The 53,881-nt window shown below is 71.9% G+C and carries 46 protein-coding genes and 1 tRNA gene; 25 read left to right on the forward strand and 22 right to left on the reverse strand.

Annotated features, from left to right (window positions below; translation table 11 throughout):
* Window positions 1–139 precede the first annotated feature (139 nt).
* The 4 genes from ACF09C_RS36425 to ACF09C_RS36440 form a co-directional block, all read right to left on the reverse strand.
* Window positions 140–352: a hypothetical protein gene (locus ACF09C_RS36425; protein WP_392097850.1), complete on the reverse strand. Its 213-nt coding sequence runs from the start codon at window positions 350–352 to the stop codon at window positions 140–142.
* Between the two features lie 61 nt (window positions 353–413).
* Window positions 414–890 (reverse strand): carboxymuconolactone decarboxylase family protein, encoded by a 477-nt coding sequence (locus tag ACF09C_RS36430; protein ID WP_392097852.1) that lies wholly within the window; start codon window positions 888–890, stop codon window positions 414–416.
* A gap of 110 nt (window positions 891–1,000) precedes the next feature.
* Window positions 1,001–1,756 carry a GNAT family N-acetyltransferase gene (locus tag ACF09C_RS36435; protein ID WP_392097854.1) on the reverse strand — a complete coding sequence of 252 codons (756 nt, stop codon included), beginning with the start codon at window positions 1,754–1,756 and terminating at the stop codon, window positions 1,001–1,003.
* Window positions 1,757–1,853: 97 nt separating this feature from the next.
* A complete protein-coding gene (locus ACF09C_RS36440; protein WP_392097855.1) occupies window positions 1,854–2,168 on the reverse strand; it encodes a 4a-hydroxytetrahydrobiopterin dehydratase in 315 nt (104 codons plus the stop codon).
* Window positions 2,169–2,448: 280 nt separating this feature from the next.
* On the opposite strand from ACF09C_RS36440, the gene ACF09C_RS36445 reads away from it, so the two are divergent.
* The 3 genes from ACF09C_RS36445 to ACF09C_RS36455 all read left to right on the forward strand — a co-directional run bounded on the left by ACF09C_RS36445 (window position 2,449) and on the right by ACF09C_RS36455 (window position 5,127).
* Window positions 2,449–3,699 (forward strand): helix-turn-helix domain-containing protein, encoded by a 1,251-nt coding sequence (locus ACF09C_RS36445; RefSeq protein ID WP_392097857.1) that lies wholly within the window; start codon window positions 2,449–2,451, stop codon window positions 3,697–3,699.
* Between the two features lie 86 nt (window positions 3,700–3,785).
* Complete coding sequence (locus tag ACF09C_RS36450) at window positions 3,786–4,268, forward strand: hypothetical protein (RefSeq protein WP_392097859.1); 483 nt, start codon at window positions 3,786–3,788, stop codon at window positions 4,266–4,268.
* Window positions 4,269–4,593: 325 nt separating this feature from the next.
* The gene (locus ACF09C_RS36455) at window positions 4,594–5,127 is read left to right on the forward strand and encodes a GNAT family N-acetyltransferase (RefSeq protein WP_392097861.1); all 534 of its coding nucleotides are present in this window, start codon (window positions 4,594–4,596) and stop codon (window positions 5,125–5,127) included.
* Here the strand turns inward: ACF09C_RS36455 and ACF09C_RS36460 are convergent, their stop codons facing one another.
* Window positions 5,128–6,627: a CehA/McbA family metallohydrolase gene (locus tag ACF09C_RS36460; RefSeq protein WP_392097863.1), complete on the reverse strand. Its 1,500-nt coding sequence runs from the start codon at window positions 6,625–6,627 to the stop codon at window positions 5,128–5,130.
* A gap of 101 nt (window positions 6,628–6,728) precedes the next feature.
* Here ACF09C_RS36460 and ACF09C_RS36465 point away from each other — a divergent pair, with 101 nt between their 5' ends.
* Window positions 6,729–7,562: an LLM class F420-dependent oxidoreductase gene (locus ACF09C_RS36465; protein WP_392097864.1), complete on the forward strand. Its 834-nt coding sequence runs from the start codon at window positions 6,729–6,731 to the stop codon at window positions 7,560–7,562.
* Between the two features lie 40 nt (window positions 7,563–7,602).
* On the opposite strand, the gene ACF09C_RS36470 is transcribed toward ACF09C_RS36465, so the two are convergent.
* Window positions 7,603–8,277: a hypothetical protein gene (locus ACF09C_RS36470; protein ID WP_392097866.1), complete on the reverse strand. Its 675-nt coding sequence runs from the start codon at window positions 8,275–8,277 to the stop codon at window positions 7,603–7,605.
* 134 nt (window positions 8,278–8,411) lie between these two features.
* Between ACF09C_RS36470 and ACF09C_RS36475 the strand changes: the two genes are divergently transcribed.
* The 3 genes from ACF09C_RS36475 to ACF09C_RS36485 are packed head-to-tail and all read left to right on the forward strand — an operon-like array spanning window position 8,412 to window position 11,679.
* A complete protein-coding gene (locus ACF09C_RS36475; protein ID WP_392097868.1) occupies window positions 8,412–8,873 on the forward strand; it encodes a prevent-host-death family protein in 462 nt (153 codons plus the stop codon).
* Window positions 8,870–9,091 carry a hypothetical protein gene (locus ACF09C_RS36480; RefSeq protein ID WP_392097870.1) on the forward strand — a complete coding sequence of 74 codons (222 nt, stop codon included), beginning with the start codon at window positions 8,870–8,872 and terminating at the stop codon, window positions 9,089–9,091. The genes ACF09C_RS36475 and ACF09C_RS36480 overlap by 4 nt, the downstream gene beginning before the upstream one ends.
* Complete coding sequence (locus ACF09C_RS36485) at window positions 9,088–11,679, forward strand: bifunctional FO biosynthesis protein CofGH (protein WP_392097872.1); 2,592 nt, start codon at window positions 9,088–9,090, stop codon at window positions 11,677–11,679. Before ACF09C_RS36480 ends, ACF09C_RS36485 begins: the two co-directional genes overlap by 4 nt.
* 61 nt (window positions 11,680–11,740) lie before the next feature.
* Here ACF09C_RS36485 and ACF09C_RS36490 read toward each other — a convergent pair whose 3' ends face one another.
* Window positions 11,741–12,847 (reverse strand): tyrosine-protein phosphatase, encoded by a 1,107-nt coding sequence (locus ACF09C_RS36490; RefSeq protein WP_392097874.1) that lies wholly within the window; start codon window positions 12,845–12,847, stop codon window positions 11,741–11,743.
* 165 nt (window positions 12,848–13,012) lie between these two features.
* Between ACF09C_RS36490 and ACF09C_RS36495 the strand changes: the two genes are divergently transcribed.
* Window positions 13,013–14,131, forward strand: a complete 1,119-nt coding sequence (locus tag ACF09C_RS36495; protein ID WP_392097876.1) for an ADP-ribosylglycohydrolase family protein — start codon at window positions 13,013–13,015, stop codon at window positions 14,129–14,131.
* 7 nt (window positions 14,132–14,138) lie between these two features.
* On the opposite strand, the gene ACF09C_RS36500 is transcribed toward ACF09C_RS36495, so the two are convergent.
* Both ACF09C_RS36500 and ACF09C_RS36505 read right to left on the reverse strand, forming a co-directional pair.
* Window positions 14,139–15,689 carry a sodium:solute symporter family protein gene (locus ACF09C_RS36500; protein WP_392097878.1) on the reverse strand — a complete coding sequence of 517 codons (1,551 nt, stop codon included), beginning with the start codon at window positions 15,687–15,689 and terminating at the stop codon, window positions 14,139–14,141.
* Window positions 15,690–15,909: 220 nt separating this feature from the next.
* Complete coding sequence (locus tag ACF09C_RS36505; RefSeq protein ID WP_392097879.1) at window positions 15,910–16,692, reverse strand: SDR family oxidoreductase; 783 nt, start codon at window positions 16,690–16,692, stop codon at window positions 15,910–15,912.
* Between the two features lie 82 nt (window positions 16,693–16,774).
* Between ACF09C_RS36505 and ACF09C_RS36510 the strand changes: the two genes are divergently transcribed.
* Complete coding sequence (locus ACF09C_RS36510) at window positions 16,775–17,620, forward strand: hypothetical protein (RefSeq protein WP_392097881.1); 846 nt, start codon at window positions 16,775–16,777, stop codon at window positions 17,618–17,620.
* Between the two features lie 87 nt (window positions 17,621–17,707).
* On the opposite strand, the gene ACF09C_RS36515 is transcribed toward ACF09C_RS36510, so the two are convergent.
* From ACF09C_RS36515 to ACF09C_RS36525, 3 genes are all read right to left on the reverse strand, one after another.
* Complete coding sequence (locus ACF09C_RS36515; RefSeq protein ID WP_137988782.1) at window positions 17,708–17,908, reverse strand: DUF397 domain-containing protein; 201 nt, start codon at window positions 17,906–17,908, stop codon at window positions 17,708–17,710.
* A 231-nt stretch (window positions 17,909–18,139) separates the two neighbouring features.
* The gene (locus ACF09C_RS36520) at window positions 18,140–19,000 is read right to left on the reverse strand and encodes a helix-turn-helix transcriptional regulator (RefSeq protein ID WP_362013063.1); all 861 of its coding nucleotides are present in this window, start codon (window positions 18,998–19,000) and stop codon (window positions 18,140–18,142) included.
* Window positions 19,001–19,251: 251 nt separating this feature from the next.
* Window positions 19,252–19,962, reverse strand: coding sequence for a GPP34 family phosphoprotein (locus ACF09C_RS36525; RefSeq protein ID WP_392097883.1), 711 nt, complete (start codon window positions 19,960–19,962; stop codon window positions 19,252–19,254).
* Window positions 19,963–20,124: 162 nt separating this feature from the next.
* On the opposite strand from ACF09C_RS36525, the gene ACF09C_RS36530 reads away from it, so the two are divergent.
* The 5 genes from ACF09C_RS36530 to ACF09C_RS36550 all read left to right on the forward strand — a co-directional run bounded on the left by ACF09C_RS36530 (window position 20,125) and on the right by ACF09C_RS36550 (window position 28,239).
* A complete protein-coding gene (locus ACF09C_RS36530; protein ID WP_392097885.1) occupies window positions 20,125–22,530 on the forward strand; it encodes a D-alanyl-D-alanine carboxypeptidase family protein in 2,406 nt (801 codons plus the stop codon).
* 105 nt (window positions 22,531–22,635) lie between these two features.
* Window positions 22,636–24,507, forward strand: a complete 1,872-nt coding sequence (locus ACF09C_RS36535) for an MFS transporter (protein WP_392097887.1) — start codon at window positions 22,636–22,638, stop codon at window positions 24,505–24,507.
* 145 nt (window positions 24,508–24,652) lie between these two features.
* Complete coding sequence (locus ACF09C_RS36540) at window positions 24,653–25,762, forward strand: Kelch repeat-containing protein (RefSeq protein ID WP_392097889.1); 1,110 nt, start codon at window positions 24,653–24,655, stop codon at window positions 25,760–25,762.
* A 264-nt stretch (window positions 25,763–26,026) separates the two neighbouring features.
* Window positions 26,027–26,623: a DUF485 domain-containing protein gene (locus ACF09C_RS36545; protein ID WP_392097891.1), complete on the forward strand. Its 597-nt coding sequence runs from the start codon at window positions 26,027–26,029 to the stop codon at window positions 26,621–26,623.
* A complete protein-coding gene (locus ACF09C_RS36550) occupies window positions 26,620–28,239 on the forward strand; it encodes a cation acetate symporter (RefSeq protein WP_392097893.1) in 1,620 nt (539 codons plus the stop codon). Before ACF09C_RS36545 ends, ACF09C_RS36550 begins: the two co-directional genes overlap by 4 nt.
* 1,263 nt (window positions 28,240–29,502) lie before the next feature.
* Here the strand turns inward: ACF09C_RS36550 and ACF09C_RS36555 are convergent.
* Window positions 29,503–29,575: transfer RNA gene (locus ACF09C_RS36555), tRNA-Arg, on the reverse strand.
* Between the two features lie 191 nt (window positions 29,576–29,766).
* On the opposite strand from ACF09C_RS36555, the gene ACF09C_RS36560 reads away from it, so the two are divergent.
* Window positions 29,767–31,398, forward strand: coding sequence for a class I adenylate-forming enzyme family protein (locus ACF09C_RS36560; RefSeq protein ID WP_392097894.1), 1,632 nt, complete (start codon window positions 29,767–29,769; stop codon window positions 31,396–31,398).
* Window positions 31,399–31,447: 49 nt separating this feature from the next.
* Here the strand turns inward: ACF09C_RS36560 and ACF09C_RS36565 are convergent, their stop codons facing one another.
* Entirely contained in the window at window positions 31,448–32,722 is a 1,275-nt protein-coding gene (locus tag ACF09C_RS36565) for a M6 family metalloprotease domain-containing protein (RefSeq protein WP_392097895.1), read from the reverse strand.
* A 297-nt stretch (window positions 32,723–33,019) separates the two neighbouring features.
* Here ACF09C_RS36565 and ACF09C_RS36570 point away from each other — a divergent pair, with 297 nt between their 5' ends.
* Window positions 33,020–33,694: a TetR/AcrR family transcriptional regulator gene (locus ACF09C_RS36570; protein WP_392097896.1), complete on the forward strand. Its 675-nt coding sequence runs from the start codon at window positions 33,020–33,022 to the stop codon at window positions 33,692–33,694.
* Between the two features lie 122 nt (window positions 33,695–33,816).
* Window positions 33,817–35,334 (forward strand): MFS transporter, encoded by a 1,518-nt coding sequence (locus tag ACF09C_RS36575; protein ID WP_392097897.1) that lies wholly within the window; start codon window positions 33,817–33,819, stop codon window positions 35,332–35,334.
* 37 nt (window positions 35,335–35,371) lie between these two features.
* Here ACF09C_RS36575 and ACF09C_RS36580 read toward each other — a convergent pair whose 3' ends face one another.
* Window positions 35,372–35,884 carry a MarR family winged helix-turn-helix transcriptional regulator gene (locus tag ACF09C_RS36580; RefSeq protein WP_392097899.1) on the reverse strand — a complete coding sequence of 171 codons (513 nt, stop codon included), beginning with the start codon at window positions 35,882–35,884 and terminating at the stop codon, window positions 35,372–35,374.
* A gap of 130 nt (window positions 35,885–36,014) precedes the next feature.
* On the opposite strand from ACF09C_RS36580, the gene ACF09C_RS36585 reads away from it, so the two are divergent.
* Window positions 36,015–36,803 carry a dioxygenase gene (locus ACF09C_RS36585; RefSeq protein ID WP_392097901.1) on the forward strand — a complete coding sequence of 263 codons (789 nt, stop codon included), beginning with the start codon at window positions 36,015–36,017 and terminating at the stop codon, window positions 36,801–36,803.
* Between the two features lie 35 nt (window positions 36,804–36,838).
* Here ACF09C_RS36585 and ACF09C_RS36590 read toward each other — a convergent pair whose 3' ends face one another.
* Window positions 36,839–37,369 (reverse strand): GNAT family N-acetyltransferase, encoded by a 531-nt coding sequence (locus ACF09C_RS36590; RefSeq protein ID WP_392097903.1) that lies wholly within the window; start codon window positions 37,367–37,369, stop codon window positions 36,839–36,841.
* A 147-nt stretch (window positions 37,370–37,516) separates the two neighbouring features.
* On the opposite strand from ACF09C_RS36590, the gene ACF09C_RS36595 reads away from it, so the two are divergent.
* Entirely contained in the window at window positions 37,517–38,524 is a 1,008-nt protein-coding gene (locus ACF09C_RS36595) for an RNA polymerase sigma factor RpoD/SigA (protein WP_392097905.1), read from the forward strand.
* A gap of 82 nt (window positions 38,525–38,606) precedes the next feature.
* Here the strand turns inward: ACF09C_RS36595 and ACF09C_RS36600 are convergent, their stop codons facing one another.
* A complete protein-coding gene (locus ACF09C_RS36600) occupies window positions 38,607–39,572 on the reverse strand; it encodes a helix-turn-helix transcriptional regulator (protein WP_392097907.1) in 966 nt (321 codons plus the stop codon).
* A gap of 62 nt (window positions 39,573–39,634) precedes the next feature.
* On the opposite strand from ACF09C_RS36600, the gene ACF09C_RS36605 reads away from it, so the two are divergent.
* The 4 genes from ACF09C_RS36605 to ACF09C_RS36620 all read left to right on the forward strand — a co-directional run bounded on the left by ACF09C_RS36605 (window position 39,635) and on the right by ACF09C_RS36620 (window position 45,160).
* Complete coding sequence (locus ACF09C_RS36605; protein ID WP_392097909.1) at window positions 39,635–41,254, forward strand: MFS transporter; 1,620 nt, start codon at window positions 39,635–39,637, stop codon at window positions 41,252–41,254.
* A 182-nt stretch (window positions 41,255–41,436) separates the two neighbouring features.
* The gene (locus ACF09C_RS36610; RefSeq protein WP_392097911.1) at window positions 41,437–42,198 is read left to right on the forward strand and encodes a DeoR/GlpR family DNA-binding transcription regulator; all 762 of its coding nucleotides are present in this window, start codon (window positions 41,437–41,439) and stop codon (window positions 42,196–42,198) included.
* Window positions 42,195–43,148, forward strand: a complete 954-nt coding sequence (gene pfkB / locus ACF09C_RS36615; protein ID WP_392097913.1) for a 1-phosphofructokinase — start codon at window positions 42,195–42,197, stop codon at window positions 43,146–43,148. The genes ACF09C_RS36610 and pfkB overlap by 4 nt, the downstream gene beginning before the upstream one ends.
* Window positions 43,145–45,160 (forward strand): fructose-specific PTS transporter subunit EIIC, encoded by a 2,016-nt coding sequence (locus tag ACF09C_RS36620; protein ID WP_392097915.1) that lies wholly within the window; start codon window positions 43,145–43,147, stop codon window positions 45,158–45,160. The genes pfkB and ACF09C_RS36620 overlap by 4 nt, the downstream gene beginning before the upstream one ends.
* 93 nt (window positions 45,161–45,253) lie before the next feature.
* Here the strand turns inward: ACF09C_RS36620 and ACF09C_RS36625 are convergent, their stop codons facing one another.
* On the reverse strand, window positions 45,254–46,558 hold the full coding sequence (locus tag ACF09C_RS36625) for a hypothetical protein (protein ID WP_392097917.1): 1,305 nt from the start codon (window positions 46,556–46,558) through the stop codon (window positions 45,254–45,256).
* Between the two features lie 274 nt (window positions 46,559–46,832).
* On the opposite strand from ACF09C_RS36625, the gene ACF09C_RS36630 reads away from it, so the two are divergent.
* A complete protein-coding gene (locus tag ACF09C_RS36630; RefSeq protein ID WP_392097918.1) occupies window positions 46,833–47,912 on the forward strand; it encodes a glycosyltransferase in 1,080 nt (359 codons plus the stop codon).
* A 7-nt stretch (window positions 47,913–47,919) separates the two neighbouring features.
* Complete coding sequence (locus ACF09C_RS36635) at window positions 47,920–49,506, forward strand: glycosyltransferase family 39 protein (protein ID WP_392097920.1); 1,587 nt, start codon at window positions 47,920–47,922, stop codon at window positions 49,504–49,506.
* 43 nt (window positions 49,507–49,549) lie between these two features.
* Here the strand turns inward: ACF09C_RS36635 and ACF09C_RS36640 are convergent, their stop codons facing one another.
* The 4 genes from ACF09C_RS36640 to ACF09C_RS36655 all read right to left on the reverse strand — a co-directional run bounded on the left by ACF09C_RS36640 (window position 49,550) and on the right by ACF09C_RS36655 (window position 53,710).
* A complete protein-coding gene (locus ACF09C_RS36640; protein WP_392097921.1) occupies window positions 49,550–50,395 on the reverse strand; it encodes a DUF6227 family protein in 846 nt (281 codons plus the stop codon).
* 66 nt (window positions 50,396–50,461) lie between these two features.
* Entirely contained in the window at window positions 50,462–51,535 is a 1,074-nt protein-coding gene (locus ACF09C_RS36645) for a P1 family peptidase (protein WP_392097922.1), read from the reverse strand.
* 26 nt (window positions 51,536–51,561) lie between these two features.
* On the reverse strand, window positions 51,562–52,821 hold the full coding sequence (locus tag ACF09C_RS36650; RefSeq protein ID WP_392097923.1) for a low temperature requirement protein A: 1,260 nt from the start codon (window positions 52,819–52,821) through the stop codon (window positions 51,562–51,564).
* A 202-nt stretch (window positions 52,822–53,023) separates the two neighbouring features.
* On the reverse strand, window positions 53,024–53,710 hold the full coding sequence (locus ACF09C_RS36655; protein ID WP_392097925.1) for a sirohydrochlorin chelatase: 687 nt from the start codon (window positions 53,708–53,710) through the stop codon (window positions 53,024–53,026).
* Window positions 53,711–53,881: the final 171 nt, after the last annotated feature.

The raw sequence follows: 53,881 nt of genomic DNA on the forward strand, positions 1-53,881 counted from the left end.
CTCTATGCCCACCGTGGTGTGGTGCCCCGCATATGCAGCCTTATCCCCTCGCCGTTTTTCCTCGTGGTTTTTCCCGGCTGGTGGGGGCGGGACCCGGATCGGGTCCCGCCACCTCGCGCTTTCGTACGTGCCGGCTGCCTCAGTGCCCGGGGAGGAGCCCCTGGACGGCGGCGTTGGCGGCCGGCATCTCGGCGGGCCGCTCCTGCGGGTCCAGGAGGCCGCTCAGCGGCACGACGGAGGGCAGGTTGGCGTTGCCGAGGTCGGTCGACGTGTCGGCGACGGCGGAACCGGCGGCGCCGAGGGAGCCCGCGAGGGCGAGACCGGTCAGGGCTGCGGTGAGCATCTTCTTCATGCCCCGACCAACGAGCGGAACCCTGTCCGGGTGGCGCCGCCTCACGGGTGGCGTACGGCGCTCAGATCGCCACGCCCGCCGGCTGCCGCACCGTCACGTTGAGCCGGTTGAACAGGTTCGTCAGGCTCACCATCAGGACGATCGCGGCGAGCTGCTTCTCGTCGAAGTGGTCGGCCGCCGCGTCCCACACCGGGTCCGGCACGGCGTCCGCGGTGTCCGCGATCCGCGTCGCGTGCTCGGCGAGCGCCAGCGCGGCCCGCTCCTCGTCGGAGAAGTACGGCGTCTCGCGCCAGGCGGCCACGGCGAACAGCTTCTCGTCGCTCACCCCGGCCTTCCGGGCGCTCTTCGCGCCGTAGTCGACGCAGAAGCCACAGCCGTTGATCTGGCTGGCCCGCAGGTGCACGAGCTCCAGGATCGACTCGTCGACGCCGCCCTGACGGGTGGCCTTCACCAGCCCCTGGATGGCGGCTCCGGCGTCGGGGAGGACGTAGGCGGGGTTGGTCATGCGGGGGGTGATCTCGTGCGCGTGCTTCTGCATGGCGGTCGCTCCTTCGGCGGTCCGTGGTGCCGTTGCCGGTGCTGTTCTCGTTGCCTTCACCGCACTGACGGACCGCGCGACACGGATGTGACACGACCGGGGAAAAATCTTCAGGACGCCGGTTCGGCGATCAGCGCCGTGCCGACCGTGCGGAAGCCGAGCCGCCCGTAGAGCCGGGCCACGCTCTCGTCCGTCGCCGACAGGAACACGGTCTCCACCCCGCGCGCCCGCGCGTCGGCGACGAGCGCGGCGGTCACGGCGAGGCCGAGCCCGCGTCGCCGGGCGGCCGGCAGGGTGCCGACCCCGACGACCTCCGCGACCGCGCCGACCGGCTGGTACTGCCCGGCCGACAAGGCGGTGCCGTCCGCGTCCACGGCGGCCGCCAGCCGGGTGAGCCCGGCCCCGATCCTGGCGGCCAGCGCGGCGGCGGCCCCGGGGGCCGGGGCGACCCCGAAGGCCGCGTACGGGACGGCGGCGGCCGACGCCAGCGCCGGGTCGCCGGCGCCCACGATCCGCACGGCGACGTCCTCGGGCGCCACGACCGCGGAGGGCTCCCCCTCAAGAACCATCAGCGGGTGCTCGTGGACCACGAGCCCGCTCTTCTCGACGGCCGCCCGCAGCCCCGGCGTGGTCTCCGCCACCCACTCGAACGCTTCGGGTACCCCCAACTCCCGCTGCTGCACCCGCACCCGCTCCACGTCGTCGACCTTCACGCCCCCGGCGTGCCCGAGCGTCGGCCGCGCGTAGTACGGCCACCCCTCACCCTCCCGCACGAACAGGGTCAGCGCCCCGAACTCCTGGGCACGGGCGGCGGATCGGGGGACGGCGTCGTAGTACGTCTCAAGGCGGTTCAGCATGACCGCCATCCAAGCAGCCGAGCCCCGGGCCCGCCGCCGGATTACCCCGTCCTGCGCGGGAGGCCCGCGCGTACCCGTGCACGACGACGAGCCGTCGCGTCCGGGGTCACTCGAGCGGTAGCGCCTGGTGGGCGGCGACGATGGCGTCGATGCGCGCGGCGAGGTCGAAGTCGGCTTCGGTCAGCCGGTAGTCGGCATCGTGCGTGGTGATCGTCGCCCGCAGGTGATCCATCCGCAGATCCAGATCCGCGTGGTGCTGCACCCGCCGCGACCTGTCCGCGATCGTCACGATCGCCGCCACCGCGGCGTGGTACCGGATCGGGTACGTACGGGTGATCTCGTCACCCTGCCGCTCCCAGCCCGGCAGCGCGGCGAGCCGCTCCGTGATCTCCTCGTCCGACAGCGGCGCGGGCACACCCATCGTCAGCTCCCCTCGGTGACAGGCGCGAGCACCTCCGCGAGGTCCCGCCCGACCGGGCATCCTGCCACGGCCGCATGGCCCGCTCCAGAGTGGCCAACTCCCGCCGCATCCGGGCCGACCGCGTCTCCACCGCGATCTCCCTCCCGCTGATGCGACCGGCCATAGCCCACTTTGAGCCCCGGGTGCGTCAACACCCGAGGGCTCCGTTCTCGATCACACAACAAAGGCCTTGCCCTCTACTCTGGCAGGTGTCGAGTCTGTTCAGGGAAGGGGCAAGGCCGTGTCACCTGACGCTACCCCGGACCCGTACGCCAACCCGATGGCGTTCGGGCAGAGAATGCAGATGCTCCGCGAACGCCGAGGCATGACCCGCCAGGAACTCGCCGGCCTCCTCGGCGAGACGCAGCACTGGGTGAAGAACCTGGAGTCCGGGCGGACCCAGGCGCCGAGCGTGGAGACCGTGTACCGCATCGCTGAGACTCTCCGTGTGCGCGACCTCGCTGACCTCACAGGACGCCCCGACATGCAGTTCGATCTCTTCATCGGCCCCGGACACCCGCGCCTTGCCGCCGTTCGGGAGGCCGTCGACTCCTTCGGCCTCGCCAGCTCTCAGCAGGCGCCGTCTGCCGCCCATATCGCCGCCAGGATCCGCCGCGCGTGGTCCGCGCGCCACTCTGCTCCGAACCACCGTGAGGTCGTAGGCGAGTTGCTGCCCGGCCTGATCCGCGATGCACAGCTGGCAGTGAAGCAGGCACAAGCGCCCGCCGACTGGCGTGCCGCGCAGGCGGTCTTGGCGGAGGTGTACTCGCTGGCGCAGTTCTTTCTCGCCTACCAGCCCGACAGCAGCCTCCTCTGGAGGGCGGCCGAGCGGAGCATGGTCGCGGCTCAGCAGTCCGACGACCCGCACACCGTCGGAGTCTCCGCGTGGCTTCTCACCCAGGCTCACCGCGATTCCGGCCGGTCGCACTACGACGCCGCCGATGCTGTGAACCGGCAGGCTCTCGCCCTACTGGAACCGCTCCTGGCGGACGCCGGGAACGATGTCCTCGCCATCGCGGGCGCCTTGCAGTTCGAGGCCGGATACACCGCAGCACGGCGCGGCGAGACTGCCACGGCGTGGCGGTACTGGGACACGGCACGGAGCATGGCCAGTCGTCTCCCGGAGGACTACTTCCATCCCGTGACGAGCTTCTCCCGGGCCATCATGGGTGCCCACGCCGTCACTGTGGCCGTCGAGTTGCACTCGGGTTCTGAGTCCGTACGGCAGGCTGCGCGCTCGGAGGCGAACACGATCCCGTCCCGGCCGCGCCGGGCCCGACACCGGATCGAGCAGGCGCGCGGCTACCACCTCGATGGGCAGCCCGAGGCCGCGATCGCCACGTTGAACCTGGCGTACGAGGCGGCGCCGGAGACGATTCGGTACAACGGCTACGCCCGGACCATCGTTCTGGAGCAGGCCGAATCGAAGGTGACCGCGCGCCGCCGCCGCGCCTCCGAGCTGGCGGTGAAGATCGGCCTGCTCGCGGCCTGAGAAGGGGTGCAGATTCTGCACCTCTACCCGCACCGGCCACCCCTACCGTCGCTGTTACCGCAGTTCATCGACGGTAGGGAGCGGCCATGCGCGAGCAGATCCAGCACGACGGAGCAGACCGGCCCATCCCTGGGCGGAGCGTCGAGGTCGAGTTCGCGGGCATTCTTCTCCAGGCGTGCGACGCGTTCGAGGAACAGGCCGAGGCGGTCGCCGAGCGGGACATCGCCGAGGCTCTCGGTCTGAGGCACCACCCCGGCGACATCGCCCTCGCCCAACTCACTGACCGGCTGCTGTCCCGCTGTGACGGCCTGTCCGGCGGGATCGAGGGCATCCCGGTGGCCGAGCGGACGCCGCGTGCGGCCGGGGTCCTGGAGACCTGGGAGAAGCTCAAGGCGGATGGCCCGGGGGACGGGCCACTCGGCACATGGTCGTACACCCGGCACCTTGCGCTGACGGGCCGGGACATGGTCCGCGCCCTCCAGGAGCGCCGCGCCGCGCACAGCCAGTCGCTCCCGGCGTTCTTCGGTCGGGGCGAGCTGCCGCCCATCCCGCCCGACGGCGCCCAGTGAGCGAGTGGCAGCGGCAGGCCCTGTACTGCCTGGTCGCCCTCGCCGCTCTCGTCGCGATCGTGCCCGGCATCACCCAGTAGACCCCGGTCCGGATCGCTCTCCCTGGCAGGAACCCGATCCGGACCGTCCCTGCTCGCGCGGTTCGATGACGAAGCGGAGGAATTCTTCGACGCCATCGCCGGGCGCCTGGCAGAACTCCGCCAGGCTGAGCCCGTCTGGCAACGGGCTCGTTGAAGCAGCCCCGGTCGGCTCGTTCCCCGGTCAGAGGCCACCGCCCAGCTCGGCCAGGAGCGGGCCGTCCCCGGGTGGCTGAGAGGATGGGGCCATGACCGAGATCCTCACCCCCCGCCTTCTCCTGCGTCGCTGGACCGACGACGACCTCGTGCCCATGGCCGAGATCAACGCCGACCCCGAGGTGATGCGGTGGATCCGCGACGGGTCCGTGCGGGATCTGGAGGGGACCGCCGAGGACATCGAGCGGTGGGAGGAGGAGTGGGACGACGAGGGGTTCGGGCTCTTCGCCGTCGAGCTGCTCGGTTCCGGTGAGCTGATCGGCTTCGCCGGGCTCTCCGTGCCCCGGTTCCTGCCCGAGCTGGCGCACGAGGTGGAGATCGGCTGGCGGCTCGGGCGGCCGTTCTGGGGGCAGGGGTACGCCTCCGAGGCCGCGCACGCGGTCCTGGAGTGGGCGCTCCAGGACCGGGGCCTCGACCGGGTGATCTCCATCGCCCACATCTCCAACACGGCCTCCGAGAACGTCATGCGCAAGCTCGGCATGGTCCCGGAGCGCGAGATCGAGCACCCGGCCTTCGGTACCCCGCTGCGCGTGCACGCCATCGACCTCAGCGAGTACCAGGCCTGACTAGCGGGTGGCCTCCAGGAACACCGGGTTCGTGAAGGCCACCAGCGCGCCCGGCAGGGGCGGCAGCGTCGCCGGGTGCCGTACCTCCGCCCGTACGTAGGAGGCGTACGCGGCCGTCGTCGCCCACTCCACCCGCTGCCCCGCCGCCTCGGGCACCGGCGCCGTGTGCAGCACGCCCTGGTCCGTGACGAAGCGGACCGTGGCGCCCGCCGGTGCGCCGGTCACCGCGAGCCGGGCCGTCACGGCCCGGTCCGCCGGTACGCGCAGCCGTTCGCCGATCCCGGCCGTACGCCCCCGGCCGTCCGCGACCGAGAAGTCCAGCGAGACCGCCGAGGACTCGGCGACGTACGAACGGCCCGCGCGCAGCCCGGCCAGGATCGCCTCCCGGCTCAGCTCGTCCGCCAGGACCACGGTCTGCGGGGTGCCGACCCGGTCCGGATCGCGGTGGGCGTCGCTGTTGCCCATCGCGGGGGTCCAGCGGCCCTTCGCGAGCGCCGCGTCCCAGCCGGCCAGGGACACCTCGTCGTCCGGGGTGTACGGCCCGTTCCACACCTCGACCGCGTCCGCGTCGCCGAAGCCGAACTTCCAGTTGCATCCGATGCAGGTGGCGTGCGGGTGCGCCGGGACGACCAGCCCGCCCGCCCGGCGGATCGCCCGCGCGAAGTGCCCGAAACGGTTCTCCCGCGCCCGGTAGCGCCAGTCCACGAACGTGCCGGGCGCGGTGCCGAGCGCCAGGACGTGACCGTTGCGGGTGGTGATCTCCTCGCCGAGCAGGATCAGCAGGTCGTCCCCGGCGAGTTCCGCCCACGCGCCGTGCCCGGCATGGGTGTTGTGCTCGGTGGTGGTGAGGAAGTCGAGCCCGGCGGCGCGCGCGAGCGCGGCGACCTCGGCGGGCGTGCGGCGGCCGTCCGAGTACACCGTGTGCAGATGGCTGTCGCCCCGGTACCAGGCCCTGCCGCGGCCCTTCGCCCGCTCCGGCGGGTACACGGGCCGGACGGCGGGCGCGGAGGCGCCGAAGCGGAGGGTGATCGTCACGGAGTACGTGAGCCCCTGCGGCGCCACCGTGTACGGGGCGAGCACCACGAACCAGGTCCCGGACTTCAGCGGACCGGGGACGTAGCCGGGCGTGGCCTCGTCGGTGCGCAGGAAGAACTCCTTGCGCGCCCCGCCGGACCAGCCACGGAACCCCTCCCCGCCGAGTTCGGTGCCGCGCTGGTCGAAGATGCCGATGTCCAGGGCGTTGCCCTGCGTCCCGGCGGGGACGGCCGGCCGGTCGTAGCCGTACGCGACGTGGATCTCGCGGACGCCGCGCGGGACCTCGACCGGCAGGTAGACGTAGTCGGGGGAGCCGGGCGGCAGCGTGCCGCCGACCGTCTCGGTGCGGTCGCCGCCAGGCGGGTCACCGGGGGTGTCGGCCGCGTGGGCGAAGCTCACGCTTCCCAAGGTAACGGCGGAGGCGACGCTCGTCGTCAGGAGCGTTCGTCGGGTCGGTTCGCTCATGTCCGGCACCCTCGTAGTAGGCCGTGAACTCCCGGACAACACAAGAAGCCTGACGCGTCGCACCTCTCGGAAATCCCCGCCCCACCCCCTACCGTGCCGCTATGCGGATCTCGACCACGATCTTCCTGACCGACGAGACCATCACGCCGGTGCGCCTCGCGCGCGAGCTGGAGCAGCGCGGCTTCGCCGGCCTCTACCTCCCCGAGCACACCCACATCCCGGTCGAACGGACCACGCCGTACCCGGCCGCGGGCGACGAACTGCCCCCGGAGTACGGCCGTACGCTCGACCCCCTCGTCGCCCTCGGCCAGGCCTCCGCCGTCACCGAGCGGCTCCTCCTCGGCACCGGCGTCACGCTGATCACCGAGCACGACCCGATCGGCCTGGCCAAGCAGGTCGCCACCCTCGACCACCTCTCGGGCGGCCGCTTCACCCTCGGTGTCGGCTTCGGCTGGAACAAGGAGGAGGCCGCCGACCACGGCGTGGAGTGGGCGACGCGGCGCGAGCTGAGCCGGGAGCGGATGCGGGTGATGCGCGCCCTGTGGGCCGCTGAACCGACCGCGTACGAGGGTGAGTTCGGTGTCTCGGTCCGGGCGTCGTACGCGTACCCCAAGCCGGCCGGGGGCGCCCCGCGCGTCCTGCTCGGCGGGGCGGCGGGCCCGAAGCTCTTCGCGCACATCACGGAGTACGGGGACGGCTGGATGCCGATCGGCGGGCGCGGCCTGACGCAGTCGATGCCGGCGCTCCAGGAGGCCTGGGAGCGCGCGGGCCGCGACCCGAAGTCCCTCCAGGTCGTCCCGTACGGGGTCCTGCCGAACCCGGGCAAGCTCGCGCACTACGCGGATCTCGGCTGCGAGGAGGTCGTGCTGCAGCTGCCGCCGGGGGGTGAGGAGGAGGTCCTGAGGGTGCTGGACGAGTACGCCCAGTACGTCTAGGGCCTGTCCGGCGGATCAGGGCCGGATAGGCCCTAGGGGTTCAGGTGAGGGTCGGGGGCTCCAGGTGCCGGACCGCGTCGTCGCCCTTGGCGCCGGCGGGGTCGTAGGCGCAGGACATGGCCGTGAAGCCGTCGAGGGTCTGCCAGTGGGACCACCATCTGACGACGATCCGCTCGGAGTCGGGGTCGTCCGCGTCCCGCTCGGCCCGCAGGGTCCGGGCGTCGCCGCTCTCGTCGAAGGAGGTGACGTCCCAGCCGGCCTTCTCGACATGGTCGCGGAGCCGGCGCAGCGCGGGCATGCCCTCCTGCTCGGAGACGTCGGCGATCCGCCAGTTGTGCCCGAGTCGGTAGGCGCCCTTCACGGGCTCGTCGGCGATGGACTCCAGGCCGGTGGGGTAGCAGACCTCGGCGGAGATCGTGTTCTCGGCCGCGCGGTTGCCCCCGTCCGACCCGGTCGGCGGCAGCGCGCCGCCGATCCCCGCGACGTCGTACAGCTCCTGCGTCCGCGCGGCGGCCCGCTGGACCATCACCTCCGGGGCCACCTCGGGGTACCCCTCGTCGGTCCCCCGCTCGACGGTGTACACGACGACGAGCCCGACGACGAGCAGCACGGGCAGCGAGACGGCCGCGAGCCCCACGAAGAGGGCCGCCCGCAGGGCGCGCCTCAGCGGCGAGGGCGTCTCGGTCACGTCGTCCATCAGCTCGTCGTTCGTCATGCCGGTGACGCTAGGCCGCGCCGGAGCGGTCGGGTATCCGCGCGGCGGCTCAGGTGGGGTGGGGGTGGGTACTCAGTCGCCTGGCACGCACGACCCCCTCGACTTCGGAATACATTCCGAAGTGTGGTCGCGGCATGGTGACCACGACTGTCACGTTCTCCGAACTCTCCAAGAACTCGAAGCGAGTCGCCGAGACACTGGACACGGCGCATCGCCTGCTCGTCACGCGACGGGACGGACAGGACCTCTACCTCACCACGGCCCGGCACGACCAGGAGCGGGAGGAGACGGCCGAGATCACCGCCCGCCTGCTCGCCGGGCTCCTCACGGCCGACGACGGCGCTCGAACCATAGGGCGAGCGCTCCCCGCGGTCTTTCCCTGGGTGAGGCACCTCTCCGCCGACGAACTCAGGGAGTTCGTCCAGGAACTGGTCGACGCGACGTACGACGCCGCGCAGTTGGACGTCCACGCGAACCTGCACCGGACGATCGTGGAATGGCGCGCCACGGCGCGCATCCTCGCCGACCCGGCGCTGACGGAGAAGCTCACGCGAGCGCTCCCCGACGAGGATCACGGCGAGGTGTCCGCTCCGTGAGCCCGAAGCGGGGGGACGGCCTCGCCGAACTGGTCGCGGCGAACGAGGAGATCCACGGCCCGCTGACCTCCGAGGAGGTCGCCGCGGCGCGTGCGGAGCTGCGGGATGCCCGCCGCCGCGCCGCCGGGGCGGGGCGGGCCCCCTCCCGGCGGGATGGCAAGGCGGTCGTCGAGGAGGTCTCCTGTCCGCGCGAGGTCACTCGTATGCTCGGTCCATGACGGATCAGCAGCCGGGACAGGCAGGTCGCCCCACCGAGAACGCCATGCGCCGTGCCCTCAGGCGGGCCAGGGACGGGGTGGCCCTCGACGTCGGTGAGGCCGCCGTGCTGCTCCAGGCGCGGGGCGCCGACCTCGACGACCTCACCGCCTCCGCCGCGCGCGTACGGGACGCCGGGCTGGAGGCCGCCGGGCGGCCCGGGGTCATCACCTACTCCAAGAGCGTGTTCATCCCGCTCACCCGGCTCTGCCGGGACACGTGTCACTACTGCACCTTCGTCACCGTCCCCGGCAAGCTGCGCCGCGCCGGGCACGGGATGTTCATGTCCCCCGACGAGGTCCTCGACATCGCGCGCCGCGGCGCCGAACTCGGCTGCAAGGAAGCCCTCATCACCCTCGGCGACAAGCCCGAGGCCCGCTGGCCCGAGGCCCGCGAGTGGCTCGACGCGCACGGCTACGACGACACCCTCGCCTACGTACGGGCCATGGCGATCCGGATCCTGGAGGAGACCGGACTGCTGCCGCACCTCAACCCCGGCGTCATGTCCTGGACGGACTTCCAGCGGCTCAAGCCCGTCGCTCCGTCCATGGGCATGATGCTGGAGACCACCGCGACCCGCCTCTGGTCCGAGCCCGGCGGCCCGCACTACGGCTCGCCCGACAAGGAGCCCGCCGTCCGGCTGCGGGTCCTGGAGGACGCCGGACGCTCGTCCGTCCCCTTCACTTCCGGGCTGCTCATCGGCATCGGCGAGACGTACGAGGAACGGGCCGAGTCCCTCTTCGCGCTGCGCCGTGTCGCCCGCGCCTACCACTCCATCCAGGAGCTGATCATCCAGAACTTCCGCGCCAAGCCGGACACGGCGATGCGCGGCATGCCCGACGCCGAACTCGACGACCTGATCGCCACGATCGCCGTCGCCCGGCACATCATGGGCCCCTCCGCCTGCCTGCAGGCCCCGCCGAACCTCGTCGACGAGGAGTACGGCCGGCTCATCGGTGCCGGCATCGACGACTGGGGCGGGGTCTCCCCGCTCACCATCGACCACGTCAACCCGGAGCGGCCCTGGCCGCAGATCGACACCCTCGCCGAGAAGTCCCGTACGGCCGGCTTCGAGCTGCGCGAACGTCTCTGCGTCTACCCGGAGTTCGTCGGCCGCGGCGAGCCCTGGCTCGACCCGCGTCTGCTGCCGCACGTGCGCGCGCTCGCCGACCCCGAGACGGGCCTCGCGAATCCGGACGCCACCGTCCGCGGCCTGCCCTGGCAGGAGCCCGACGAGGCGTTCACCGCGGCGGGCCGCACCGACCTGCACCGCACCATCGACACCACCGGCCGCACCCACGACCGCCGCGACGACTTCGACGAGGTCTACGGCGACTGGGACGCCCTGCGCGAGGCCGCGGCCCCCGGGATGGTGCCGCAGCGCATCGACACGGACGTACGGGCCGCCCTCGCCACGGCCGCCGACGACCCGACGAAGCTCACCGACGACGAGGCCCTCGCGCTGCTGCACGCCGACGGCCCCGCGCTCGACGCGCTGACCCGGATCGCCGACGACGTACGGAAGTCGGTGGTCGGCGACGACGTCACGTACATCGTCACGCGGAACATCAACTTCACCAACGTCTGCTACACCGGCTGCCGTTTCTGCGCCTTCGCCCAGCGCCGCACGGACGCCGACGCCTACACCCTCTCCCTCGACCAGGTCGCCGACCGCGCCCAGCAGGCGTGGGAGGTCGGCGCGGTCGAGGTGTGCATGCAGGGCGGCATCCACCCGGACCTGCCGGGCACTGCGTACTTCGACATCGCGCGGGCCGTGAAGGAACGCGTACCGGGCATGCACGTGCACGCCTTCTCCCCGATGGAGGTCGTCAACGGCGCCACCCGGACCGGGCTTTCGATCCGCGAGTGGCTGACGGCCGCGAAGGAGGCCGGGCTCGACTCGATCCCCGGCACGGCCGCGGAGATCCTCGACGACGAGGTCCGCTGGGTCCTCACCAAGGGCAAGCTGCCGACGGCCACCTGGATCGAGGTGATCAAGACCGCCCACGAACTGGGCATCCGCTCCTCGTCCACGATGATGTACGGCCACGTGGACCAGCCCCGGCACTGGCTCGGCCACTTCCGGACGCTCGCGGCCATCCAGCAGGAGACCGGCGGCTTCACGGAGTTCGTGACGCTCCCCTTCATCCACACCAACGCCCCCGTCTACCTCGCGGGCATCTCCCGCCCCGGCCCGACGGTCCGCGACAACCGCGCGGTCACGGCGATGGCCCGGTTGCTTCTGCACCCGCACATCCCCAACATCCAGACCAGCTGGGTGAAGCTGGGCGCGGACGGCGCCGCCGAGATGCTCCGCTCGGGCGCCAACGACCTGGGCGGCACGCTCATGGAGGAGACCATCTCCCGTATGGCGGGCTCCGGTTACGGCTCGTACCGCTCGATCCGCGACCTCACCGCCATCGCGGACGCGGCCGGACGACCGTCCCGTCCGCGGACGACGCTCTACGGCGAGGTGCCGGAGGAACGACAGCGGGCGGCCATGGCCTCGGACGGGCACCTGCCGGAGCTGCTGCCGGTGCTGGGGGACTGAACGACCACGTCCGGCGTGCCGGTCAGGGCGAGGACGGTCGCCCTGACCACGGCGGGACGGGTCAGCCGACCAGCAGCTCCCGCTTGAGTTCCTTCAGCTCTCGGGCGTCGATGCCGAGGCCCTGCTTCAGGTACGAGCGGAACGAGCCGTACTCCTCGTCCACCTCGGCGAAGCTCGCGTTGAGGTACTCGGGGCGCACGTCGAGCAGCGGCTTGTAGACCGCGGCCTGCTGCGGGGGAAGGTGGGACAGGATCGCCTCGTTGGCGGCCGCCCGGTAGGTGTTGCTGGCGAGGTAGTCGGCCATCACCGTCTCCTCGGGGACCCCGAGGGCGGTGAGCAGGGCCGCGTTGTTCCAGCCCGTGCGGTCCTTGCCGGCCGTGCAGTGGAAGAGGACGCCGTGCCGGCGCTCGTCCGCGATGCCCTCGAAGACCGTGGTGTACGCGGCCCTGGCCGTGTCACCGCTCACCATGAAGCGGTTGCCCTCGACCATCATCGCCTCGGCCTCGGCCGGGGTCCTGGGCATGGCGCCGAACGTGGGCGTGCCCGCGAGCACGTCGGCGACGACGTAGCCGGCGCCGGCCGGGACGCGGTCGGGGTCCTTGTCGCGCTCGCTCTGCATGCGCAGGTCGAAGACGGTCCTGATGCCGAGACGCCTCAGCTTGGCGAGGTCGTCCGCGGTCAGCCGGTCGAGGGCGTCGGACCGGTAGATCTCGCCCATCTTGACCCAGTGGCCGTCGGCGGTGCGGTAGCCGCCGGCGTCACGGAAGTTGACCGCGCCCTGGAGCCTGATCTGCCGGTCGGCCAGGCGCAGCGAGGTGCCCCGGTCGGGGACCAGGTCGAACCAGCGGCGGTCGACCGCGCGCAGGCCTTTGACGGTGACCTTGCCGGTGTCGCCGCCCCGGGCGACCGTGCGGCCCTCGGTGCGGATCTTCACACCGTGGGTGCCGCGGGCGGACCAGGCGATCGTGAAGCTGCCGTCGGCGTTCTCGGTGACGGTGGCGGAGGTGAAGGGGACGGAGGACTGCTCCCGGTGGGAGGACTGCTCCCGGTGGGAGGAGTGCCCGCCATGGGTGTGCCGGGAGTCGTGGGCGACGGCGGCCGGGGCGGTGACGCCCAGGACGAGCGCGGCGGCGACGACCGCGTAGGTGGAGGTCTTGAAACGTGTCACGCGGCGGATCGTTCAAGTCGCGACGGAACTTCCGGTGAACTGCGGTCGAAGATGGACAGAAAGGCATCCGATCGCAAAACGTTCTGCCTCGCGAACGTGCGAACCCGGTCCATTACAGTGCTGCGAGACCTGTGCGACCGAGGGCTTTCCGGGGGAGGGCACACCGTGACCACCAGCGCCGCGGCCGTGTGGGGCCGCGCCGAACAGCAGGACTTCCGCGCACGGGTACGGGGCTGTCTCCTCGGCGGGGCGATCGGCGACGCCTTCGGCGCGGGCGTCGCGCCGCTCCCGCTGGACGCGATCAGGGCCGCCCACGGACCGGAGGGGCTGACCGAGCCCGTCCCCGCCCACGGCAGGCGCGGCGCGGTCACCGCCGCCACCCAGATGACCCTGTTCACCGTCGACGGCCTGATCCGCGCCCAGGTCCGGCGCGACACCGGCGCCTGGCATCCGCCCACCGACGTGCACCGCGCCCATCTGCGCTGGGCGGCCACCCAGCGCGACTGGGGTCCGGACGAGCGCCGCAAGGACAACGGCTGGCTCGCCCGCGAGGAGTGGCTCTACGCCCGCCGCGACCCCGCCCGCGCCTGCCTCACCGGCCTCGGCGACGAGCACCTGGGCACCCTGGACAAGCCCAAGAACCCCGGCGCGACGGACTCCGGGGCGCTCGTCCGCTCGGCGCCCTTCGGGCTGCTCGTCGGCTGGGAGCCCCAACTGGTCTGCCAGTTGGCCGTCGAGTGCGCGGCACAGACCCACGGCGACCCGGCCGCCTACCTCGCGGCCGGCGCGCTCGCCGTCGTCGTGCACGGCCTGGCCCGCGGCGAGAGCGTGGACGGCTCGGTGCAGCGGGCCCTGGCCCAGCTCGCCCCGCGCCCCGGCCACCAGCCCGTCACCGACGCCCTGCAGCGGGCCCTGGGGGCCGTACGCCAGGGGATGCCGAACGCGGGCCGGGTCACCGACCTCGGCGCCGACGAGGACCGGGCGGAGGGCCAGCTCGCCGCGGCCGTCTACTGCGCGCTCGTCGGCGAGGACATCCGCCACGGCCTGCGCCTCGCGGTGAACCACGACGGCCCCTCGGCCGTCACGGGGGCCGTCACCGGCGCCCTCCTCGGCGCCCTGCACGGCGAGACGGCCCTCCCGCCGGCCTGGCTGGCCGAACTGGAGGGCCGCTCCACGGTGCTGGAACTCGCGGACGACTTCGCGATGGAGATGACCCAGGGCGCCGCCCTGCACAGCCCGGCCGACTCGCACCCGGGCTGGCTGGCCCGCTACCCGCGGGGCTGAGCCCCGGTCACGCCCGCGGCTGGGAGGCGGGCTCGCCCGAGGCCTGCGGAGGTACGGACGCGCCGTCCGCGCCCCCGTCGGGGTCCCGGTCGAGCCGGTCGAGGATCGCGTCGCGCTCGGGGGTGTCCTCGGGCCTGACGAAGCCGATGAGGATGTAGAGGACGAGCGAGGTCGCGAGCGGCGAGACGATCTGGATCTGGAGCTCGATGCCGTCCAGGCCGTAGTTGGTCAGCCAGAAGGCGAAGAGGCCCGCCGCCCAGGAGACCAGCGCCGCCGTCGGCCCGGACTTCCGGAAGGTCTTGAGCAGACCGAGCATGAACGGGATCGCGATCGGGCCCATCAGACCGGCCACCCACTTGATGACGACGGTGATGATGTCCTTGAAGGTCGGCGAGTTGACCTGGGTGGCGACCGCCATCGACAGCGCGAGGAAGGCGATCGTCGACCAGCGTGCCGCGAGCAGCCCGGCCGCCTGCGTCCAGCGCCGCGCAGCCTTGCTCATGACCGGGGCGATGTCCCGGGTGAAGACGGCCGCGATGGCGTTGGCGTCGGAGGAGCACATGGCCATGGTGTGGGAGAAGAAGCCGACGATGACCAGGCCGAGCAGGCCGTGCGGCAGCAGCTGCTCGGTCATCAGGGCGTAGCTGTCGGACGCGTCGGGCTGCTTCGGGTCGACCAGGAGCGGCGCGACCCACATCGGGAAGAAGAGGACGAGCGGCCAGACGAACCACAGCGCGGCGGAGAGCCGGCCGGAGCGGGTGGCCTCCCGGGCGTTGGGCGTGGCCATGTAGCGCTGGGCCTGGTTCCACATGCCGCCGCTGTACTCGAAGGTCTTGATGAAGAGGTACGCGAGCAGGAAGGTCAGGGTGTACGGGCCCGCGGTCGGCGCGGTGTGGCCCTGCAGCTCGGGCCGGTCCCACACCTCCCACAGCGCGCTGACGCCGCCGAGCTTGGCGAGCACGGCGACGAGCATCGCGATACCGGCGAAGAACTGGATGATGAGCTGGCCCAGTTCGGTGAGCGCGTCGGCCCACAGCCCGCCGACCGTGCAGTAGATGCCGGTGATGACACCGGTGATGAGGATGCCCTGGTTGAGGGAGATCCCGGTGAAGACGGAGAGCAGGGTCGCGATGGCGGCCCACTTGGCGCCCACGTCGACGATCTTCAGGAGTACGCCCGACCAGGCGAGCGCCTGCTGGGTGGGCAGGTTGTAGCGGTTCTTCAGGTACTCCAGCGGGGAGGCCACATGGAGCCGTGAGCGGAGCCGGTTGAGGCGGGGCGCGAAGAGGTGCGCGCCGATCGCGATGCCGATCGCGATCGGGAAGGACCAGGTGACGTACGAGGTGACGCCGTAGGTGTACGCGATGCCCGCGTACCCGGTGAACATCACCGCGCTGTAGCCGGACATGTGGTGGGAGATGCCCGAGAGCCACCAGGGCATCTTGCCGCCTGCGGTGAAGAAGTCGGAGACGTTGTCCACGCGCTTGTGGGACCAGACGCCGATCGCGACCATCACGCCGAAATAGCCGATGAGCACGGCCCAGTCGAGACTGTTCATTGAGCCCCCTCCAGGGGTCCGGTCCGCCTTGTGAACGCCGTTCATGGTGTGGGGAGTTGCGGGCGGACGACAACGCGCGGGAGGGTCAAGAGAAAGCAAAATCGTTCTTCTTGTTGACCTGTGTTCACATCTCTGAATGCGGATGGGGTCAAAAAGGGCCGCACGGTACGCCCTCGCGTCCCGTGCGGCCCCTGCGCCGCCCTCGTGCCGTGGTCCGGCGCTACCGCATCAGCTCGCCGGCGTTGACCAGCAGCGACTGGCCCGTGATCGCCCGCGCCCGGTCGGAGGCGAGGAAGGCCGCCGCCTCCGCCACGTCCCCGTCCGTCGCCAGCTCCGGCAGCGCCATCCGCTCGGTGAGCCGCCCGAGCACCTCGTCCTCCGGCACGCCCTCGGTGTGCGCCGTGAACGTCACGTACGCCTGGACCGGCGGGCCCCACATCCAGCCCGGCAGCACGGTGTTGACCCGGATCCGGTGCGGGCCGAGTTCCCGCGCCATCGAGTACATCGCCGAGGTCAGCGCCCCCTTCGAGGCCGCGTACGCCGCCTGCCGCACCTGCGAGGGCGCGGCCACCGCCGACTGCGTGCCGATGAGGACCACCGAGCCCCCGCGCTCCTTCAGGGCCGGCAGGCAGGCCCGGGTCATCCGCAGGGTGCCGAGCAGGTTGACGTCGAGAACGCCCTGCCAGGTGGCGAAGTCGGCGTCCTCGATCCCGCCGAAGTAGCTGTCCCAGGCGGCGACATGGACGACCGCGTCGATCCCGCCGAACCGCTCCACCGCGAGCGCGGCGAGCGCCTCGCACTGGGCCTCGTCGGTGATGTCGGTGGCGCGCAGGGCGGTGTGCCGGCCCTCCGGGTCGATCTCGGCCGCCGACTTGGCGAGGTTGGCCTCGGTGCGGGCGCCGAGGACCGCGTTGCCCCCGTCGCGTACGACGGTCTCGGCGACCCGGTGCCCGAGCCCGGCGCCGACCCCCGACACGATCACGGTCTTCCCCTGGAGCAGCATCCGGGTGCCTCCCGACTCTGGCGATCGATCTGACGACCCGTCAGAGTAGGCACCCCCAGAGGACAAGGGAAGGGGTACGGGCATGGACAGTGAGACGGGCACCGCCGGCGGTGCCGAGACGTACGCGGAGCTGGCGGCGGTCGGGCCGTACGGGATACGCCCCGGCCACGCGCTGATCACGATGGTGGAGCCGCACCCGGGCCACGAGTACGCCTACAACCGCTGGTACGAGGACGACCACTACTACGCCGGCGCGATGGCGATGCCCTGGATGTTCGCGGGCCGCCGCTGGGTCGCCACCCGGGCGCTGCAGGAACTGCGCGGACCGGAGAAGTCCGCGGTTGCCCAGCCCGTCACGGCCGGCTGCTACCTCTCCACGTACTGGGTCACCGAGGGCCGCTACGACGAGCACATGAAGTGGACCGTCGCCATCAACAAGCGCCTCAACCGCGACGCCCGGGTCTACCGCGACCGTACGCACGTCTTCACCTCGTTCCAGGACCACGAGGCGACCGTGTACCGCGACGGGGCGGCGGGACCGCGCGACTTCCACGCCCTCGACCACCCCTACCAGGGCCTGGTCCTCCAGGTCGTCGACACCGAGGGGCCCGAGGCGCGGGCGGAGCTGCTCGAACACCTCGTCGCGCGCGAGCTGCCGAGGCGGCTCGCGGGCTCCCCGGCCGCGATGGTCACGGTCTTCCGCCCGACACCGCTGCCGGGGGACCGGATGACCTATGTGAAGCAGGTCGAGGGGGTCGACACCCGGCTGACCCTGCTGTGGTTCCTGGAGCGCGACCCGCGCGCCTGCTGGGCGGAGCACTTCGCCGACCTGGAGACGGTGGGCGGGGGCGCGGCCCGGGTGGAGCTGGTGGCGCCGTTCATCCCGACGGTGCCGGGGACCGACCGGTACGTGGACGAGCTCCGCTGAGGGCATAGGCCGAGCCCCCTCGGCCAGGACGGCGGACCGGTCGAGAGGGCTCTTTCCTCGGGAACTGCGCGGTGCTCATCCCCGGGCTCAGAGAGCCCCGTTGCTCACTTCGCCGACGAAGGCGTTCCACGACGCCGAGCCGAAAGCGATGGACGGACCCTCGGGGGCCTTGGAGTCCCGGACCGCGATCGCCGCGACGACGGGCGACTTGACTTCGACGCAGGCCCCGTTGCCGCCGGAATAGGAGGACTTCGTCCAGGTGTCCGTAGCGCCCTGAATAATGGCCATGTTCTTCACTCCGGTTCTGCCAGTGGTGTGTCGCGCCAACCTTCGTGCTGGCGTGATCGACGCTACTCGCCGGTCCCGGTGCGTGGGGCCGGCGTTCACCCGACCGGATGGCATATTCCAAGTGGGCTTCCATTGGAGCGAGTCGGCGGTGTACCGTGCCGCCCTCTTCCTCGGGGGGCTCGGCCGAATGGCCGCATTCACCCCCGAATCGGAGAATCGGGATATGCCGGATCAGCCGGCCGCGTAGGACTTGGCGATGTCCGAAATGAACTCCCGGGTCTGCTCGACATTCAGCGCCTGTGCCCGCAGGTGCTCGTACATCACGCTGTACTTGGCGACGTCCTGGGCCTTCTCCAGATACAGGTCGCTCGTGACGCCCTCGATGTAGACGACGCTCGAGTCGGACGTGTCCGGGAACTCCAGGATCGCGTAATGCCCGCTGATCCCCGGGTGCGCCCCCATGTCGAACGGCAGCACCTGCACGGTGACGTGCGGCAGGTGCGACTGCTCGACCAGATGCTCCAACTGCTGGATCATCAGCTGCTTGTTGCCGACCACGCGACGGAGCGCGCCCTCGTCGATGACCGCCCAGAGCCGCAGCGGACGCTCCTCGTCCTTGATCCGGTCCTGGCGGCGGGTGCGGACGGTGACGCGCTTGTCGATGTCCGTCGGCGTCGACTCCGGGAGCGCGCCGCTGATCACGGCCTCCGCGTAGCCATGGGTCTGCAGCAGGCCGGGGATGATCTGCGGCTCGTACACCCGCAGGCTCTCCGCGTCCGTCTCCAGACCGATGTAGACGCTGTACGGGATGTCGCCGAAGGCGTGCCACCAGCCCTGCTGGCGCGAGTCCTTGGCCATTTGCATCAGCGACTCGACGACGCGCTCGTCCTCGACCTCGTACACCCCGCAGAGGTCACGGACATCGCGCTGGCTGATCGACCGGCGGCCGTTCTCCAGGCGGCTGATCTTCGACTGCGACACCAGAAGACGCTCGGCGACCTGCTCGGCCGTCATGTTCTTCTGCTCCCGGAGCCGGCGCAACTCCTGGCCCAAACGGCGTCGCCTGACGGTGGGGTTGACGTTGGACGCCACGGAAACTGCACCTCCGGCTGTCTGCTGCGTAGCTGTGAGTATCTACTGCTTGGCAGACTGCCACCAAAGGTGTGGTGTGCGCTGGGAAATGACCACAACGTGCGCGGGCGCACGTGTGTGTGGTGCGGTCGCGCGTGCGCGTGTGGGGCGGTTGCGCGTGTGTGGCGGTGGTCGTTGTGTGGGGGTGGTCGCGCGTGTGTGGGGCGGTCGATGCGACCGCCCCACACACGACTTGCGGCTCCCGGAACGGGTCAGTGCACGGCGGCGCGGACCATGCTGCCGCGACGCGGCTGCTGGGGAACGCCACCCGTGCTCGGCGCACTACGGCGTGGCTGGGCGGCCACACCGTTCTGGACGTCCATCACGGCATGCGCCACGAGGCCGCCCATGGGGTCGTGCCGGATCAGGTCGCGCAGCCGGGACCGCGACGACCGTCCTTCGTTCCCCGGGTACAGGTGCTTGCCGAGACCGACCGCGTGGGCCAGCGCGGCGAGCGCCGCGGTCCGCGGGTCCGGCGGTACGCCGGTGCGGATCGCACTGTCCAGCCGGGCCCTGATGTCCCGGCTGATGGCTGTCTCCGTCGCCTGGTAGCGAGTCGTCGGCAGCACCCCGCACATCTGGCCCTCCACGGCATGCACCATGCCGCAGCGCTCCAGATGAGCGAGGTAGATCTGGCGCAGCCCCAGTCGGGGCCCGCCGATCCAGTGGACGGCCCGAACCGGGCTGCCGCGTCGGCGCAGCAGCTCCAGTGCGGAGTCCAGTGTCGGATCTCCGGTCGGCCGTGGCATCACCACGGCTATACGATCCCCGTCAGGGGCTATCCGTCCTGCCAGAGCCAGCTCCACTAGCTGTGCTCCGGCCAGGCCGAGGTCGAGCGACTGCGGCTGCGCTGTGGTACCCGTGGCCGGGTCCAGAGCGAGCAGCAGAAGCTCCTCCGGAATTGTTCTGCGGCTCCTGCCCATCCATGCCTCCCCGCGTGGATGAGTCACAGGGTGACCCCTCTCACATTCATCTGTCGAGAGTGCCTGGGTGCTTCGTACGGGAACCAGTAGGTATGTCGTTCTCGTCTAGCACGGGGGCCAAGGGGTTCACACAGGACACTGGTACACGGTTCGGACGTACGCATGACGCATGGAGGAGGCACGGTGGCGGGCGAGTCCCCCGACAAGGCGGAGCAGCAGGAGTCCTCGAAGGAGACGACTCCGGGCGGCGGCGGCCGGGATCCCCGGCTGTCCGTACTCCGCGAGCCCGCGCCGTCGCCGGTCCAGGTCGACCAGCCGACGGCCGTCTTCAAGACCCTCGCACCGAGGACCCCGGAGGACGACGCTCCGGCGGAGGAGCGGGCCGAGCGGGCCGAGCGGGTCGAGCGGGTCGAGGAGCCGGTCGAGGCGCCGGCCGAGGAGGCGTCCGAGGCGGATGCGGCGGAGGGCGGCGACCGCCTGAAGGCGGCGGTGGCCGCCTGGGTCGCCTCCGGCGACGAGGCGCAGGCTTCCGAGCCCTCCGACGAGCCGTCGGTGCCTTCCGAGCCCGTGGAGGCCGCCGAGGCCCCGGCGGACGAGCTGGAGGCCGAGGCCGAGGCCGAGGACGAGCCCGCTCCCGCTGACGCTGACGAGCCTGCGGCGGAGACCGAGCCCGAGGTCGAGGCGGAGACCGAGCCCGAGCCCGAGGCCGAGACCGAGACCGAGACCGAGGTCGACGAGACGGCTCCGGAGGCCGTGGAGGCCTCCGAGGAGGCGTCTGCCGACGCGGCTCCCGCACGGGACTCCGCCGACTCCTGGTTCGCCGCGCGGAAGCCGACCGCGGCGAAGGAGGAGGAGCCGCAGGAGAAGTCGGAGCCCGAGCCGGAGCCGGAGCCGGAGGCCGAGCCGGAGGCCGAGCCGGAGGCCAAGGTCGAGGCCGACGAGCCGAAGCCCGCGCCCGCGCCCGCCGAGCCGGTCGACCAGCCGACCACCGTGTTCAAGGCGGTCCGTCCGCCGGTCGTGGACCAGCCGACGACCGCCCTGAAGCTCCCGCCGACCCCGCCGACTCCGTCGGCCGCGTCCGGGACCGCCCCCGCGCCCGAGCGCCCCAGCACGTTCGTACCGCTGCGGCCCGACACACCGATGACCCCCGGGACGCCGGCGAAGGCGACCCCGACCCAGGGCCAGGCCCCGGCCGCCTCCGCCGCCTCCGCCGCGCCCGCCCCCGTACCCGCGCCGCCCTCGCTCACCGAGGCCGAGCGGACCAGGCAGCAGCCGATGCCGCCGCTGCCCCCGCTCGACCTGCTGGCCGAGCTGACCAACACCCCGCCCCCGGCGCCGACGCCGATGCGCACGACCCTCCGGCGGGTGCGGATCTGGACGCCGCTGGTGGTCCTTCTGCTGATCGTCTTTGCGGTCGTACAGTTCGTGCGGCCGCTTCCGGCGGCCACGCTCTCCCTCACCGCCGCGCCCACGTTCACCTTCGAGGGCGGCGAACTGCAGATGCCGTGGCCCACCGAGGGCCAGGGCGCGGCCGAGGTCGAGGGCGTCGGTTCGCTGGGCACCTACGGCGCGCAGAAGCCGGCCCCGCTCGCGAGCGTGGCGAAGACGATGACGGCGTACGTGATCCTCCGCGACCACCCCATCAAGGGGAAGGAGACCGGCCCCGAGATCACGATCGACAAGAAGGCGGCCGACGAGGCGGGCGCCGAGTTCGAGTCGACGGCGGCGGTCAAGGAAGGCCAGACGTACACGCAGAAGGAGCTGATCCAGCTCCTCATGATCCCGTCCGCGAACAACGTGGCGCGGCTCCTGGGCCGCTGGGACGCCGGTTCCGAGGCCGCGTTCGTCGAGAAGATGAACGCCGCCGCCAAGGACCTCGGGATGACGCAGTCGACGTACACGGACCCGTCCGGTCTGAACGCGACCACGGTCTCCACCCCGCAGGACCAGCTGAAGCTGGCGAAGGCGGTCATGCAGTACGACGTGTTCCGGGAGATCGTGGACATGCCGAACCTGACGGTGGACGGCCTCCCGGGCCGGATCGAGAACAACAACAACATCCTGCTCGAGCCCGGTGTCTCCGGCATCAAGACCGGCTCGTCCACGCCGGCCGGCGGCAACCTGCTCTGGTCCGCGAAGACGGTCGTGGACGGCAAGGAGCGCCGGATCCTCGGCATCGTCATGGGGGCGAAGGACGCGGCCGTGCTGCACGAGAAGCTCCAGCTCTCGATCGACTACAGCCTCAAGCTCATCCAGCAGGCCCAGAAGGACGTGACCTCGGCCGCCGTGATTCGTAAGGGCCAGGTCGTCGGCCACATCGACGACGGTCTCGGCGGCCTCACGCCGGTCGTCGCGGACAAGGAGCTCAAGGCCGTCGGCTGGCCGGGCCTGAAGGTCGACCTGGAGCTGACCGACGGCGGCAAGGTCGTCCCGCACACCGGCAAGAAGGGCGATGTCGTCGGCCAGGTGTCGATCGGCACCGGCGCAGGCAAGGTCAGCTCCCCGGTCTCCCTCCAGACGGACCTCGTCGAGCCCGGCTTCGACAAGAAGCTGACCCGTCTGGGCTGACCTGTCAGGGCGTCCCGGTTTGCCCGGGGCGCCCGACTGTTAGCGTTCCGGAGTCCGAGACATGTGCGAAAGGCCGTTCGGGAGCAGCACGGGAGAGGGACGCGAGTGACCACCGCCGAGCCGACACGCGCCGAAGAGGGCGCGCCGAAGCGCCTGTCCTCGCCCTCCTCGTCCCTGCCGCGAATAGACCTCCCGATAGACCTCCCAACCCCGAGACGGCACACGGAGCAGTCACCGGAGCAGTCACCGGACCGGCGTCCGCGCCGCCGCCGGCGCCGCTACCCGGTCATGATCGCGACGGGTGTCGCGGCACTCACCCACGTCCTGTGGTTCTTCGTGTTCGCGAACAGTGGCGGGGACCTTGCGGCTCAGGACGCCTGGGCCGAGTTCGTCGGCCGGCACCCGGACTCCGCGTACAACCTCGCCTGGTACGGGGGGATGCACCCGGTCTCGTACAGCGTCGTCTCGCCGTACGTGATGTCGGTGCTCGGCGTCCGTACGACGATGATGATCGCGGGCACGCTGTCGGCGGGTCTGACGGCGCTGATCCTGGTGCGGGTACGGGCGGTGCGCAATCCGCTGGCGTGCTCGCTGGCGGGGGTCTTCGCGTTCCTGTGCAACGCGCTGTCCGGGCGGGTGACCTTCGGGCTCGGCATGATGTTCGCGCTGGGCGCGGTCGCGGCGGTCTTCTGCTGGCCGCACCGTTGGCGGCGCAAGCGCTGGGCGAAGGCGGCGGTCGCCGCACCGCTCGCGGGCATCGCGACCGCGTGCAGCCCGGTCGCCGGGCTGTTCCTCGGGGTCGCGGCGGCGGCCCTCTTCCTCAACCGGCGCCGGCCGGGCGCGTACGCCCTCGGCCTCGCCCCGGTCCTGGTGGTGGCCCTCTCCTCCTGGCTGTTCCCGTTCTCCGGTACGCAGCCGATGTCGTGGGCGTCGACGGCGCTGCCGTTCCTCTTCGGGGTGCTCTGCTTCGCGCTCGTACCGCGCGCGTGGCGCACGGTACGGACGGGCGCGGCGGTGTACGCGGCGGGAACGCTGCTGACCTGGCTGATCGACTCGCAGATCGGCTCGAACGTCTCGCGCCTGGTGATGCTCTTCGCGGGCGTCGTCCTGCTGGCCGCCCTCCCGTACACACTCCCGCGTTCCCGCAAGTGGTACGCGATCGTCCTGGCCTTCGTCGGCCTGAACTTCTGGATCGGCTTCAAGGGCGTCGACGACGTCATCCGTACGGCCCCGGACGCGTCGTGGGCGCGGGAGGTCGCGCCGCTGATCAACCAGCTGCAGGTGCGCGGGGCGGAGCGGGCGCGGGTCGAGGTCGTGCCGGCGTCGAGCCACCGCGAGTCCTCGGCGCTCAGCCCGTACATCAACCTGGCGCGCGGCTGGAACCGCCAGGCGGACATGGAGCGCAACCCGCTCTTCTACGACGACACCCTGAACGCCACGAACTACCAGGACTGGCTGGACCGCTGGGCGGTGCACTACGTGGTGCTGCCGACAGGGGCGCCGGACTCGGGCGCCGAACTGGAGGCGAAGCTCGTCGGGAACGGCCTGCCGTACCTGAAGCAGGTCTGGTCGGACGCCAACTGGCGGCTGTACGAAGTCGACAACCCGACCCCGCTGGCGGACCCGCCGGCGAAGGTGCGCAGGGCGGGCGCGAACGAGGTCGTGATCGAGGTCGACACCCCGGGCCGGGTCCTGATCCGCGTCCCGTACTCGCCGTGGCTGGCGCTCATCGACGAGAACGGCGGCAAGATCGAGCCGCCGGAGGAGACGGAGGCGTCGAAGCAGGCCCGGGAGGAGTCGCCGGAGGATCTGGAGAAGGTCTTCCGCAACGAGTCGGGCTGCCTGCTGAGGACGGAGGCGGACGCGGACGGCGACGAGTGGACGGAGCTCGTGGCCCCGAAGGCGGGCGTGTACCGGCTGTCGGCTCCGTACAAGTTCTTCCCGAGGGGCACGGCGTGCCCGGAGGAACTCCGCTGATTCCTTTCCCCCTGCTCGTAGGCCGTTGGGGTGGGCCCGTGGGCCACCCGATGGTTTCTCACGAGTATCCGGCTGCTCGCTCCCTCGGGCCCGGGAACGCTCACAGCGCATTCCCATCCCCGACGAGCGAACGGAAGGACCCCACGTGCGAGGCATATCCAACGAGCCGCCGGACCGGCGGCGCAGCCGCAGCCGGCGGAGCCGCTTCGGTTTCACGACGCTGGTGGCGGCCGCCGGTCTGGTCATGGCCACGCTGCCCGCGACAGCAGCCAACAACGGGACGATCTGGACGACACTCGCCGACATGCCCACGGCCCGCTACGGCCCGGCCTCGGCGACGGCGGCCTGTCCTCCCGCGCAGGGCGGCAACTGCGTCTACACGGTCGGCGGCACGAACGGCACCAGGGCCACGGGCGCGGCCGAGTCGTACAACCGCCTCTCCGGAGCCTGGTCGACACTGCCGCCCATGCCCACGCCCCGGAGCCAGCTGGGCGCGGCGACCGCACCCTGCCCGAAGGGGCAGCAAGGGTACTGCGTGTACGCGGTCGGCGGCGTCGGCGGCGCCGGGGGCCTGACGAAGGTGGAGTCGTACAACCCGGCCACCAACGCGTGGAGCACGGTCGCCGCCCTGAGCGTCGCCCGGTACAACACGGCGGCGACGGCCGCGCCCTGCCCGGCGGGCCAGACCGGTACCTGCGTCTACGCGGTGGGCGGTACGACGAGCGGCGGCAACACGGCCTCCGTGGAGTCGTACAACCCGGTGACCAACGCCTGGAGCCCGGTGGCCTCGCTCCCGCTCGCGCGGGGCGGCCTGGGTGCCGCCGCGTCGACCTGCCCGCGCGGACAGACCGGCACCTGCGTCTACGCCGTGGGCGGCAACGCCGGCGGGCCTGTCGGGACGGTGGAGTCGTACAACCCGGCCACCAACGTCTGGACGCCCGTGGCGGCCCTCCCCACGCCCCGCTTCACGCTGGCCACGGTGGCGGCGCCCTGCCCGCCGGGACAGACCGGCACCTGCGTCTACGCGGTGGGCGGCCTGAACGGCGGCCTCACGGGCAAGGTCGAGTCGTACCAGCCGTCGTCCAACACCTGGACGACGCTGCCCTCGCTGCCCACCCCCCGCTCCTTCCTCGCGGCCGCGGCCACGCACTGCCCGCCGGGCATCACGGGAGCCTGCGTCTACGTCTCGGGCGGCTCCGCGAGCAGCGGCCCCTCGTCCGCCCTCGAAGCCCTGGACCCCCCGACCCTCAAGTGACTCGACGGCCGACGGCCCCCGTCTCCTTCGGAGCGGGGGCCGTCGGCCGTGGAGGGCCCGAGGGGGGCCCGAGACTCACCCGTGACCTGCGGAAAGATCCACGACGGGGTTACCGCGGGTTCCGTCGCCACGCGCACAGGATCGTCACCGAACCGACATACCGAGCGGTCGGAAACCCCTTACGTGAGAGCGATACCCATGAGTAACGTACGCGGACCACCAGCGCCACCCGCCCGTTCCCCGGGGCGGCAAGGAGCGAGACCGATGTCGTACCACCAGCCATTCCCCGGCCCACCACCCGTACCGCAGCACCGGAATGCCGGGCGGCACCGCCAAGAGACGGCGGCGCAGTCCTGGGGCACCGATCCACAGGCGGCTGCCTGGGGCGCGTCCCCGCAGGCGTGGGACTCCGCGCCGCAGAGCTGGGACTCCGCGCAGCAGCCCTGGGACGCGTCCCCGCAGCAACAGCAACAGCAACAGCCGCCCGCCGCGACCGACGATCGTGGCGATCTGGACCGGCTCGGATCGGCCTACCGCAGGCTCCGCCGCGTCGCCACGTTCACCGCGCTCGGCTACTTCGTCATCTTCCTCTTCCTGTCCGGCTACGCCCCCTCGCTGATGACCGACACCCTCACCGGTGGTCTCACCACGGGGCTGGTCCTGGGGCTCCTCCAGCTGCCCGTGGCGCTGGCCGCGATCGCGCTGTACGAGCGGATCGCGCGGAAGCGCGTCGACCCGCTCGCCGCGGCGATCCGCGAGCGCGCCGAGCAGGCGGCCGCGGCAGCGGCGCCTCGGCCGGAACGCCCGAGCCGCCCCGGACGTCCCGTGTGGCAGCAGCCCTCCGGAGGTGCGCGCGCATGACCAGCTTCAGCTCCGGGGCCCAGACCATGTCGCTGATGGCGTTCATCGCGGTCATCACCGTCACGCTGCTGCTGTGCGTGATGACCGGCCCCGACCGTGACGACCTGGGCGAGTTCTACACCGGCTACCGCTCGCTCTCCCCCGTGCAGAGCGGCCTCGCGATCGCCGGCGACTACATCTCCGCCGGCACCGTGCTCGGCACCATCGGCATCATCGCGCTCGTCGGCTACGACGGCATCACGCTCGCCCTGAGCACCGTGCTCTCGCTGGTCCTGATGATGTTCCTGCTCGCCGAACCCCTGCGTAACGCCGGCCGGTTCACGATCGGCGACGTCTTCACCCGGCGTCTCCCCGGCCCCGCCGTGCGGATCACCACGGCCGCGGTCACCCTGACCGCGCTGCTGCCGCTGGTGATCTTCCAGCTCGCGGGCGCCGGCGACCTCCTCTCCGTCGTCCTCGGCTTCGACTCCGACGGCTTCAAGACCGGCGCGATCGTGTTCCTGGGCCTGCTGATGATCGCGTACGCGGCGATCGGCGGCATGAAGGGCACCGCCTTCATCCAGATCGTCAAGACCGTCGCCCTGCTCGGCGCTTCCCTCGCGATCGCCGTGCTCATCCTCAACCGCTTCGACTTCAGCCTGCCCTCCCTGCTGGACGCCGCCAAGCGCGGCAGCGGGGCGGGAGACGCCTATCTCGCCTCCGGTCTGCAGTTCGGCGGCAACGAACTCGACATGATCAGCACTCAGTTGACAGTCGTGCTCGGTGCCGCGGTGCTGCCGCAGATCACCATGCGCATGTTCACCGCGCGCAGCGCGGCAGCCGTGCGGCGCTCGATGTCCTGGGCCGTGTCGACCGTCGTCGTGACCTGTCTGCTGATCGCCGTCATCGGCTTCGGCGCGGCGGCGATCGTCGGCCACCAGGGGATCGTCGCCGGCGACCCGCAGGGCAAGACGGCGTTCCTCATGGTCAGCCAGGCCGTCATGGGCACGGACCAGACGACGGTCGAGACACTGCTGTTCACGGCCGTGGCGACCGCCATCTTCCTCACCCTGCTGGCCTCGGTCGCCGGGATCACCCTCGCCTGCGCCAACACCCTGGCGCACGACCTCATCACGCACGGGCTGCGCCGCAAGGCGCGACTGAAGGGCTCGGCGGAGATGGCCATCGCCCGGACCGCCGCGGCGGGCGTCGGGCTCGTGGCGATCGCGATCGCCGCCGGCGCACGGCACCTGAACCTTCAGGCACTGCTCACCCTGTCGTTCTGCATCGGCGCGTCCGCGGTCGCACCGGCCCTCATCTACAGCCTCTTCTGGCGCCGCTACTCCCGTACGGGACTGCTCTGCACCCTCATCGTGGGCAGCGCCTCCGCGTTCCTCCTCATGACCGGCAGCAACCTGGTGTCCGGATCACCCCAGGCGATCTTCCCGGACCAGGACTTCAACTGGTTCCCGTTCACCACGTCGGGCATCCTCTCGGCCCCGCTGGGCTTCCTCGCGGGCTGGCTCGGCACGGTGCTCAACGAACGCGACCCGGCCGACCAGCGCACGCGGTACGAAGCCGTCGAAGAAGCGATCCTGGCCGGCACCCCCGCAGCGAACAACACCTCCACGCCCTGACGCACATGCGAAGGGCACCTGGCAACGCAGCTAGGTGCCCTTTCGCATGTACCCCGGCAGGATTCGAACCTGCGACACCCGCTTTAGGGCGTCGATCTACGTGCCGTCCGGCGGACTCCAACTGCACGTGCAGTTGGGGCTGTCCACGCCCGTTGATGTCAGCGCTGGATGTCAGCGAAACAGCTCAGGCATCGGACAGATCTCCAACGGTTCGTCCGGTCGATCGGCCCAGTGCCACCACACATGGCGGCCGGCGCACTCCCACAGCAGACGGCACGTCCGCTTGCCATCGTCCTCCCGCCCACAGAGCACGAATCCGCCGAACGCCATGGGCCCGCTGCACTCGGGACAGGTAGGAGGTGCGCTGCTCATGCCGCGAACCGTAACGGAGCGAGCCCGTCAGGGCGTAGGCCTGACATTCGAACGTGGCGATGGCGAGGCCTGCGAGCGCGATCCAGCGTCCGTGCTGCGGTCACAGTCCTGACGGCTAGAACTACCTGGTAGGGCGGCAAGCCAGGCTCGCGAGGCGCCCCGGCCTTGGAGCTGCTGTGGTTCACAGGCCAAACCCGAACCAGGCGCCTCGCTACGACGTGACCGAGCGCCCCATCCTGACCGTGGACGAGGTGGACGGGGTGGACGGGGTGGACGGGGTGGCCGAGGTGGACGAGGTGGACGCGGTGGCCGACGCCATCCAGCCGCGCTACCGACTCCTGGTCCTCCTCTCGGCCTTCACCACGCTCCGGTTCGGCGAGCTGGCCTCGCTGCGTCGCCGGACCTCGACCTGTCCGCCGCCGGCGTCCGGCCGGTCGCCTTCCCTGCCGAACTCGTCTCAGATCTCGCGCACCACCTGGAGCACTTCTCCGGTACCGGGCAGGACGCCCACGTGTTCCAGGGACCGCGCGGAGGCCTCCTGCGGCGGAGCAACTTCCGGGATGACTGGACTACTGCCCGCCCAAGGCCGGCGTCCCCGAGAGCGTGCACTTTCACGACCTCCGCCACACCGGGAACACCCTGGCGTCCAGTGCCCGGGCCAGTACGCGGGAGCTCATGACGCGGATGGGGCACAGCACGACCAGGGCCGCGGATCTATCAGCACATGACGAGCGACCGTGATCAGCACATCGCGGGGAAGCTCGGGGAGATGATCCGCCAGGCACGGGAGGGAGTCGATTCGCCGCCTTCTGGCACGTAGGTGGCACGGCCGTGATCATGGCGAAGGGCCAGCATCGGGGGAGTGTTCCCCTGAGCTGGCCCTTCTTGGTGTGCCCCCGGCAGGATTCGAACCTGCGACACCCGCTTTAGGAGAGCGGTGCTCTATCCCCTGAGCTACGAAGGCGTGCACGGGTCGGCGTTCCTGTTCGGGCCTGGGGCCCTGGAGGTCGGCTGACCGCTGACAGCCTAGCGGATGGGGTTGGGGAGGTCGCCACCATTGATCGTGGAGTGCGGGGGCCGCGGGTGTTTGACGGGCTCGGGAGGGCGGGCATAGCGTCGGGCGGGGACTGAGCGAGTGCTTAGAGAGGGGCGACCGTGGGTCAGCTCGACGAAGGCGACTCGGTCGCCGCCCGGCTGGCCGCGCCCGGGGGGCCCTTCGCCGTCGAGGACGGTGTGTATGTGGAGGGGCCGCGCACGCTGCGCGAGTTCGTCGAGGCCACCTGGGCGTACGGGGACCGGCCGTTCCTGGTCTCCGAGGACGGGGTGCTGAGCTACCGCGCGTTCTTCGACGCCGCCTGCGGTCTCGCCCGCACCCTCGTCGACCAGTACGGGCTGCGCCCCGGTGACCGGGCCGTCGTCGCCATGCGCAACCACCCCGAGTGGCAGATCGCCTTCTGGGCCGCCCAGCTCGCCGGCCTCGTCGCCGTACCCCTCAACGCCTGGTGGACCGAGGAGGAGTGCGCGTACGCCCTCGACGACTGCACGCCCCGCGTCCTCCTTGTCGACGGGGAGCGGTTGGAGCGGGTGCGGGGGTGGGCTGTGCGGAACCGCGTGCCCGGGATCGTCTTTCACGGGGAGGCCACGGACGGGTTCCAGGCGTACGTGCGCGACACCGACTCGCTGCTCGGGCCGCCGCCCGTCGACGTCCTGCCCGAGCACGACGCCACGCTCATCTACACCTCCGGCACCACCGGCCGTCCCAAGGGCGCCGTCGCCACCCACCTCGCGCAGGCCGGGGCCGCGATGAACCCGCGGTACTTCGCCGCCGCCTCCGCCCTCGGGCGCGGCACCGTGCCCGGGCACGGGCCCGCTCCGGTCTCGCTCACCACGTTCCCGTTCTTCCACGTTGCCGCCTTCACGTCCTTCTACTCCGTCATGGCCGTCGGCGGGACCCTCGTGCTGATGCGGAAGTGGGACGCCGAGGAGGCGCTTGAGCTGATTCGGCGCCATCGCGTCACCCATTACTCCGGGGTGCCCACCACCGCCCTCCAGCTGCTCGACCTCGCCGAGCGGACCGGTGATCCGCTGGAGAGCCTCACGATGTTCAACACCGGTGGCGCCGCCGCGCCGCCGGAGCTCGTAGCCCGGCTGACGGCCGCGTACGGCGAGCGCATCGAGCCCCGCAACGGTTACGGGCTCACCGAGACCTGCGGCGGCGTCTTCGCGACGTTCGGCGCCGAGTACCGCGCCCATCCGCTCGGCCTCGGCCGGCCGAGCCCCGCCACCGAGGTCCGTGTCGACCGGCCCGACGCCGAGGGGGTGGGGGAGCTGCTGCTGCGCGGCCAGTCCCTGGTCCGCGGCTACTGGGGCGACGAGGCCGCCACCCGGGCCGCCTTCACCGGGGACGGCTGGTTCCGCACCGGCGACCTCGTCCGGCTCCACGACGGGCGCGTCACGGTCGTCGACCGGCTCAAGGACATGGTGATCAGGGGCGGCGAGAACGTGTACTGCGTCGAGGTCGAGGCCGTGCTCCACGAACACCCCGACGTCCTCGACGCCGCCGTGCTCGGTGTGCCGCACCCGACCCTCGGGGAGGAGGTCGCCGCCGTCGTGCGCCTGAGGGAGGGCGCGGGCGTCGGCGCCGAGGTGCTCAGGGCGTACGTCGGAGGGCGGCTCGCCGCCTTCAAGGTGCCCGCCCACGTCCACGTGCGCCACACCGAGCTGCCCCGGAACGCCACCGGGAAGGTGCTCAAGCGGGAGTTGAGGGACGAGCTGGCGGTGAGGTGAGCTGAGGTGAGGGCGAGCTTGCGGGGGCGGCGACCTGAGGTCGGCTTCGTCAGGCGCGCGTGATCCTTACGCGGTACGTGCCTCCCGCCTCCTCGCCGAGCACCGAGATCCGGATGCCGTTCGTCCGGTCGGTGAACGTCTCTCCCGGCCGGTACGGCGCGTCCGACAGCTCCGCGTGGACGTTCGGGCGGCGCGTGCAGCCGCCGCTCTCCCTGTCGCTGTCGGAGACCGTCACCGGTCCGTGGCCGGTGTCGACGTCCGACTCGACCCGGTAGATCAGGACGCCCTCCTCGCAGACCGCCTCGTCGTTCCCCTCCCGGGTGCGGACCTCGACCGCGTACCCCGACTTCTCGGAGAGCGGTACGAACGCGAGCTTCGGGCCGCCGGCCGTCGCCAGCGGGGTCAGCGCGTAGTCGTGAGCCCCGGGCAGCGCCGCGCAGCGGACCTGGCCGTTGTCCAGCCAGCCCAGCTTCCACTTGTGCCAGCCCAGCAGGTCGTTGTTGGCCCCCCAGTCCTCGGACATGATGTCCCAGTGCCCGACGGTGCCCCCGCCGTCCACGGTGTAGAGGTCGGGCAGGCCGAAGACATGGCCGTTCTCGTGCGGCAGCACGCGGTAACCGGTCTCGTCGTACGTCCCCGAGCCGTCGTCCTGGCGGCTGTAGACGAACGAGGTGTTGGAGAGCGGGACGCCGTCGGCGTACGGCGCCTCGTCGTTCCCGGAGAAGGTGACGGACAGGACCGTGTCCAGGGCCGAGGGCCCGGCGTTCGGCGTGACCAGGATGTTGACCAGGTCGTACGCGCTGAAGTCCACCTTCGGGTCCGCGGTCTTCACGATGTCCTCGACGAGCCCGCGGTAGCCCGGTTCGTACGGTGAGCCGCGCTCTATCCCGTACGAGGAGAACGGCCGCGGCATCCGCAGCCACTCGGGTATCGGGGCCTCCGGTTGGTAGTGCAGGCGCCCGTACGAGCTGGTGCTGAACCACTCGGCGGTCTTCGGGAAGAACTCGTCGTACCGTTCGAGGGCCGTGCCCTCGCCCTCCGCGTCGGGGAAGTCGACCATCAGGTTGAGGGCCCTGACCCGGCCCGTGGAGCGGGCGTAACCGGGGGCCGTGGGCATCCCCTCCGACATCTGCACACCCATCGTCGTCGCGATCCTGCACGGCCCGAGCGCCGTGACGTCCCCGGGCGCGGAGGCCACCGGTCCCGCCGAGGCGGGGGCTGGTCCGGGCAGCGTGGTGCTGGCCGAGGCGAGGGCGGCGAGCGTGAGGGACGCTGCCGCCGCGAGGACGACGGGTCTGCGTATGCGCCGGCGGGTCTGCTGCATGCGGTCGCCTCTCGGGTCGGCGTCTGATCAGCGCTGCTGTTCGACAGCCTGTGTCGAGAGCTCCGGGGGCGCGCGTCGGGTGGCCCGATCGTGGGTACGCGCGGCAGGGACGAGAGGTGTGATGCAGGTCACATTCATGGCTGGAAATAACCGGGGACTCCCTCCCCGTTTACGCCTGTGTTCGAAGAAGTGGGGACTCGTTCCCCGGATCGCAACTCGCAGGGCCGAGGATCCGAGAGTCCGGATCCAAAAGGTTCGAGAGTTCGAGAGTCCGAGAGTTCTGGAAGGAGACGTGGCATGACCGCCGAAGCCGGCACCGCGCCCGCTCGCCGCGTACCCCGCCCCCGGGCGGACGCCGTGCGCAACCGCGAGCGGATCGTCACCGCGGCCCGTGAGATGTTCGTCGAGTTCGGCCCTCAGGTGCCGCTGGACGAGGTCGCGCGCCGCGCGGGCGTCGGCAACGCCACCCTCTACCGGAATTTCCCCGAGCGGGACGTCCTCGTCCGCGAGGTCGTCCTCTCCGTCACCGCCCGCACCACCGACCTGGCGCGGGAAGGTGTCGAGGCCGTCGACGCGGGCGAGGTCGACGCCTTTGAGGCGCTGCGCCGCTTCGTCCACGCCGCCGCCGACGAGCGCATCGGGGCCCTGTGCCCGATCCTCGACGGCGCCTTCGACAAGCACCACCCCGAACTGCTAGCCGGACGCGAGGAGTTGGAAGAGGCAGTCCAGGCGATCGTCGACCGGGCGCACGGCGCGGGCAGGCTCCGCACCGACGTCGGCGTCGGGGACCTGATGGTGGCCGTCTCCCAGCTCACCCGCCCGCTGCCGGGGACCGCCTGCCCGAACATGGACCGTTTCGTCCGCCGCCATCTGCAGCTGTTCCTGGACGGTCTCGAAGCGCCCGCGCGCTCCGTACTGCCCGGCTCGGCCGCCACTCTGGAGGATCTGAGGGGCGACTTCGACCAGTCGTGAGCCCGAGCTGACCGTCCTGTGACCGTGGCCTGAAGGCCGCAGAGCCGTGTCCGTCACTCCTCTGACGGGCCACCCACATACATCCCATTTTTTCCTTTACGTACCACGAGGTGGCTACCCCCATGTCCGAAACAGATCCCCGGCGCTGGAAAGCGCTGGTCTTCATCGCCCTCGCCCAGCTGATGGTCGTGCTCGACGCGACGATCGTGAACATCGCGCTGCCCTCCGCCCAGCAGGACCTGGGGATATCGGACGGCAACCGGCAGTGGGTCATTACGGCCTACGCCCTCGCCTTCGGCGGTCTGCTGCTCTTCGGCGGCCGCATCGCCGACCTGTGGGGCCGTAAGCGCACCTTCGTCGTCGGTCTGATCGGCTTCGCCGCCGCCTCCGCCCTCGGCGGTGCCGCGACCGGCGAGGCCATGATGCTCGGTGCCCGCGCGCTCCAGGGCGCCTTCGGCGCGCTGCTCGCGCCCGCCGCACTCTCCCTGCTCGCGGTGATGTTCACCGACGCCAAGGAGCGCGCCAAGGCCTTCGGCATCTACGGTGCGATCGCCGGTGGCGGTGGCGCCGTGGGCCTGATCCTCGGCGGTTTCCTCACCGAGTACCTGAACTGGCGCTGGACCTTCTTCGTCAACATCCCGTTCGCGATCGTCGCCGCCGTCGGCGCTTACTTCGTGATCCGTGAGCCGGCCGCCGGCCGCAACCGCTCGCCGCTCGACATCCCGGGCGTGGTCCTCTCCACCCTCGGCCTGGTCGCGCTCGTCTACGGCTTCACCCGCGCCGAGTCCGAGGGCTGGTCGGACGCCACGACGATCGGCATGTTCGTCGCCTCCGCCGTGCTGCTCGCCGCCTTCGTCCTCACCGAGGCGAAGGTCAAGTCCCCGCTGCTGCCCCTGCGCGTCCTGACCGAGCGGAACCGCGGTGGCGTGTACCTCTCGCTGGGTCTGGCCATCATCGCGATGTTCGGCCTGTTCCTCTTCCTGACGTACTACCTCCAGGTCGTGAAGGGGTACTCGCCGGTCAAGACGGGCTTCGCCTTCCTCCCGATGATCGCGGGCATGATCGTGGGCTCGACCCAGATCGGTACGCGGCTGATGATGCGGGTTCCCCCGCGCTGGCTGATGGGCCCGGGCTTCCTGACCGCGGGCGTCGGCATGCTGCTCCTCACCCAGCTGGAGATCGGCACCTCCTACGCCGGTCTGATCCTGCCCGCGCAGCTGCTGCTCGGCCTCGGCATGGGTACGGCGTTCATGCCGGCCATGTCGCTCGCCACGCACGGGGTCGACCCGCGGGACGCCGGTGTGGCCTCCGCGATGGTCAACACCTCGCAGCAGGTCGGCGGCGCCATCGGTACGGCTCTGCTCAACACGATCGCCGCCTCGGCGACGACCGCGTACATCGCCGACCACGCGGCCGGCGCGACCACGCAGGGCGCCCAGAAGCTGCTCCAGCTCCAGGGCATGGTCGAGGGCTACGCGGCCGCCATCTGGTGGGCCGTCGGCATCCTGGTCGTCGCGGCCACGATCGCCTTCACCCTCATCAACACCGGGAAGCCGGAGACCGGGCCGGTCGCCGGTTCGGGTTCCGGTTCCGGCGAGGGTGCCGAGGACGAGGTGAAGATCCCCGTCATCGCGCACTGACGCACCCCGTCGATTCCCGCGCCTGCCCTGGTTCCGCTCAGCGGAGCCAGGGCAGGTCCGCGTCCGGGCCGGTCGGCTGGAGTCCCTCCGCCATGACCTTCATGATCTCGCCGAGCTGGGTCACCTGCTCCGCGCTGAGCCGGTCGAACATGGCCTGCCGTACGGCGTCGACGTGACCGGGCGCCGTCCGCCTCAGCACCTCGAACCCCTCGTCCGTGAGGTGCGCGAACTGGCCGCGCTTGTCGGAGGGGCAGTCCTGGCGCACCACCCAGCCGTTCTTCTCGAGGCGCGCGACGGCGTGCGAGAGCCGGGAGCGGGTGATCTTGGCGTCCTTGGCCAGTTCGGTCATCCGCAGCCGCCGCCGGGGCGCCTGGGAGAGCTGGACGAGCAGGCCGTAGTAGATGTGCGGCATCCCGGCGTCGCGCTGCAGCTGGCGGTCGAGATGGTCCTCGAGGAGGGTGGTGGCGTGGCGGTACGCGCGCCAGACGCACTGTTCCTCGTCACTGAGCCAGCGGGGCGCGTCTTCGGGTGCGGTGGTCATGGGATCCATCGTACGACTCGTTCTTGAAAGTTGAACTATATGGGCTTACTCTCGTGGAGAGCCCTACGCTTGAAGTTTCAAGAAGTTTCGGAACTTCCTCTCGTCCCACTCTCTTCACCTTCGGGAGGCGGTCGTCATCATGGACGCCACGCTGGAACGGATGCCCGCCCTCTATCTCTCGCACGGTGCCCCACCGCTCGCCGACGACCCCGTCTGGCCCGGTGAGCTCGCCGCCTGGTCCGCGGGACTGCCCAGGCCGAAGGCGATCCTGATGGTCTCCGCCCACTGGGAGGAGGCCCCGCTCGCCCTCGGCGCGACCGAGACCGTCCCGCTCGTCCATGACTTCTGGGGCTTCCCCGAGCACTACTACCGCGTGCGGTACGACGCCCCGGGCGCGCCCGAACTCGCCGCCTCGGTCCGCAAGCTGCTGCACGGGCCGGGCACCCCGGTGCAGGACATCCCCGACCGGGGGCTCGACCACGGTGCGTACGTGCCGCTGGTGGAGATGTTCCCGGAGGCCGACCTGCCGGTGCTCCAGATCTCGCTGCCCACGCTCGACCCCCGGAAGCTGATGGAGATCGGCCGGCGGCTCGCGCCGCTGCGCGACGAGGGCGTGCTGATCGTCGGCAGCGGCTTCTTCACCCACAACCTGGCCGCGCTGCGGCACACCGGGGCGGGGGTGCCCGGCTGGTCGGCGGAGTTCGACGACTGGGGCCGCCACGCGCTGGAGGCGCGGGACGTCGACGCGCTCCTGGACTTCGAGCACAAGTCCCCGGCCGGGCGCCTGGCGCATCCGCGTACGGAGCATTTCGCGCCGCTCTTCGTCACCCTGGGCGCGGCGGAGGCGACCGGGGACCTGGACGCCGGCCGGAGCGTGATCGACGGGTTCTGGATGGGGCTGGCGAAGCGCTCGGTCCAGTTCGGCTGAGCGACTGAGCTGAGCGACTGGGCGGGGTCGTCGGGTCACCGAAGCCGCTTCTCGTACCAGGCGACGTCCCAGTACCGCCCGAACTTCCGGCCGACCTCCTCGTGTGTGCCGACGTGCCGGAAGCCGAACCGGGTGTGGAGGCGGATCGAGGGGGCGTTGGGCAGGGCGATCCCGGCGTACGCGCGGTGGACGTCCTCGGCGGCGAGGGCCGTGAAGAGCCGCTCGTAGAGGAGCGTGCCGATGCCGCGTCCGGCGGCGTCGGGGAAGACGTAGGCGCTGACCTCGACGGAGGTGGCGTACGCGGGCTTCGGGCGGAACGTGCTGCTGGTTGCATACCCGAGAATTCGGTTTTTCGTCTCATTCTGGACATCGCACGCAACCAGAAGGCGATGCGGGCCGTCTTCAGGGTGGGAGCGGAGCCAGGGGCGTCGCCGCTCCGGGGTGAAGGGTTCGGTGTCGAAGGTGATGCTCGTCTCACGGACGTAGTGGTTGTACAGCTCCGTGAGCGCGGCCAGGTCACCCTCCGTGCCCGGCCTGACCTGCACCTCTGTGCGTGCGAATGCCATCGATCCCCCTCGGTGGCGGCACAGGGTACTGCATGATCGCGAAAATCGATGCGTCGGGTGGGAATTCTGTCCTGATTCCAGTCGTTGTTTCCGTCGGATGCAGGGCACCCGAAAGGGTGTCGCGACCTACTCAGCAAGGGAGCACGCATGGCAACCCGTGCCGTCGCCCGTCGTCAGTCCTCCGCCACCAGCGGTAGCGGCAAGAGCCGGGCAAGCAGCGTTCGCGCCGTGGGCGGGGAGATCGCCGACCGCGACCTGGTCGGCATGTACCTCGACGAGATCGCGCGCACACCCCTGCTCGACGCCGCCAAGGAGGTCGAGCTCTCCCAGACGATCGAGGCGGGCGTGTACGCCCGGCAGATCCTCGACGGTGAGGTCGAGAGCGAGGCGGGCGGCGCGTCCCGCGAGGAGCTCGAAGCGCTCTACGAGGCGGGCGAGCGTGCCAAGGACCTCTTCATCAAGTCGAACCTGCGCCTTGTCGTCGCGGTCGCGCGGCGCTACCCGCGCAGCGGTCTCCCGCTGCTCGACCTGATCCAGGAGGGGAACGCGGGCCTGGTGCGCGCGGTCGAGAAGTTCGACTACGCCAAGGGCTTCAAGTTCTCGACGTACGCCACGTGGTGGATCCGCCAGGCCATCACGCGGTCCATAGCCGACCAGTCGCGCACGATCCGGCTCCCCGTCCACCTGGTGGAGGAGCTGGGCCGGATCCGGCGCGTGCAGCGAGAGTTCAACCGGGAGAACGGTCGGGAGCCGGAGCCGGCCGAGGTCGCGGCGGAGCTGGGCTCGACGCCCGAGCGCGTCGTGGACGTCCTGGACTGGGCCCGTGACCCGGTCTCGCTGAACATGTCGGTGGACGACGAGGGCGAGACGCAGTTCGGCGACCTCCTGGAGGACACCTCCGCGGTGTCGCCCGAGCAGTCCGTCCTGACCCTGCTGCGCAGTGAGGAGCTCGACGACCTGATCGACAAGCTCGACCACCGCACGGCCTCGATCATCCGTATGCGCTACGGCATCGAGGACGGCCGCGAGCGCACGCTCACGGAGGTCGGCAAGGAGCACGGCCTCACGCGCGAGCGCATCCGCCAGATCGAGAAGCACGCGCTCCTGGAACTGAAGAAGATGGCCCGCGACACGGGCTTCGACGCGGTGGCCTAGAGCGGCCGGCGGACCAGGGCCGGGGCCGAGCGCCCTGGCCCTGCGAGCGCGTCACGCCCGTGGTGTCGCAGCCGGGCGACGGTCAGGCGCGGGCCGTCGACGCCGCGCTCAGCCGTTCCCCCAGGTCCTTCGTGTACGTCAGCAGGGCCGGCGGGCCGTGGATCGTGAACGGTGCGTCCACGAGGGCCAGACGGAGGGCGAGCCACTCCGTCGAGTCCACCGTCCGTGTGCGGACCCGGCACGTCGTCGGGCCCGTCTCCGTCGGCGCCAGATGCGACGGCAGACGGCCCGCCACGAACGCGGCGGGGGCCTCGAAGGTGACGTCGAGGTCCAGTTCCGGCTGGGCCCGGGCCATCGACCGGTTCATGAGCCCGGCCGCCCCGCCCTCCGGCAGCTCCCTCGGCGCGAACCGCGCCCCCGTCGGGAACGGTTCCGACACCCGGTCCACCCGGAACGTACGCCAGTCCTCGCGCTCCAGGTCGTACGCCACGAGGTACCACCGCCGCCCCGTCGACACCAGCCGGTACGGCTCGACCTGCCGCCGGGACTCCGTCCCGTCGCCCGCCCGGTAGCCGAACCGCAGCCGCTCCTGCCCCGTCACCGCGCCCGCGAGCGCCGTCAGGGTCGACGGGGCGACCGTCGCCCCGTCCCCGCGCGTCAGCGGGATCGTCGCGTGCTGCAGGGTGGAGACCCGGTGCCGCAGCCGGGACGGCAGCACCTGTTCCAGCTTGGCGAGCGCCCGTACCGACGCCTCCTCCACGCCCTCGATGGCGTGCCCTGCGCCCGCCCGCAGCCCCACGGCGATCGCGACCGCCTCCTCGTCGTCGAGGAGCAGCGGGGGCATGGCCGTACCGGCGACCAGGCGGTACCCGCCCACCGCGCCCTTCGTCGCCTCCACCGGATAGCCGAGCTCACGCAGCCGGTCGATGTCCCGGCGGATCGTCCGCGCGGAGACCGAGAGCCGTTCGGCGAGTTCGCTGCCCGGCCATTCGCGCGGGGTCTGGAGCAGCGAGAGCAGATTCAGCAGCCGTGCCGGAGTGTCCGTCATGTGTTCAAGGATGCGTCGCATCTAGGACATGTGCTGACCTATATGGCCCCTACGTTTCCCTCATGAGTTCACACGACGCCGTCACGGATGCGGCCACCGCGGGTCCCGCGGCCCCCGACGCCCACGCGACCCCGGGCGCCTCCGCGGCTACCGCCGACCGCCGGCGCTGGATAGCCCTCGCCATCGTCATGACCGCCGCCTTCATGGACCTGGTCGACGCCACGATCGTCAACATCGCGATCCCCAGCATCGAGCGGGACCTCGGCGCCACGTTCGGGGCGATCCAGTGGATCACCGCCGGTTACGCGCTCGCCTTCGCCGCCGGTCTGATCACCGGTGGCCGCCTCGGCGACATCTACGGCCGCAAGCGGCTGTTCCTCCTCGGCACCGCGGGCTTCACCGTCGCCTCCGCGCTCTGCGGCTTCGCCGCCGACCCGGAGATGCTGGTCGCCTCGCGCCTGCTCCAGGGCGCGGCCGCGGCCATGATGGTGCCGCAGGTCCTGTCGATCATCCACGTCACCTTCCCCGCCCACGAGCGCGGCAAGGTCTTCGGCATGTTCGGCGCGATCATCGGCCTCGGCGCCGTCTCCGGCCCGCTCCTCGGTGCGCTGCTCACCCAGTGGAACATCGCCGGCCTGGAGTGGCGGCCGATCTTCCTCATCAACCTGCCGGTCGGCATCGCGGGCCTGCTGCTGGGCCGCAAGTTCATCACCGAGTCGAAGGCGCCCAAGGCGCTCCGCCTCGACATCGTCGGCGTGCTGCTCGTGACGCTCGCGCTGCTCATGCTGATCTACCCGCTGACGCGCGGCCGCGAGCTGGACTGGCCGCTCTGGGGTCACCTGTGCATGGCCGGCAGCCTCCTCGTCTTCGCCGCCCTCGTCGCATACGAGAAGTACAAGACGAAGAAGGACGGCTCCCCGCTGGTCGAGCTCGCGCTGTTCAAGGTGAAGAGTTTCGCGGCCGGTATCGCGGTCCAGCTGACCTTCGGCGTCGTGATGGGCATCTTCTTCCTGGTCTGGACGCTGTACATGCAGATCGGTCTCGGCTGGAGCCCGCTCAGGGCCGGTCTGACGGGTGTGCCGTTCTCGATCGCCGTCTCGACGGCGGCCGGCCTTTCGGTGCAGAAGCTCGTCCCGCGCTTCGGCCGCAAGGTGCTGCAGGCGGGCGCCCTGACGATGGCCGCGGGCATGCTGCTCTACCTCTGGGAGGCCGGCCGGTACGGCACCTCCATCACCTCCTGGCAGATGATCCTGCCGCTCGTCGTGATGGGCCTGGGCATGGGCCTGATCGTGGCGCCGCTGACGGACGCGGTCCTCTCCGAGGTGCCGCGCGAGCACGCCGGCTCGGCCTCGGGCCTCATCAACACGACCGGGCAGATGGGCAACGCGCTCGGACTCGGGCTCGTCTCGGTCGTCTTCTTCGGCGTGATCGACGAGGACCGGCTGAAGCAGGTCCCGACCGAGGTCGGCACGGCGTTCGCGGACGCCTTCCAGAACGCGCTCGGCTGGGCGGTCGCGGTGCTCGCCGTGATCTTCGTGATCATGTTCGCGCTGCCGGCGAAGCCGAAGCAGCACATCGAGGGCGCGGAGGACGACATCGAGGTCGTCGCCGCCGACGGCGACCTCCAGGACGGCGACCTCCGGGACGGCGACCTCCGGAAGGAGCCCGCGCTCACCTCGTGAGTACGTAGGTGAGGCCGAAGGGCCCCGGTCCCCTGGGATGGACGTCCCCGGAGGCCGGGGCCCTTCGTCGTTCATCCGGTTCCGTGTCCGTTTTGATGCCCGATTCTGTTTACTTCACGGATATGCGGTCGTAGCCTGCAAGAGAAACCACAGGTTCGGGCATGGAACGGATGTAAAACCACATGTACGCACCCGAGCGACAGCAGGCGATCCTCCGGCTCGCCCGGGAGAGCGGACGCGTCGACGTCCTCTCCCTCGCCGAGGAGTTCCAGGTCACCGCCGAGACCGTGCGGCGCGACCTCAAGGCCCTGGACCGGGCCGGCCTCGTGCGCCGGGTGCACGGCGGCGCGATACCGGCCGGGCGGCTCGACTTCGAGCCCGACCTCGCCGAGCGCGAAGCGACCGCCGCCGACGAGAAGGACCGGATCGTCCGGGCCGCCCTCGCCGAACTCCCCACCGAGGGCAGCGTCGTGCTCGACGCGGGCACCACCGTCGCCCGGCTCGCCGCCGAGTTCCCCCTCGACTGCGGACTGACCGTCGTCACCCACGCCCTGCCCGTCGCCGCCCGGCTCGCCGACCACCCCGGCATCGACCTCCACCTCGTGGGGGGCAGGGTCCGGCACCGTACCCGTGCCGCCGTCGACGCCTGGGCGCTCCGGGCGTACGGCGAGATCCGCGCCGACGTCGCCTTCCTCGGCGCCAACGGCTACTCGCCCGAACACGGGCTCACCACCCCCGACCTCGCCGAGGCCGCCGTCAAGCGGGCCGTGATCGCCTCCGCCCGCCGGGTCGTGCTCATCGCCGACTCGGCCAAGCACGGCCAGGAGCACTTCGCCCGCTTCGGCGCGCTCACCGACATCGACCTGCTCATCACCGACAGCGGGCTCAGCCCCGAGGACGCCGCGGCGATCGAGGCCGCGGGAACGGAAGTCGTACGCACATGATCCTCACCGTCACCCCCAACCCCTCCCTCGACCGGACCTACGAGGTCCCGGCCCTGGAGCGCGGAGAGGTGCTGCGGGCCTCCGCCGAGCGGATGGACCCCGGCGGCAAGGGCGTCAACGTCTCCCGGGCGGTCGCCGCCGCCGGGGAGCGGACCGTGGCCGTGGTCCCGCTCGGCGGGGCGCCCGGCGCGCTGGTCGCCCAGCTCCTGGCCGACCAGGGGATCGAGGTCGCGCCGGTGCCGGTGGCAGGGCACACCCGCTCGAACATCGCGATCGCGGAACCGGACGGCACCCTGACCAAGGTCAACGCCCCCGGCCCCGAACTGAGTCCCGACGAGGCCGAGCACCTCCTGGCCGCCGTCGGGGCCTACTCCCCGGCCGCCGACTGGATCGCCTGCTGCGGCAGCCTCCCGCGCGGCCTCCCGCCCGAGTGGTACGCCGAACTCGTCACCCGGGCCCACGGCGCGGGCGCCCGCATCGCCCTCGACACCTCAGGGCCCTCCCTCAACGCGGCCCTCGCGGCCCGGCCGGACGTCGTCAAGCCGAACGCCGACGAACTCGCCGAAGCCGTCGGCCGACCGCTCGCCACCGTCGGCGACGCGGTGAAGGCGGCGGAGGAGCTGCGTCAGCGCGGCGCGGGCGCGGTGCTCGCGAGCCTGGGCGCGGACGGCCAACTCCTCGTCACCGCCGACGGCACCTGGTTCGGCGCGGCGGCGGTCGACACCGTCCGCTCCAACGTCGGCGCGGGCGACGCCTCCCTGGCCGGTTTCCTCGCGGCCGGCGGCGAGGGCCCCGAAGCCCTCGCCGCGGCGGTCGCCCACGGCGCGGCCGCCGTCCAGCTGCCGGGGAGCGAGATGCCCACCCCGGCCCACCTGAACCCGTCTGCGGTCACCGTGACCGCCGACGTACCCCTCGACCGAGAACTCAGCGAGCAAGGGAGCCCGCGATGAGCCAGCTGATCACCGCGGACCTGGTCGATCTCGACCTGTCCGCCGGAACGAAGGAAGCGGCGGCCCGCTCGCTCGCGGAGCGCATGGTCGCGCGGGGCCGGGTGACCGACCTCGACGGCTTCCTGGCGGACGTGGCCGCACGCGAGGCCCAGATGCCGACCGGTCTCGGCGGGGGCATCGGCATCCCGCACTGCCGCAGCGCCCATGTCACGGCCCCCACGCTCGCCTTCGGCCGCTCGGCCGACGGCATCGACTTCGGTGCCCCGGACGGCCCGGCGGACCTGATCTTCCTGATCGCGGCCCCGGCGGGGGCGGACGACGCCCATCTGACGATCCTCTCCTCGCTGGCCCGCCGGCTGATGGACGAGGAGTTCACGGCGGCGCTCAGGTCGGCGGCTTCGGCGCCGGAGGCGGCGGCGCTGATCGCGGGTGAGGAGGCGGTGGCGCCCGTCGCGGGTGAGGGGTCGGTGGCGCCCGTCGCGGAGGAGGAGGCTCCGAAGGAGCCGGCCGTGGTGGCGGATGCCGCTCCCTTCCGGATCGTCGCCGTCACCTCCTGCCCCACCGGCATCGCCCACACCTACATGGCCGCCGAGTCCCTGGAGAAGGCCGCCGAGGCCGCCGGGGTGGAGATCGCCGTCGAGACGCAGGGCTCGGCCGGGTTCACCCGGCTCGACCCGGCGGCCGTCGCCGCGGCCGACGGCGTGATCTTCGCGCACGACGTGCCGGTACGGGAGAAGGAACGGTTCGCCGGAAAGCCGACCGTCGACGTGGGCGTCAAGGCGGGCATCAACCGGCCCGCCGAGCTGATCGTCGAGGTCCGCGGCAAGGCCGAGCGCGGCGAGGTCACCGCCCCCGACGCCGGGAAGCCGACCCCGGTCGAGCGCGCCGGGGAGCCGGAGGAGGGCTACGGCACCAGGCTCCGCAAGTGGTTGATGTCCGGCGTGAGTTACATGGTCCCGTTCGTCGCCGCGGGCGGCCTCCTCATCGCCCTGGGCTTCGCCATCGGCGGCTACGACATCGACAAGGCCCCGTCCGTCGCCGAGCACTTCGCCTGGGGCCAGGCCGACAGCTGGGCCGCGCTGCTCTTCCAGATCGGCGGACTGGCGTTCGCCTTCCTCGTCCCGGTCCTGGCCGGCTACATCGCGTACGGGATGGCCGACCGGCCCGGTCTCGTACCCGGCTTCGTCGGCGGCTCGATCGCCCTCACCGTCAACGCGGGCTTCCTCGGCGGTCTGGCCGCCGGTCTGATCGCGGGCGGGACGGTCCTCGCCATCCAGAAGGTCAAGGTGCCCGCCGCGCTGCGGGGGATCATGCCGGTGGTGGTGATCCCGCTGCTCGCGTCGATCGTCGTCGGCTTCCTGATGTTCCTGGTGATCGGCAAGCCGATCGCGAGCCTCCAGAACGCCATGACCGACTGGCTTTCCAGCCTGTCCGGCGCCAACGCGATCATCCTCGGCGTCATCCTCGGCCTGATGATGTGCTTCGACCTCGGCGGCCCGGTCAACAAGGTCGCGTACGCCTTCGCCGTTGGCGGCCTCGCCACCCCGAACGAGGGCTCGCTGAAGGTCATGGCGGCCGTGATGGCCGCGGGCATGGTGCCGCCGCTCGCGATGGCCCTGGCCACGACCGTGCGCGGCAAGCTGTTCACCAGGACCGAGCGGGAGAACGGCAAGGCGGCCTGGGTGCTCGGCGCCTCCTTCATCAGCGAGGGCGCGATCCCGTTCGCCGCGGCCGACCCGCTGCGGGTCATCCCGGCGGCGATGGCCGGCGGCGCGGTCACCGGCGCCCTGTCGATGGCCTTCGAGTGCACCCTGCGGGCCCCGCACGGCGGCATCTTCGTGGTCCCGCTGATCGGCAACCCGCTGCTCTACCTGATCGCGATCGTCGCGGGCACGATGGTCAGCGCGGCGCTGGTCATCCTCCTCAAGGGCGCGCGGAAGCCGGCGCCGGAGGTGGTGGCGGCCGGGGAACAGCCTGAGGCCGCCGAGCCGAAGGTGACTGTGGCGGCCTGACCGGCCTGACCGGCCGGTTCAGCTCGGAAAGGCCCCGAGGGGCGGTGCGTCGGGCGAGCGACGCACCGCCCCTCGGGGGTTGTTTCCGGTCGGCTAGGACCGCCTCAGCCCCCGCGGGATGCTGTTGGGAGCGCCGAGTGAGAGGTCACCCTTGAACTTGTTGGCGCGCAGGGACCCCGGTACCGGGGTCGTCCGCTGCACCCACTGCTCGTCCCAGACGAAGGTCTGGCCATTGATGTCGCCGTGCGTCTGCCACACCTCGCCGGTCGTCGTCACCACCTTGACCCAGGCGTCGTTGCCCTGGGCCTCGATCGCGATGCCGCAGGAGTTGGTGGGATAGAGCGACGGAATGGGGCCCATGGGAGTGACGATCGGGTCGGTCAGGTCGTGCCAGACGATCGGGCTCGACCCCGGCGGGTCCGCCTTGCCCGCGTAGGCGATGCCGTTCGTGAGGACCGCGTGGAAGTCCTCGCTGTTCGAAGGGCTGTAAGTGTCGATATCCGAGCAGGGCCCGGTAGGTCCGGTGGCACCGGTGGCACCAGTGGCGCCAGTGGCACCAGTGGCGCCAGTGGCACCGGTGGCACCCGTGGCTCCGGTGGCACCCGTTGCCCCGGTCGCGCCCGTGGCACCCGTCGCGCCAGTGGCACCCGTCGCTCCGGTCGCGCCCGTCTCGCCGGTCGCTCCGGTCGCTCCGGTCGCGCCGGTGGCGCCCGTGGCTCCGGTGGCCCCCGTGGGCCCAGCCGGTCCGGTCTCACCCGTTGCTCCAGTGGCACCCGTTGCTCCGGTCGCGCCCGTTGCTCCGGTCTCACCTGTAGCTCCGGTCGCTCCGGTCGCACCCGTCGCTCCCGTGTCGCCCTTCGGGCCCTGGGGGCCCGTCGGGCCGGTCTCGCCGGTGGCGCCCGTGGAGCCCGTGGGTCCGGTCGGGCCGGTCGGTCCCGTGGGGCCGGTCGGGCCCGTCGGACCCTCCAGGCAGTGCTCCGGGGGACCGCCCCAGGCGCCCGCGCGGAGGTGGTTCGGGGGGCCGCCCATGAGACGGCCGACCTCGTGGTCGAGGTACTGCTGGAGGTCGCCCGGCACACCCGGCACCTCCGACATCCGCGGACCCTGGTGACCGGGCGGTCCCTGGTACTCGTGCGGCGGCGGGCCACCGTCCTCGTGCGGGGGCGGTCCGTCCTCGTGATGCGGACGCTCCTCGCAGTCGCCGCCCGGAGGGTACATCTCCCGTGCGTCGTAGGCGGGCCCGTCCGGGCCCTCGTTCCGTACGCCACCGACCGCCGGAGTCGCGAGACCCGTGAGCACGAGGGCGACGGAGGCGAGGGCGCTGCCGCCCAGCCACGCGCGTCGACGGGGAAGCGGTCCCAGCGAGGACCTGGTCCTTGTCCTGGAATCAGGACTCATACACCTGCTCCTTCTCAACCGGATCGAGTGTCTTACCGGGAAGCACACAGGCTTCCGATACGATCATCGGTTCGCGACGGCGAAGGCTTGACGGCTCCGGGGCACTCTCAACGCCTTGGCCCAGCGTCGGAATCCCAATGGGTGCGTACGCGGTAGCGAACTCCGGGTGGGCCTTCGGCGTGCCGTCCCGCCGCCTCGCGGGCCCGTGCGTACGGTCGCTGCCCGACCGACCCCCGGAAGCGGTGTTGCCGTGAAGCCTTCCGTCTGCTTGTGCATGATCGTCAAGAACGAGGCGCGCGTCATCGAGCGGTGCCTCGCTTCCGTCCGCGACCTGGTGGACACCTGGGTCATCTCCGACACCGGCTCGACCGACGGGACCCAGGACCTGATCCGCAAGGCGCTCGACGGCGTCCCCGGCGAGCTCCACGAGGAGCCGTGGGTGAACTTCGGGCACAACCGGAGCCTGAACATCTCGCATGCCAGGGGCCGCGCCGACTACCTCCTGCTCCTCGACGCCGACCTCGTCCTGCGGCAGGACGCCCCGCTGCCCCCGCTGACCGCCGACGCCTACATGCTCCGGCACGAGGGCGCTCTCGAGTACCGCATCAAACGCCTGGTCAGGGGTGATCTGCCGTGGCGGTACGAGGGCGTCACGCACGAGTACCTGACGGCGGACCAGGACCACGTCCAGGAGAATCTGGACGCGCTGTTCATCCAGGACCATGCCGACGGCGGCTCGCGCCACGACAAGTTCGAACGCGACGCCCGTCTGCTGAGCGCCGAACTCGCACGCGACCCGGCCAACGTCCGCACGGTCTTCTACCTCGCGCAGACCATGCGGGACCTCGGCCGCACCGCAGACGCGATCGCGCTCTACGAGCGCCGGGCGGCCATGGGCGGCTGGGCGGAGGAGGTGTACTACGCGCTGCTGCAGGCCGGGGTCCTGCGGGCCGAGTCCGGCGACTGGCCCGCCGCGATGGACACCCTGACCCGGGCCTGGGACGCGCGGCCCGAGCGGCTCGAAGCCTGCTACGAACTGGCCTCGCGGCTACGGCTGAGGGGCCGTCACCACTCCGCGCACGCGATCGTCTCCGCCGTCGTCGGCCGCGCGCAGCCGGACGACCTGCTCTTCACGCAGCCGTGGGTGTACCGGTGGGGGCTGCTGTTCGAGTACTCGATCACCGCGTACTGGGTCGGCGACCACGCCGCCTCCCTCGCGGCCTGCGACCGGCTGCTCGCCCTGCCGGACCTGCCGGAGACGTACCGCGAGCAGACCCGCGCCAACCGCGCGTTCGCCGTACGGGGGCTCGGGCACGCCCCGATCCCGGAGCCGGCCGTCGCGGGTCGGGACTGAGACCGGCATGGCGACTCCTCCGTCGACGCTCTCCGCCGCCGACCCGAGGGCCACGGACCGTACGCCGCGTCCCGGCGGCCACCACGACGCGGCGCGGGGGCGGCGGCACGGCGTCTGGCTGTGGCCGACGCTGGTCTCGCTCGCGCTGTCGGTGTACGCGATCGGCCGGCCGGTGCTGTGGCAGGACGAGCTCAACACCTGGGACATGGCCTCCCGGTCCACGGCGCAGCTCCTCGACACCGTCCAGCGCGTGGACGCGGTGCTCGGCGGCTACTACCTCCTCCTGCACGGCTGGACGGCCGTCTTCGGGGACTCCGCCACCGCGCTGCGTCTGCCCTCGGCCCTCGCGATGGCCGGCACGGCAGGCTGTACGGCGCTGATCGGCCGGCGGCTCTTCGGCGCCCGCGCCGGTCTCGCCGCCGGTCTCCTCTTCGCGCTCGCCCCGGTCGTGACGCGCTACGCGCACGAGGCCCGCCCGTACGCCCTGGTGGTCCTCGCCGTCACCGCTTCCACGCTGCTGCTCCTGCGCGCCCTCGACCGTCCGGAGAGCCGGTGGCGGTGGGCCGCGTACGGCCTGTGCGTGGCGGCGGTCGGTCTGCTGCACATGGTGGCGCTGACCGCCCTGGCCGGGCATCTGGTCGCCGTGGCGCGGCGGGCCCGCGAGGAGCGCCCGATCGGGCTGCGCTTCGGCCTCGCCGTGCTGGTGGGGGTGGGTGCCGTCGCTCCCGTCGCGCTGCTCGGGAGGGCCCAGGCGGGCCGTCAGATCTCCTGGATCCCCCGCCCGGACGTCTGGAGCCTGGTCACCTTCCTGCCCCAGCTGTACGCCTCCGCCCTCGTCGCCGGGGCCGTGACCACGCTCGCCGTCCTGGCCTGGGGCGAGCGCCGGGCCCGAGCCGCGGGGCCGGGGCCGGGGGCGGGGGCGGGGGCGAGGCCGGGTCCGGGGGCGCGGGGCGCGCTCGTGACCGTCTCCGCGCTCGCCGTGCTGCCCCCGCTGCTGCTCTGGGCCGTCTCGCACGGCGACGTCTCGTACTTCTACTTCCGCTATCTGCTCTTCACGCTCCCCGCGTGGGCCGTCCTCGCCGGTGCGGGGCTCGCGGGACTCGCCCGACCGAGGCCGCGGGGTGTCGTCGCGGCGGTCCTGGTGGCGCTCGTCGTCCTCACCCTGCAGGAACAGCAGGCCGTACGGCGGCCGTACGCGCACTTCTGGCACGGCATCGACTTCGAGGGCGCCGCGCGGACCATCGAGAAGTACCACCGGCCCGGCGACGCGGTGGCGTTCGACCGGGGCGACGACTACTGGCGCATGCTCGACGTCGGCGTCCGCTTCTATCTGCGGGACGAACTGCGGCCGCGCGATGTCTTCCTGGCCACGGCGGCCGCCGACCGCGCGGACCTGTGGTCGGCGGAGTGCCCCGAGCCTGCCGCCTGCCTGCGCGGGGAGAAGCGGATCTGGCTGGTCGTGCCCGGTGACGCGGCCGATCCGCTGGACGCGCTCCCGGCCGAGCAGGCGCGGGCCCTGCGCGCCCGCTACACCGCGACCGGCACGGAGCGGCTGACCGGCGTGACCGTGGCCCTGCTGGTCCGTACCGGGTAGGAGGGCGAGGCTCCCGCCCTCCTGCCGCCTTCCTCCCGTTCCTTCACCGCACGCGGGCGCGGTGCTCCATCGCCTCGCGGGCCGCGTGCTCGTCGTCGTAGACCTCGCACATGTGGCGGCCGTCCGGCGTCGCCGTGTGCTCGACCTCCCAGAGGCTCAGCTCGCTGCCGTCGAGCAGCAGGAACGCGTGCTCGTAGAGCGTGAATCCGGCGTCCCGGCCGCCTCCCTCGACCCCGCACAGGCGGCCGAAGGCCTGGGTGATGTGGTGCGCGAAGGCCAGCCGCAGCCTGCGTGCCGTCTCCTCGCCGGGCCGGTCCGGGTTCTCCGCGCGGCGCAGCACCCGGCGGGCGTGGTCCGGGGAGTTGTCCGGGACGTACATCCGGGGCTGCTTCGGTATCGGGCGGGACAGGAGCGCGCTCAGCAGCTCCAGGTCGCTGTCCTCGTCGAAGTCGGGGCCCGAGGAACGCTCCACCTCCCAGCCGGGGGAGAGGCGGGTCGGCAGCCGGGACGCGGCGAGCCGGGCCTCCGCCTCGTCCGCGTACAGCTCGTGCTGCTCGATGCCGGCCCGGCCGGAGTTGTGCACGAGCTCCCAGAGCCCGAGCGCGGTGCCGTCGGCGAGGAGATAGGTGTGGCGGTACGTCGTGCGGTGCAGCGTCGCGCTGTGGTGCGAGGAGTGCAGCGTGCTGGAGTGGGCGAACGCCGTCTCCAGGCGTTCGATCGTGCTGTCGGGGAGGTCGAAGGAGTTGAGCGCCCGGCCGAGGAGCCGCGCGAGGTGCGTCTCGGTCGTCTCGTACGGATCGTGAGGATCCTGCGGATCGTTCAAGGGGTTCTCCAGGCCGTCGCCGCATGTCACTTGGTGCTTGCTAAACGTAGTCCCTGGGTCTGACATCGTGTCCGGGTTCGGCAAAACGAAGGGGGCGCGCGGATAGTTCCCGCCCGCCGGTCGTCGAGTCCGTCAACTCCCTTTATTGGACGGGGAGTCGACAGTGCCCGCCAGTCCGTACAACTCGCGGTGCGCGGGGAAGTCGCCCCCCGGTCCCGCCACCCCTTCGGCGACCTCGCGGACCGCCCGCGTGATCGCCCGGGTCACCAGGTCGGCGCCGGTCGCGAGGAGTTCGTTGAGGGCGAGCGGACCGGCCTCGGGAGGCAGCGGGCGGTCGCCGGTCGCGAGGGCGAAGACGGTGTCCCCGTCGGTGAGGAGGTGCACCGGGCGGACGGCGCGCGCGATGCCGTCGTGCGCCGTGCCCGCGAGCTTCTGCGCCTGCGCGCGGCTCAGATCGGCGTCGGTCGCCACGACCGCGAGCGTGGTGTTCAGTATCGGCGGGTTGTTCCGCTCCCGCGCCTCCGCGAGCCGCCGCAGCGCCGCCTCGTGGACGGCCGGCTCCGGCCGGTCCGGTCGGCGGCCCTGGAAGAGCTCCCCGTACAGGACGCCCGACTCCGGGTCGACCGCCGAGCCGACCGCGTTGACGACGACGAGCGCGCCGACCGTGATCCCCGACTCCAGGACCGTACTGGCCGTACCGACACCGCCCTTGATCCCGCCGACCACCGCTCCGGTGCCCGCGCCGACCGCGCCCGTCGCCACGCGCGCGTGGAGCTCCGTCGCGGCGGCGGCCTCTATGGCGGCCCGCCCGGTGGACGCGTCGGGCCGGGCCGAGAAGTCGCCGCCCCGGCCCAGGTCGAAGACGCAGGCGGCGGGGACCACCGGGACCACGTGCGTCGGCTCGGGCCCGACCCGCACCCCGCGCCCGTGCTCCTCCAGCCAGGCCATCACCCCGCCTGCCGAGTCGAGCCCGTACGCGCTGCCGCCGGTCAGGACCACGGCCTCGATCTTCTGGACGAGGTTACGGGGGTCGAGCGCGTCGGTCTCCCGGGTGCCGGGGCCCCCGCCGCGCACGTCCACGGCCGCCACCGCGCCGCCCTCCGGGGCGAGGACGACCGTGGTACCGCTCAGCGCTCCCGGCCCCTCCACGCGCGCGTGGCCGACCCGCAGCCCGGTCACGTCCGTGATCGCATCATGGTTCGTCATGGCTCCTGAGTACCACGGGTGTTCGGTCAATGCCCCGGACCGGGAGCGTGCTGCCCGTCGTGCCCGGGCCCGTCGTGCCCGGGCCCGTCGTGCCCGGGCCCGTCGTGCCCGTGCCCGGGACCGGCTCCGCGTGATTCGGGGTTGCGCGAGGCCAGCGTCACCCCGACCGCCACCGTCGCCGCCGCGACGAGACCCGCGATCAGCACCGCCCAGCGCCCGGCGAACGTGCACATCAGGATCGCGAGCGCCGACACGGGCAGCACGAGCTGCTGCGCGATGCCCACCTTGAAGTACCGGGCGTGCAGCAGCCACACACAGAGCAGGAACAGCGCGGCCGGGATCGTCACCGCCGAGGAGGCGGCGAGCGTGGAGATGTGGGCCTTGCCCACGGTCTGCTCGACGGCGACCTCGATGCCGGCGCCGATGGCGGCGGCGGAGGCGAAGATCAGGTAGTGGCCGTAGCCCCAGAGGAAGCCCTGCCGGTTGGAGGAGAGGCGGAGGTGGGCCGGGGCGGCGAAGTAGATCCACCAGGCGGCGTAGACGATCAGGAGACCGCCGGCGGCGATCGGGAGCACCTGGTCCAGGGCGTCGTACTCCGCGACGCCGGTCTTCACGGCTACGGTCGCCGCGAAGATCGTCTCGCCGAGCACGATGATGGTGAACAGGCCGTAGCGCTCCGCGATGTGGTGCGGGTGCCAGTGGGTGTTGACGTTCTTCTCCGCGAACGCGGGGACGGCCAGCTCGGCGACGACCCCGGCGAGGAAGACCCAGGGCTTCGCCGAGTCGGGGACCCAGAGGAAGGCGATCCAGCCGAGCTGGACGAGCAGCACCCCGCCCGCGTACCGCCGGCACATCGTGCGCTCGCCGGGGTCCGTCGCGTGGTGGGCGGCGCGCAGCCACTGGGAGGCGAGGGCGATCCGCATCACGATGTAGCCGAGGACGGCGATGGAGAAGTCGTCCTCGAAGGCCTTGGAGACCCCGGCGGCGAGGATCAGGACGCCGGCGATCTGGACGAGCGTGACGACGCGGTAGAGGACGTCGTCGTTGTCGTACGCGGAGGCGAACCAGGTGAAGTTCATCCACGCCCACCAGATGGCGAAGAAGACCATCGCGTAGTGCGCGATCCCGTCGGCGGCGTGGTGCTCGGCGATCGCGTGCACGAGCTCGGCACCGGCCTGGGAGACGGCGACGACGAAGCAGAGGTCGAAGAAGAGCTCGAGCGGCGTGGCGGCGCGGTGCGCCTCCGCGCGCGACCGCGCGGTGAGCGGGAGGAACGGTTGCGTCATGCGCCCCAGGACACCAGAGCGTGAGCCCGGCCGGATAGTCCGGCACGCTGATCGACGCTGGTGGGGCGGTGCTCGCGGACCGGCCGGTGCGCGTGGGGTCGTGCTCGCGGACCGGTGCGCGTGAGGCGGTGCTCGGCGGGCTGCGGGTCTGCTCCGTGGGGCGCGGCAGCCCCGGCGAGCTCGGCGGGGCTGCCGCGCGCCGTCAGGAGGCATGCAGGGCGAGTGCCGCCCGCGCGGAGCGGGCAGCCTCGCCGTACCGCCATGCCACCGTGCGGGCGAGCCCCGGGTGGGCGCCCAGCGGCGCCGCGACCGTCCAGGCGCCCGGCACCTCGGCGAGCGCGCGCGTGAAGCGGCCCGGCGCCAGCAGGTGCGTCGCGATCGCCACGCGCGCGTGGCCGGCCGCACGCAGCGCCTCCACCGCGTCCGGCACGGTCGGCTCCGCGGCCGAGCAGTACGCCGTCACCACCGGCACCCCCACCCGCCGAGCGAGGAGCCGCGCCGCCTCCTCCGTACCGTCGTTGCCGCCCGGCCTCGACGACCCGGCCCCCGCCACCACCACCGCGTCCCCCGGCCCGCCCGCCTCCACCAGCCGGTCGTGCAGGGCCAGGCCCACGGCCGGTACGCCGCGCAGCCCGGGCGTGACGAGGCAGTCGTGGCGGCGGGCGACGGCCGGGATGTCCACGGTCCGGTGGTAGCCGTCGCCGAGGAGCAGCGGTACGACCACCGCGCCCGGGCAGGAGCCGAGGACCTCGTCCAGCGAGGGCGCCTGGTGGTCCAGGTGGCCGACCACGACCCGGGTGCCCGTGAGCGCCCGCACCGACTCCGCGAGCCGCTCGATCGTCGCGCCCGCCTCGGGGACCGCGCTGCCGTGCACGGCGAGAACCAGCATCGTGACGCACCTCCGGACGAGCGCCTCCAAGAAAAAGTCGGGGGCCGTGGCGGCGGTGTCTCAGGGCCTGTCGTTTGGATCATGCCGGGCTCGCGGGCCCTGGCACCGCTCCCCCAAGCTCTTCGAGCAGGGGGTACCCCCAGCCGCGTTGTCGTCGGTCGCCAACGCTCC

Origin of the sequence: Streptomyces sp. NPDC014870 (genome assembly GCF_043081505.1) — a bacterium.
GTDB lineage: Bacteria > Actinomycetota > Actinomycetes > Streptomycetales > Streptomycetaceae > Streptomyces.

What these genes read in the sequence shown, in the direction of transcription:
- ACF09C_RS36425 (WP_392097850.1), bottom strand. Translation starts at nt 352, where the DNA reads ATGAAGAAGATGCTCACCGCAGCCCTGACCGGTCTCGCCCTCGCGGGC.
- ACF09C_RS36430 (WP_392097852.1), bottom strand. Translation starts at nt 890, where the DNA reads ATGCAGAAGCACGCGCACGAGATCACCCCCCGCATGACCAACCCCGCC.
- ACF09C_RS36435 (WP_392097854.1), bottom strand. Translation starts at nt 1,756, where the DNA reads ATGGCGGTCATGCTGAACCGCCTTGAGACGTACTACGACGCCGTCCCC.
- ACF09C_RS36440 (WP_392097855.1), bottom strand. Translation starts at nt 2,168, where the DNA reads ATGGGTGTGCCCGCGCCGCTGTCGGACGAGGAGATCACGGAGCGGCTC.
- ACF09C_RS36450 (WP_392097859.1), top strand. Translation starts at nt 3,786, where the DNA reads ATGCGCGAGCAGATCCAGCACGACGGAGCAGACCGGCCCATCCCTGGG.
- ACF09C_RS36455 (WP_392097861.1), top strand. Translation starts at nt 4,594, where the DNA reads ATGACCGAGATCCTCACCCCCCGCCTTCTCCTGCGTCGCTGGACCGAC.
- ACF09C_RS36460 (WP_392097863.1), bottom strand. Translation starts at nt 6,627, where the DNA reads ATGAGCGAACCGACCCGACGAACGCTCCTGACGACGAGCGTCGCCTCC.
- ACF09C_RS36465 (WP_392097864.1), top strand. Translation starts at nt 6,729, where the DNA reads ATGCGGATCTCGACCACGATCTTCCTGACCGACGAGACCATCACGCCG.
- ACF09C_RS36470 (WP_392097866.1), bottom strand. Translation starts at nt 8,277, where the DNA reads ATGACGAACGACGAGCTGATGGACGACGTGACCGAGACGCCCTCGCCG.
- ACF09C_RS36475 (WP_392097868.1), top strand. Translation starts at nt 8,412, where the DNA reads ATGGTGACCACGACTGTCACGTTCTCCGAACTCTCCAAGAACTCGAAG.
- ACF09C_RS36485 (WP_392097872.1), top strand. Translation starts at nt 9,088, where the DNA reads ATGACGGATCAGCAGCCGGGACAGGCAGGTCGCCCCACCGAGAACGCC.
- ACF09C_RS36500 (WP_392097878.1), bottom strand. Translation starts at nt 15,689, where the DNA reads ATGAACAGTCTCGACTGGGCCGTGCTCATCGGCTATTTCGGCGTGATG.
- ACF09C_RS36505 (WP_392097879.1), bottom strand. Translation starts at nt 16,692, where the DNA reads ATGCTGCTCCAGGGGAAGACCGTGATCGTGTCGGGGGTCGGCGCCGGG.
- ACF09C_RS36510 (WP_392097881.1), top strand. Translation starts at nt 16,775, where the DNA reads ATGGACAGTGAGACGGGCACCGCCGGCGGTGCCGAGACGTACGCGGAG.
- ACF09C_RS36515 (WP_137988782.1), bottom strand. Translation starts at nt 17,908, where the DNA reads ATGGCCATTATTCAGGGCGCTACGGACACCTGGACGAAGTCCTCCTAT.
- ACF09C_RS36525 (WP_392097883.1), bottom strand. Translation starts at nt 19,962, where the DNA reads ATGGGCAGGAGCCGCAGAACAATTCCGGAGGAGCTTCTGCTGCTCGCT.
- ACF09C_RS36530 (WP_392097885.1), top strand. Translation starts at nt 20,125, where the DNA reads ATGACGCATGGAGGAGGCACGGTGGCGGGCGAGTCCCCCGACAAGGCG.
- ACF09C_RS36545 (WP_392097891.1), top strand. Translation starts at nt 26,027, where the DNA reads ATGTCGTACCACCAGCCATTCCCCGGCCCACCACCCGTACCGCAGCAC.
- ACF09C_RS36550 (WP_392097893.1), top strand. Translation starts at nt 26,620, where the DNA reads ATGACCAGCTTCAGCTCCGGGGCCCAGACCATGTCGCTGATGGCGTTC.
- ACF09C_RS36565 (WP_392097895.1), bottom strand. Translation starts at nt 32,722, where the DNA reads ATGCAGCAGACCCGCCGGCGCATACGCAGACCCGTCGTCCTCGCGGCG.
- ACF09C_RS36570 (WP_392097896.1), top strand. Translation starts at nt 33,020, where the DNA reads ATGACCGCCGAAGCCGGCACCGCGCCCGCTCGCCGCGTACCCCGCCCC.
- ACF09C_RS36575 (WP_392097897.1), top strand. Translation starts at nt 33,817, where the DNA reads ATGTCCGAAACAGATCCCCGGCGCTGGAAAGCGCTGGTCTTCATCGCC.
- ACF09C_RS36580 (WP_392097899.1), bottom strand. Translation starts at nt 35,884, where the DNA reads ATGGATCCCATGACCACCGCACCCGAAGACGCGCCCCGCTGGCTCAGT.
- ACF09C_RS36585 (WP_392097901.1), top strand. Translation starts at nt 36,015, where the DNA reads ATGGACGCCACGCTGGAACGGATGCCCGCCCTCTATCTCTCGCACGGT.
- ACF09C_RS36590 (WP_392097903.1), bottom strand. Translation starts at nt 37,369, where the DNA reads ATGGCATTCGCACGCACAGAGGTGCAGGTCAGGCCGGGCACGGAGGGT.
- ACF09C_RS36595 (WP_392097905.1), top strand. Translation starts at nt 37,517, where the DNA reads ATGGCAACCCGTGCCGTCGCCCGTCGTCAGTCCTCCGCCACCAGCGGT.
- ACF09C_RS36600 (WP_392097907.1), bottom strand. Translation starts at nt 39,572, where the DNA reads ATGACGGACACTCCGGCACGGCTGCTGAATCTGCTCTCGCTGCTCCAG.
- ACF09C_RS36605 (WP_392097909.1), top strand. Translation starts at nt 39,635, where the DNA reads ATGAGTTCACACGACGCCGTCACGGATGCGGCCACCGCGGGTCCCGCG.
- ACF09C_RS36610 (WP_392097911.1), top strand. Translation starts at nt 41,437, where the DNA reads ATGTACGCACCCGAGCGACAGCAGGCGATCCTCCGGCTCGCCCGGGAG.
- pfkB (WP_392097913.1), top strand. Translation starts at nt 42,195, where the DNA reads ATGATCCTCACCGTCACCCCCAACCCCTCCCTCGACCGGACCTACGAG.
- ACF09C_RS36620 (WP_392097915.1), top strand. Translation starts at nt 43,145, where the DNA reads ATGAGCCAGCTGATCACCGCGGACCTGGTCGATCTCGACCTGTCCGCC.
- ACF09C_RS36625 (WP_392097917.1), bottom strand. Translation starts at nt 46,558, where the DNA reads ATGAGTCCTGATTCCAGGACAAGGACCAGGTCCTCGCTGGGACCGCTT.
- ACF09C_RS36630 (WP_392097918.1), top strand. Translation starts at nt 46,833, where the DNA reads ATGATCGTCAAGAACGAGGCGCGCGTCATCGAGCGGTGCCTCGCTTCC.
- ACF09C_RS36635 (WP_392097920.1), top strand. Translation starts at nt 47,920, where the DNA reads ATGGCGACTCCTCCGTCGACGCTCTCCGCCGCCGACCCGAGGGCCACG.
- ACF09C_RS36640 (WP_392097921.1), bottom strand. Translation starts at nt 50,395, where the DNA reads ATGTCAGACCCAGGGACTACGTTTAGCAAGCACCAAGTGACATGCGGC.
- ACF09C_RS36645 (WP_392097922.1), bottom strand. Translation starts at nt 51,535, where the DNA reads ATGACGAACCATGATGCGATCACGGACGTGACCGGGCTGCGGGTCGGC.
- ACF09C_RS36650 (WP_392097923.1), bottom strand. Translation starts at nt 52,821, where the DNA reads ATGACGCAACCGTTCCTCCCGCTCACCGCGCGGTCGCGCGCGGAGGCG.
- ACF09C_RS36655 (WP_392097925.1), bottom strand. Translation starts at nt 53,710, where the DNA reads ATGCTGGTTCTCGCCGTGCACGGCAGCGCGGTCCCCGAGGCGGGCGCG.